A 56,334-nucleotide genomic window follows, 5' to 3' on the forward strand; every position below is an offset into this window, starting at 1 on the left:
CTGCAAACAAGAGTATTCCGGAACGGCGCACCCAGCCGGGCACGCCCCAAACATGTCGTCATGCGTTTTGGACGGAGCGCCCGCGCGACGGGCGCCGCGCGGGTGGGCCAAGGCCGCTTTACATGCGCTCGGGAGCCGAGACGCCGATCACGGCGAGGCCGTTCGCCAGCACCTGGCGCGTGGCCGCGAGCAGCGCGACGCGCGCATCGCGCACGGCTGCGTCGTCCACGAGAACGCGTTCGGCATTGTAGAACGAGTGGAATTCAGCCGCGAGTTCACGCAGGTAGAACGCCACGGCGTGCGGTGCCAGTTCCGCAGCGGCATGCGTGAGCATGTCGGGGAATTCGGCGAGTTTCGCGATGAGCGCAAGCGCCCGTTCGCTCGACAGCGGCGAAAGATCGACGTTGGGCAGCGCGGCGAGGTTGCCGCCGTGCTTGCCTTGCCAGTCGCCGAGAATCGACGAGATACGCGCGTGCGCGTACTGCACGTAGTACACCGGGTTTTCGTCGTTTTCCTTCAGCGCGAGGTCGATGTCGAACACGAATTCGGTGTCGGCCTTGCGCGAAATCAGGAAGAAGCGCACGGCGTCGCGGCCGCGGCGGATGGTCGCTTCGTCGAGCAGGTCAGGCGAGACATCGCCGCCCGCGCGGTCCACGTCAGCGCCGCCCGACCATTCGATCAGGTCGCGCACCGTCACGTAGCTGCCCGCGCGCTTGGAGATCTTCACTTCCGCGCCGTCGCGCATGACGGTGACCATCTTGTGCAGCACGTAGTCGGGGTAGCCCTTGGGGATGCCCACGCCCATGGCCTGCAGGCCCGCGCGCACGCGCGCGATGGTGCCGTGGTGGTCGGAGCCCTGGATATTGATGACCTTGGTGAAGCCGCGCTCCCACTTGGTGACGTGGTAGGCGACGTCCGGCAGGAAGTACGTGTAGGTGCCGTCGGACTTGCGCATCACGCGGTCCTTGTCGTCGCCGTAGTCGGTGGTCTTGAGCCACAGCGCGCCGTCCTGCTCGTAGGTCTGGCCGGAGGCGATCAGCGCCTCGACGGTCTTCTCGACGCGGCCTTCCTTGTACAGCGACGATTCGAGGTAATAGCGGTCGAACTTCACGCCGAAGGCCTGCAGATCCAGATCCTGCTCGTGGCGCAGGTAGGCCACGGCGAAGCGGCGGATCGATTCGAGATCCTCCGGGTCCTTCGCGCCCGTGACGGGTTCGCCGTCCTTGGCCGCGACGGTTGCGCCCGCGAGGTAGTCGCGCGCGATGTCGGCGATGTATTCGCCGTTGTAGGCGGCTTCCGGCCAGCCCGCGTCGCCCGGCTTCAGGCCGCGTGCGCGCGCCTGGGTCGACAATGCGAGGTTGCCGATCTGCACGCCCGCGTCGTTGTAGTAGAACTCGCGGTGCACGTCCCAGCCCTGCGAGGCCAGCACATTCGAGATCGCGTCGCCCAGCGCCGCCTGGCGGCCGTGGCCGACGTGCAGCGGGCCGGTGGGGTTGGCCGACACGAACTCGACCAGCACATGCTTGCCGGCGTCGCGCTGCGACTGGCCGAACGCGGCGCCTTCGGCGAACACGGCGTTCAGGACCGAGCGCTTGGCTTCGGCGCTCAGGCGCAGGTTGATGAAGCCGGGGCCGGCGACTTCGGCGTCGGCGACGAGGCCCGCTGCGGCGGGCAGCGCCTTCACGGCGTCGACGATCTGCTGGGCCAGCGCGCGCGGGTTGGCGCGCAGCGGCTTGGCGAGCTGCATCGCCACGTTGCAGGCCACGTCGCCATGCGCGGCGACCTTCGGACGCTCCAACGCGATGGCGGGCATGACGAATGCGGCCTCGGTGGCGCCTTCGGTGGCCTTCGCCACCTGGGCGACGGCGTCGGCGAGCAGAGTCTCCAGGGTGTGTTTCTGTGCGGGCAGCATGCTTGTTGCAAGTCCTGTGCGGGTAGTTTGGGTGCGGGGCCGTCCGCGTGGTCGCGGATGCGGCGCGTGCCGTCGAATTCGGTGAGAGCGGGCGGGGCGTGCCGTCCGGCCGCATCGTCCTCGCGCTGCGTGCGTCAAACTGGCGCTCCAGCGTGCCGGACGGGCGTGCCGCGCCCTGCGGGTAATTCCGTTCAGACGGATTTTAGCAGGTGCTAATATGTGAAATGAGAAGCCCGGCCAGGCGCGGGTTCCGGTCGCAACGCGCTCAACCTAGAAAATCAAAAGGGAACAGTCATGCTGATTACGTTCAAATGCCACGCGTCGCCCGACGTGCTGATGCTCGACAGTCTCGCTCAATATCTTCTCGGCATTATCGGCAAGCGGCTGGGCGAACGCGGCGTCATCATGCACGATGAACTCGATCTGGCGATCAGCAAGCTCGAATCAGCCATCGCGGTGGACAAGAAGGAACGCGCCGAACACGACGGCCATTTTCACGAGGGCGAAGAAGGCCACGAACCGCACGAACTGCCGCCTGGGCTCGCGCAGCGCGCATTTCCGTTCCTCGACATGCTGCGTGCGGCGAAGAAGGAAGACAACGACATCATGTGGGGCGTCTGAAGCGCGCCTCGCTCGATCCGCAGTACGAAAACAAAGAGCCCGCATGATCTGCGGGCTCTTTGTTTTGCGTCACTGGCTTGCGCTTACTGGCTGGCTGCCGCCGGCTCAGCGGTTTCGGCAGCCGATGCCGCACCCTTCTTCATCTTCTTTTTCTTCGGCTTCTTCACGTGTTTCTCAGTGGGCGCCGAATACGACGACACGGCGCTCGACTCGTGCACCGCGGAGGCCGGTTGCGCGAATGCCGGCTGTGCGAGTGCGGCGACGCCGAAGGCGGTCAACATCAACATCAGCTTCTTCATACGATTGTTCTCCGTCGAGGTTGCTTCGATCTGTTTTTAAGGACTTGCTGATGAGCGAGCTGGCGCGCGACGGGGCGATGCCTGCCGCGCTTGGGCCGCATTGAGCCAAGGGTGATGCGCGGCCATCTTACAAAGCCGAAAAATTCCGTGCGCGAAATATTCAGGCTATCGGTTTGCGTATGTCACCGCTGTCGGGCCGCTGCAACGATGCGTTGCGTTGTGTTGCGTTGTGATACGCGGCCCGAATGCGGGATAGCCTGCGACGGCCTTAAAGCAGCGGCGCGAGCGCGCGGCGCGCGTCCTCGGCGGACAGCGCCATGCGCATGCCGAAATCGGTGAGCTGATCCTGCGCGATCTTGCCGACCGAGAAGTACGTGCTGTCCGGATGCGCGAGATAGAAGCCCGACACGCTCGCGGCCGGCAGCATCGCCAGCGATTCAGTCACGCTCATGCCGATCTCGTTCGCCTGCAGGACCTCGAACATATCGCGCTTGACGAGGTGATCCGGGCACGCCGGATAGCCCGGCGCCGGACGGATGCCCGTGTACTTTTCGGCGATCAGTGCGTCGTTGTCGAGCGTTTCGCTTGCCGCGTAGCCCCACAGGTCGCGGCGCACGCGCGCGTGCAGCGCTTCGGCGAAGGCTTCCGCGAAACGGTCGGCGAGCGCCTTGAGCATGATCGCGCTGTAGTCGTCGTGATCCTTCTCGAACTGTGCTTCCTTCACGTCCACGCCGATACCCGCCGTGACCGCGAACATGCCGATGTAATCGGCCTTGCCCGACGACTTCGGCGCGATGAAGTCGGCCAGGCACCGGTTCGGGCGCATCACGCCGTCGACCACCGGCCGCACCGACTGCTGGCGCAGATTGCGCCACGTGAGCGCGACTTCGGTGCGCGACTCGTCGGTGTAGATCTCGATGTCGTCGTCGTTCACCGTGTTGGCGGGCAAGAGCGAGAGCACGCCATTGGCCTGCAGCCAGCGGCCCTGAATCAGACGCGAGAGCATCGACTTCGCATCGGAGAACACCTTGCGCGCCGACTCGCCCACGATCTCGTCGTTGAGAATCTGCGGATACGGCCCGGCCAGATCCCAGGTCTGGAAGAACGGACCCCAGTCGATGTACTGCGCGAGTTCGTTCAGATCGTAGTTCCTGAACACGCGGCGGCCGATGAACTTGGGCTTCACGGGCTCGAAATGCGTCCAGTCGATCTTGGTCTTGTTGGCGCGCGCCTCTGCGAGCGTCACCATCGGCAGCGCCTTCTTGTTGGCGTGCTGTTCGCGAACGCGGTCGTAGTCGGTCTTGAGATCGTCGATGTATTTCGCCGCGCCTTCGTCGGACAGCAGGCTCGACGCCACCGACACCGAACGCGACGCATCCGGCACATACACCACCGGGCCTTCGTAATTCGGCGCGATCTTCACGGCCGTGTGCACGCGCGAAGTGGTCGCGCCGCCAATCAGCAGCGGAATCTTCTTCACGCGGAAGTAGTCGTCGCGCTGCATTTCGCTGGCGACGTAGGCCATTTCTTCGAGCGACGGCGTAATCAGGCCCGAGAGGCCGATGATGTCCGCGCCCTCGACCTTCGCCTTGGCGAGGATCTCGTTGCACGGGACCATCACGCCCATGTTGACCACTTCGAAGTTATTGCACTGAAGCACCACCGACACGATGTTCTTGCCGATGTCGTGCACGTCGCCCTTGACGGTCGCGATGACGATCTTGCCCTTCGCGCGCACGTCCGCGCCCGATTCGGCGAGCAGGCGCTTTTCTTCCTCGATGAACGGAATCAGGTGCGCGACGGCCTGCTTCATCACGCGCGCCGACTTCACCACCTGCGGCAGGAACATCTTGCCCTGACCGAACAGGTCGCCGACGATGTTCATGCCGTCCATCAGCGGGCCTTCGATCACGTTGATCGGACGCCCGCCCGCGCCCATGATCTTCGCGCGCGCTTCTTCGGTATCTTCGACGATGAAGTTGGTGATGCCGTGCACGAGCGCGTGCGCCAGACGCTTTTCGACTTCCTGGTTGCGCCACTCCAGGTTCTCTTCCTTCTTCGCCGCGCCGGTCTTGAACTTGTCGGCGATTTCCAGCAGCCGGTCGGTGGCGTCTTCGCGGCGGTTGAGCACCACGTCTTCCACGCGCTCGCGCAGTTCGGGATCGAGATCGGCGTAGACGCCCAGCTGCCCCGCGTTGACGATGCCCATGTCCATGCCCGCCTGGATGGCGTGGTAGAGGAACACGGTATGGATCGCCTCGCGCACCGGGTCGTTGCCGCGGAACGAGAACGACACGTTCGACACGCCGCCGCTGATCTTCGCGTGCGGCAGGTTCTGCTTGATCCAGCGCGTGGCTTCGATGAAGTCCACCGCGTAGTTGTTGTGCTCCTCGATGCCCGTGGCGACCGCGAAGATGTTCGGATCGAAGATGATGTCTTCGGGCAGGAAGCCCACTTCGTTTACCAGCACGTCGTACGAGCGCTTGCAGATTTCAATCTTGCGCTGGTAGGTGTCGGCCTGACCGGTTTCGTCGAAGGCCATCACCACGGCCGCCGCGCCGTAGCGGCGGATCAGCTTCGCGTGATGGATGAACGGCTCGCGGCCTTCCTTGAGCGAGATCGAGTTGACGATGGCCTTGCCCTGCACGCACTGCAGGCCCGCTTCGATCACCTCCCACTTCGACGAGTCGATCATGATCGGCACGCGCGCGATGTCCGGTTCCGAGGCGATCAGATTCATGAAGCGCACCATCGCCGCCTTCGAATCGAGCATCGCCTCGTCCATGTTGACGTCGATGATCTGCGCGCCGTTTTCGACCTGCTGGCGCGCAACCGCGAGCGCCTCGTCGAACTGGCCGTTGAGAATCATGCGCGCGAACGCCTTCGAGCCGGTCACGTTGGTGCGCTCGCCCACATTGATGAAGAGCGTGCCTTCGTTGACGTTGAAGGGTTCGAGGCCGGAGAGGCGCAGGGTATGGTCAGTCATGGCGTTGGACTGGATCGTCGGATGTCGTGTGGAGTCGGCGTGGCTTGGGTGGAACGCAGGGCGATATCAGGCCGCGTCCCGATACTGCCCGGGCCAGCGGCGCGGCTTGACCGTTTCGAGTGCCCTGGCGATGGCGGCGATATGCTCGGGCGTGGTGCCGCAGCAGCCGCCCGCCACATTCACGAGACCCGCCGTGGCGAATTCCTTGAGCAGTGCCGAGGTGTCCGCCGGCGTTTCGTCGAAGCCGGTGTCGCTCATCGGGTTCGGCAGACCCGCGTTGGGGTAGCACGACACATAGGTATCGCAGAGCTTGGCGAGTTCGGCGATGTACGGGCGCATCAGCGCCGCGCCCAGCGCGCAGTTCAGGCCGAAAGTGAGCGGCTTCGCGTGGCGCAGCGAGTTCCAGAAGGCTTCGACGGTCTGGCCCGAGAGAATGCGGCCCGAGGCGTCGGTCACCGTGCCCGAGATCATGATCGGCAGGTTCTCGCCGGAGTCTTCGAACAACTGGTCGAGCGCGAACAGGGCGGCCTTGGCGTTGAGCGTATCGAAGATCGTCTCGACCAGGAACAGGTCGCAGCCGCCGTCCATCAGCGCTTTGGCCTGCTCGTAATACGCGCGGCGCAGCTCCTCGAAAGTCACGTTGCGCGCGCCCGGGTCGTTCACGTCCGGCGAGATGCTGGCGGTCTTCGGCGTCGGGCCGATGGCGCCGGCGGCAAAGCGCGGCTTGTCCGGCGTGGAGTACTTGTCGCACGCGGCGCGCGCGAGTTTCGCCGATTCGAGGTTCATCTCGATGGCGAGCTCGCCCATGCCGTAATCGTCCTGGGCGACCGTGGTCGCGCCGAACGTGTTGGTCTCGATGATGTCGGCGCCCGCGGCCAGATACTGCTCGTGAATCTCGCTGATGATCTGCGGCTGCGTGAGCGAGAGCAGTTCGTTATTGCCCTTGATGTCGCGCGGATAGTCCTTGAAGCGCTCGCCCCGATAGGCGGCTTCGTCGAGCTTGTAGCGCTGGATCATCGTCCCCATCGCACCGTCGAGGATCACGATGCGGGAAGCCAGCAGCGCGGGCAGCGAGGCTGCGCGCGTGTACTGCGTGGCGACAGGAGGCGTAGCGTGTTCGGCAGGCTGGTTCATGGATGGCGGGCGCGAAAAGCGCTGGTCGAGCTGGGAAACCCATCATTGTATCCGCAGGCGGCGCGACCCGCTGTCGCGGGCGTGGCCGTCGGCTCCAGGTCGGCCCCAATGGTTGGGCGAAAGGGTTGAGCGAAAGGGTTGGGCGAAAGGTGTGGCGAAAAGAAAACCCCGCGCGGCGCGTGACCGGGCGGGGTTTTCCGAAGGGTGCGCCGCCGTGATGCCGACGGCGCGAGCGCTACTGCGCGTATGGCTACATGAGGAACTGCATGAGCGTGGGAACTGGCATGCTGCGGGCCGCCGCGTGTCAGTGCAGCACCACGGGTTGCTGCATGAGGCTGTCGAACTGTCCGAGGAATTCGTCCACCTCGTCGAGCGACTGATCCTCGTCCATCAGCTTCTGCACGTCTTCGCGAAAACGTGCCGCCATCACACCGTCGATGAACAACTCGCGGCGCGCGTTCTTGTCGACAATTTCATAGCCGCCTGAGCGCATGGCGACGTGACCGTCCTGCGGGGGAAACTCGACAACGCAATAGTTCGGACTGTTGTAGATCATCTGCATGGCGACACTCCTTTTTCCTGTGCTCCCTCACTGCTTCTGTCGATACATGGAGCGTTCGATCTGGAATTCAAGGGGTGGGTCCCGCATCACCTCTCTATTCGGACTGCTCTCCCTCTACATCCCCCTCCTTGATGCCTGCTGCGGTACGACAGTGCTGCGTGCTTTGCGCGACCTTGATCAATTACGTGCTTCGCTGCCCGACGGATGCAGGAAGCGAAGCGTGCAATTGCTGGGCCTGCTGCTGGGCCTGCTGGCGCAGAAACGTTTCGAGCAGGGCCGCAAAGCGATGTGAATCCTCAACCGGGGCCAGATGCGCGGCGTCCAGTGTCTCGAAACGTGCATCGGCGATGGCCTGCGCGAGCGCTTCGGTGAGCGCGGGCGGCGTGCCGCTATCGTGGCGTCCCGCCACGGCGAGCGTGGGCACGCGCAACTGCGCAAGTCGTTCGTGAACGTCGAAGTCGCGCAGCGCTTCGCAGGCGCGCGCGTAGCCTTCGGCAGGCGTGCGCAATAAAACGTCGCAGATGCGGGCGACGGTATCGCGATTCGCGCGACGGAAATCCGCCGTGAACCAGCGCGCCATCGTCACGTCGGCGATGGCGCCGAGACCTTCCCGGCGCACCAGCGCGGCGCGTTCGTTCCATGTCGCGCGCGCTGTCGGCGCGGTGCGGCTCGCGGTATCGCACAGCGTGAGCGAGAGCACGCGCGAGCGCGCTGCTGCGGCGTGATCGAGCGCGAACTGCTGCGCGATCATGCCGCCCATCGACATGCCGACCAGATGCGTTTTTTCGATGTCCTTCGCATCGAGCAAGGCGGTGAGATCGGCGGCGAGATCCTTGAAGCCGAATGCGCTGTTCGATACGGCACTCGCGCCATGACCGCGCACGTCGTAACGCAAGACGCGAAAGCGATGCCGGAAATGACCGGCGAGGGTGTCCCACACGGAAAGATCGCCGCCGAGCTGATGAATGAAGGTCAGCGCGGGGCCGCCGCTGCGGTCTTCGAAGACGTAGCGCGTATCGATGCCATTGACAGTCGCTTGCATGCGTTCCTCCTTGGCCGGCGCGGTCGGGAGTCAGGCTGGTTGCGAAGTACTGCGTGGACGTCGTGCGTGATTTGCAGACTGCGTTGCAAGCCGCGCGCCTGAAAGGAGACGCAAACGGGTGTTTTGAGAAGCCGGGTGCGCCCGGTGCGATGCGTGGCCCGAGCCTCCCTTCGAACGCTTTCCTCTGTTCTTTCTTGTGCTCGCCGCGGGCCGCGCGCGCATTCGATGCGGTTCGGATGCTGGACGCTTCGATGATTTCAGTATGCGCCATTTCGCGCGCACGTGCGGTCAGAATGGCCGGTTTTGTGGCTCGTCGACGCGGTTGTTGTGCGCCTGTGTGCGGGAGGACGCTTAAGGGTGCATCGGGGCGTCGGCGGCCGGTTGGGGAGGTGCTTGCGGGGTTTGATCGGCAGGCGGCGCGATGTCCGGCGCGGGAGACGTGGCGCTGGTTGCGTCGCCTGATGCGGGCGTGGGTGCCGTGGGCGTCGCCGCAGTGGGTGCTTGTGGTGCTTGCGGTGCTTGTTGTGCTTGTTGTGCTTGTTGTGCTTGTTGTGCTTGCGATGGCGCGGGCGCGCTCGCAGCATTCGCAGCATTCGAATCGTCCGATGCTTTCGGCACGCTCAGCGCGCCATGCCACAGCAATTCGACTTCGGTGCCGTTGGGTTCGGTCTGCACCAGACGCACCGGCAACCAGCCGAGCGCCGGCGCGAGCCACACGTCGATGCGGCGCTTGTCGCCGTCGTGGCGCGGCAGACGCATGAAGTGACGCGCCGTGACATAGCCATGATCGGTGCTCACGGTTTCGTCGCCAATGGTGGTGATCGGCCAGATTTCGCCGCTGTCGTTATCGGCCACGTAGAACTCGCGCGTGACGCCGGGCTTGTAGGTGTCGGGGTCGCCGCGCACCAGGCTCGCGAGCTGCATCACCATGCTGAAGCGGTCCTGCGCGCCATCGGGCAGGGCGAGCGAATTTGGCGTGCGCGTGAAGACGATCTGCTTTTCTTTACGATTGAAAACCGTGAGGTCCGCAGGCCTGCGCCCGCGTTTTTCGATGTACTGATCGGGCGCCAGACCGAATGCGTCGATATGGCCGTGGCTCGTCCAGCTAAATGTGCCGACGAAAGGCAACGGGATCGATACGACCATTTCATAGTGCTGGCCGTCGCTCTTCCAGTGGATCGTGCCCGGCGCGTTGCGTGCGCCGTTGAAGAAGGTGTCGTATTCGAGTTCGCCTGAAGGCGGGACCTGGAATTTCACGCCGTGCGAGGCCTGCGCGGCCGGCGCATTCGGCGTGCTGCCGTTGCCCGGCGCGGCGGCCTGGACGGTGCCGCTCGCATTGCTCGCAGCGCTTGCCGCGGACGCGGCGGCATCCGGAGCAGCGGGGTTTGATGCTGCTTGCGCGGGCTCGGCGGGTGATTTCGGATGCGCTTCGGGCGGGGTGAGCGCCTGAAGTGTGTGTGGCGGGCTCGGCGCACGTCTGGGCGGCGCGCGCCGCGCTGGCGCGGCAGGCTTCGCGGCGGGCGCAGCGGGAGCAGCGGGTCCGGCCTGCTGCTCGATGCGTTCGGTTTTGAGCAGCCGCACCTGCACGGGCACATGCGCGGGTGTGACCCGCTGTGCGGTGTGATGACGTTCGAACCATTGCGCCGCTAGCCAGTGCAGCACCGTCACCAGCGCGAATACGGCCACCCAGCGCCACGCGTGCGAGCGGCGCGCGGTGGTGCTGGCGTTTCGGTCAGCGGTGGAGGTGGACATCGGGGACATCGGGGGCATCGGATTGCGGCTCTTCGGACCTGATCGCAGATAAACGCTACTGTGACACGGTCGGCGCAACCCCTGCAGAAGCAGCGCCCGGCAAACGATTCACACGATCAGCGTTTCGCAGGGCTGTACCCCAATTCATAAGAGAGCTTGCGTGCGCACTCGCGCAGGGCCGTATCGACAGGGCCGTTCCACTCGCTCTCGAACGCGCCTTCGTGTCCCAGCGCGATCAGCCCGAGCGCGAGTTCGCCGCTCGCATCGAACACGGGGGTGCAGAACGCGTGAATGGTCGGCAGCAGCATGCCTTCCACGCGCGCCGCGCCATGTTCGCGCACTTCGGCGAGGGTGGCTTCGAGCGCCTCGGCGCTGCGTGGTGTCGAGCCCCATGAGTAATGCTGCGCACTGCCCAGTTCGCGCTCGATCATCGGCGCGGTCTTGCTGCGCGGCAGGTAGGCCGCGAACAGCAGACCCGTGGCGGAGCTGAGCATCGGCATCACGTCGCCGAGCTTGAGCGACGCCTTGGCCGGATGGCTCGATTCCATCCAGTGCACGACGGTCGGCCCCTGGTTGCCCCACACGGCGATCCCCACGGTGATGTCGAGCGCGTCGCGCAATTCGGCCAGGGCGATGCGCGCGAGCTTCACGCCGTCCACGCGTGCGAGTCGCGCCAGGCCCAGTTGCAGCGCGAAGCCGCCCAGTTCGTAGCGGCCCGAAACCGGGTCTTGCGCCACCACGCCCAGGCGCAGAAAACTCACGAGATAGCGATGCGCTTTCGCAGGGCTCATGCCCGCGCGCTGCGCCAGGTCGCGCAGCATCATCGCGCGCGGCTCGTTGGTGAGCACGTCGAGCAGACGAAAGCCCACTTCGATCGACTGGATGCCCGAGCGCAGCTTTTCTTCGCCGCTGTCGCCGGCTTCGTTCATGATTTCGTTCGTGGCTTCGTTCGCGCTTTCGCCGGATTCACTGAGATCGTCGGAGTCGACGCTGTCCTCCACCGAGGCGTCGGCGGAGCGGGACGATGAAGCGGAGCGGGTCGGCATACGGGGCGATGGCGTTCAAGTTCGCGAAAGTCGCGAAGGTAGCGATGGCAGGAATGGCGCGCGCCCTTGGGCCGCGCCGATTCACCATCGTAGAATACATTTCCTCTATCGTCACTCACGCCTCAATCCATGAAACTCGCCACGCTGAAGGACGGCACCCGCGACGGCCAACTGATCGTCGTTTCCCGCGACCTGCGCAGCGCCGCCATTGCCGATGCGATCGCGCCCACGTTGCAGCGCGTGCTCGACGACTGGCGCTTCTACGCGCCGCAACTGCTCGATCTGTACGACGCGCTCAACCAGGGCCGCGCGCGCAACGCTTTCAGCTTCGACGCACGCGAGTGCATGGCGCCGCTGCCGCGCGCCTATCAGTGGGCCGACGGTTCGGCCTATGTGAACCACGTCGAACTGGTGCGCCGCGCGCGCGGCGCACAAATGCCGCCCGAGTTCTGGACCGATCCGCTCATGTACCAGGGCGGCAGCGACGACTTCATCGGGCCGACCGACGACATCGTGTGCGGCTCGGAAGCCTTCGGCATCGACTTCGAAGCGGAAGTGGCCGTGATCACCGGCGACGTGCCGATGGGCACGAACGCCGACGAAGCGCTCAAGCATGTACGCCTGATCGCGCTCGCCAACGACGTGTCGCTGCGCAACCTGATTCCCGCTGAACTCGCCAAGGGCTTCGGTTTTTTCCAGAGCAAGCCGGCGACCTCGTTTTCGCCGGTCGTCGTCACGCCCGACGAACTGGGCGAGCATTGGCGCGAAGGCCGCGTGCATCTGCCGATGCTGGTCTACTGGAACGGCAAGAAAGTGGGCCAGCCCGACGCTGGCACCGACATGGTGTTCCACTTCGGCCAGTTGATCGCGCACGCCGCGAAGACGCGCAATCTGCGCGCGGGCGCGATCGTGGGTTCGGGCACGGTGTCGAACAAGGATGCGAAGCGCGGCTACTGCTGTATCGCCGAAAAGCGCTGTCTCGAAACCATCGAGCACGGCGAGGCGCGTACGGAATTCATGAAGTTCGGCGACAGTGTGAAGATCGAGATGCTCGATACGGCAGGCCAGTCGATTTTCGGCGCGATCGATCAGGCGGTGACGGCGTTGTCCGACGTGCAGTAAGCGACCAGTCAGCGACAATCAGCGCCCGATAAGCCCCAATCAGCCCCAATAAGCCCCAATAAGCCCCAATAAGCCGCAATAAGCCCCAATAAGCGCCGACGCAGCGCCTCGATACACAAAACAGAAGAGACAGGAGACAGTGCCATGAACAACGATCCTTTCTACGCGCGCTATCACGCGCTACGCGTGCGGCGCCACGAGCACGGCATCGTCGAGATCGTGATGAGCGGCGAGGGCGCCAACAAAAGCGGCCTCGCCACCGCCGACGCCAACATGCATCGCGAACTCGCGGAAATCTGGCGCGACGTCGATCGCGATCCGGATGCGCGCGTGGCCGTGATTCGCGGCGAGGGCAAGGGATTTTCGGCGGGCGGCGATCTTGCGCTCGTCGAGGACATGGCGCTGCATTTCGACGTGCGTGCGCGCGTGTGGCGCGAAGCGCGCGACCTCGTCTACAACGTCATCAACTGCAGCAAGCCGATCGTTTCCGCCATGCATGGCCCGGCGGTGGGCGCCGGTCTGGTCGCGGGTCTGCTGGCCGATATCTCGATCGCCGCGAAGACCGCACGCATCATCGACGGGCACACGCGCCTGGGCGTCGCGGCGGGCGATCACGCGGCGATTGTCTGGCCGCTGCTGTGCGGCATGGCGAAGGCGAAGTACTACCTGCTGCTGTGCGAGCCGGTGAGCGGCGAAGAGGCGGAGCGCATCGGCCTGGTGTCGCTGGCCGTCGATGAAACCGATCTGCTGCCGAAGGCGTTCGAAGTGGCGAAGCGCCTCGCGAACGGTTCGCAGACGGCGGTGCGCTGGACCAAGTACGCGCTCAATAACTGGCTGCGCCAGGCGGGGCCGAACTTCGATACGTCGCTGGCGCTGGAATTCATGGGCTTTTCCGGGCCGGACGTGCGTGAAGGCGTGCAGTCGCTGCGCGAGCGGCGCGCCCCCGAGTTTCCCGGCGGCGATCCTTTCTGAATCGCCCGCAGGCGCGCGGTATCATCGTTACCCTGCACCCAACCAGAACGACACGCACCACAAGTACGACACGCAGGACACATTCCGACTGCAATGTAAGAGAGATTCGCGAGGGAGATTCGCATGACCGATTCAGCAGGCACCGTACCGCCGTTCCCGGGCTTTCCCGGCTTTCCGCCCGCCGAGATGCTCGACCGCATGTGGGGGATGATGCGCCTCACGCCGTTCGGCAGCGCCTTCCCCGGCAGCGAGCCGGGTGCGGCTCAAGGTTTCGGACAGGCACTCGGGCCGTCGTTGTCGATGATGTCCGACATGATGACGCCGCTCACCAATATCGAAGAGCTCGACAAGCGCGTGACCGATCTGCGCGCCGTCGAGCAGTGGCTCAAGCTCAATCTGAACATGCTGCAATCGGCGATCCAGGCGCTCGAAGTGCAGCGCGCGACGCTCTCCACGCTGCGCGCGTTCGGCGCGTTCGCGCAATCGCAGATGAGCCCGCCGCCCGCGCATGAAGCCCCTGCGCGCGATAGCGCCCCGTCCGCGCGCGAAAGCGCATCGTCCACGGGTGACGCCGACGCAGCGGCGGACGCGCCCGCCGGCTTCGACGCGTCCGCATGGTGGAACCTGCTGCAATCGCAGTTCAACCAGCTCGCGCAGTTCGCGATGGCGCAGCCTGCCGCGGCGGCGCAAGCGGCGAGCGCAAGCGCAGGCGAGTCGGCACCGGCAAAGCCGGCGGCGAAGCGCAGCAGCAGCGGCGGCGCGAGCGCGGGTGCTGCGGCCGGCAAGACCTCCACCGCGCGCGGGGGCAAGAAGGCACCCGCGCGTTCGGAATAAGGGGCGCGCCGCGTCCGGAGCGGGCGCGGCATTTGCGGCACGCAAGCGAAGAGTGATGTTCGTTTGATGTATCGCAAGCGAGCTTCAGAGATGGCTGTGGGCATGGCGTTGGGCCTTCCGCCGGCGCGCCAGAACTGAAAGATCGCCGTGCTATCATCGTGTAAGGTTTTTCCGACCGTCTCGTGGGCGTCAGGTTTTATTTGCGCATGCCGACCGACACCCGAGGCGTTCCCCGTTTGCTTCCGGTCAAACAGAGCCACCGTGTGCGCTTACGCCGCGGCTTCCGGCAGCAATAGAAGAAACAGGCGGGGACGGTGAGGGTGCCGTGCCGCGACAATCTGTCGCAGCACGTGCGGGCGACCCTCGCTGGACGGGTCCGTCGGGTCCGCCGCGCGCCACGCGGGCGGGGCGGGCAGACGGCGCGGGCGGCTCCCCGCGGATTTCAGGCAGCCGGGTTCCAGGCAGGGTTCAGCTACCCAGAACTCATCACGGCGCCTCTCACATCGGCACGGCGGATTGCCGCTCGACAGGAAGTAATCTGTTTAGCGCGAGTGCAATTGCGTCCGAAAGGCCGGTTACCGCGTAAAATTAAATGCTTTTCGCCTGCCGGCCGCGTGAAGGAAACGCGCCGCGGGCAGCACGCTACGAAGTCGTCATGCGCAGAACAGGGGCGGGACTATGAACACGATGCTTTATCCGGAACTTTACAAATCGCTCGAATCGGTCCGTTGGGACATGGAAAAGGACATTCCGTGGGACAAGTTCGACGGCTCGCTTTTGACCGATGAGCAGGCCGCGACCATCAAGATGAACGCGATCACCGAATGGTCGGCCCTGCCGGCCACGGAAATGTTCCTGCGTGACAACCATCATGACAGCGACTTTTCCGCTTTCATGAGCGTCTGGTTCTTCGAAGAGCAGAAGCACTCGCTCGTGCTGATGGAGTACCTGCGCCGCTTCAAGCCGGAGATGGTGCCCACGGAAGAAGAACTGCATGCCGTGCGCTTCACGTTCGATCCGGCGCCGCCGCTCGAAACGCTGATGCTGCACTTCTGCGGCGAGATCCGCCTGAACCACTGGTATCGCCGCGCCGCCGAATGGCACACGGAACCGGTCATCAAGGCCATCTACGAAACCATCTCGCGCGACGAAGCCCGTCACGGCGGCGCCTACTTGCGCTACATGAAGAAGGCGCTGAACAACGCCGGCGACGTCGCGCGTGCGGCCTTCGCGAAGATCGGTGTCCTGATGGCTTCGGCGCGCCGCACCGAAAAGCCGCTGCACCCGACCAACCTGCACGTCAATCAGTCGCTGTTCCCGCGCGACACCATCCAGTCGCGCCTGCCGGATCCGGAATGGCTCGAACGCTGGCTCGACGAGCAAATCCGTTTCGACGACGGCTGGGAAAAGAAGGTGGTCGAGCGCATCCTGCATAACCTGTCGATCCTGTTCGAGCGCACCTTCAGCACGGCGCAGGAACTGAACCGCTACCGCAAGGAAGTGGTGCAGCGTCTGCAGGCCGAACAGGGCGCGCAGCAGCCTGCCTGATAGCGGCAGCACAGCCAGAAGCACTGAACGAAACGGCCCGGCACGCGCAAGCGTCCGGGCCGTTTTGCCAGGCCGTTTCATATCAAGTCAACTTCTTTTCGAGTCTCATCCGATGCCCGCATCTTTCGAACGCAAGATCACGACCCGCGACGCGCTCGCGCAACTGCGCGCCTCGCTGGCCGGTCCCGTGGTGTTCACCAACGGCGTCTTCGACATCCTGCATCGCGGCCACGTCACCTACCTCGCCGATGCCAAGGCGCTGGGCGCGACGCTCATTGTCGGCGTGAATAGCGATGCTTCGGTGAAGATGCTCGGCAAGGGCGACGATCGCCCCATCAACAACGAGAACGATCGCATGGCGCTGCTGGCGGCGCTGGAAAGCGTGGACTACGTGGTGCAGTTCACGGAGCGCACGCCGATCGAGCTGATCGAAGCCGTGCGTCCGGACATCCTGGTGAAGGGCGGCGACTACGACATGGATGCGTTGCCTGAATCGGCGCTGGTGCGCAGCTGGGGCGGCACGGCGTGCGCGATCGCGTTCGAACACGACCGCTCGACGACGAAGCTGCTGCAAAAGGTGCGCGCGCAACAGAACTGATTGCGCGTTTTTTTGCGCGCTTGTCTGCCTGAATCGCGCGCGCTGAGATCCAGACGTTGATGCTTATTGGGTCAACGTCGTCGACTGGATGGCCGGCTCAGCGAGCGGGCCGCCCACGATGGGCACGTCCACCGATTCGGAAGGCTTGATGGCCCGCACGCCCAGGCCCTCCGGATGGATCTGCCGGCTCAGTTGTTTGCGATCGAGTGCGCCCGAAGCGGGCAGCGGCCCGAACAAACCGCGAATCGCCCCGAGGGCGAACAGGTTGGCGAGAATCAGGATGGCGATCAGGCCGCGCAGCATCGTATGAGACTCCGTCGATATCGTTATTGAGAGCGAGCGTGTGCAAGGCACGCTCAGGGTTCTACTGCGGACTGTGCCGCGATCAGCGCAAGACCGGCGAGAACCAGGCTGTCGTGGCGAGTATGCGGCACCTTGAGCGCCGCTGACGCCTGCGCGGCCGCGCCGCCGCTCACCACCAGCCGCACCGGCATTTTCCATCCCTCCTGCAGATCGGCCCAGGCGCGCTCGACCAGACTCGCCTGCGCAAGCGCGCAACCTGCCGCGATCGAGCGTTTCGTGTCGGTGGCGAAGAGCGACGCCTCGCCCGTCTCATCTGCGGACCCAGGCGCATGATGCGCGTCGAGCACGGGCAGTTGCGCGGTATGTTCGCCGAGCGAGCGCATCATCAGCGTCCAGCCCGGCGCGATCAGGCCGCCGATAAAGGTGCCGTCGGCGCGCAACGCTTCGAGCGTGGTGGCGGTGCCGAAGGTCGCGATCAGCAGAGGTTCGCCGGGAAACGCCGCGTGTGCCCCGATCATACCGGCCCATCGGTCGCTGCCCAGCGAGTCGGGCGTCGTATAGCCGTTGGTCACGCCGCATTGCTGCTGCGTCGAGCGGATCACCGTGCGCGCGAGACCTGGCCAGTGCGCGTCGAGCGCGGCATCGATATGCTGCGCGACGGTTGCGCCCGCCACGTTCGAAATCCACGCGCTGCCGGGCGTTCGCAGTGCCGACCAGTCCGCGAAATCGCCATCATGGTTTGCTGCGCCGGTGGCCAACTGCGTACCGGCGGCGACGAGTGCCCACTTGATCCGGCTATTGCCGGCGTCGATCAGGAGAAGCGGAGGCGGCCCGGCGTGTTGCGCGCCGCTCATGCGGCGCCGCCCGCCAGACGCAGCGAGACATCGCCGGTCGTGACCGACTCGCGGCCCTGCGCCGTATCGACCAGCAACTGGCCGCTCTCGTCCACGCCCACCGCCACGCCGCGCATGATTTGCGCGCCTTGTTCGTAGAGCGCGATCTCGCGGCCCGCATAGGCGTGGCACGCGTTCCAGCGCGCCTGAAACGCCGCGAAGCCATGCGCGCCGAAACGCTCCAGCGCGCCTTCGAGCGCGTTGAGTTCGGCGGCGAGCACATCGGTGAGATTGGCGGCGGGCCACACGCGCGAGAGCGCGGTGGGCGTTGTGCCGGGAACCGGCGCGGCTTGCTGCGCGGCGGCGTCGGCGTTGAGCGCTTCGACTTTCTTTGCCAGCGCATCCGCGCCGCGCACATTGGTGCCGATACCGATCACCACCGCCGATGCATCCAGCGTGCTCCACGCGCTTTCCACGAGGATCCCCACCAGCTTGTCGCCTTCGAGCAGGACGTCGTTCGGCCATTTCAGCGCGATCTGGCCGGGCGCGGCCACCGGCAGCGTGCGCAGGCCGTCCACCAGCGCCGAACCGATGGCAAGGCTCAGCCCCGCCAGTCCTTCGAGCGGGCGCGGCAGCACGCAGGCGAGCGAGAACAGCAGCGCGTCGCCGGGCTGCGCCACCCAGCTGCGCCCGCGTCGGCCGCGGCCGGCAGTCTGCAGATAGGCCACGCGCACGATCGGGCGCGCGAGCGCGTCGGCGCGATGCGGCAGCGCCTTGAGGCGCGCCATCAGGTCGGCGTTGGTCGAGCCGGTTTCCTCGACGATCTCGATCGGCCAGTCATTTGCGGCGGGGCCGAACAGCGTCACCGCACGATCGCGGTCGATGCGCCAGTCGTCGGCGCGCGGAGTCTCGGGGGACGGGGCAGTAGCGTTCATGGTGCGTATTGTAGTGGCTCGCCTGCGCTCTGACGGAGGCAATCCGGCGCAAGGCCGATGCAATCTGCCTGCGGGCGAAGGACGCTGCCCAATGCGATCACGGACGAGAATTTTGCTGATTTTTTGTGCAATCCACAGCCATTCCACAGCTGGCAAACAGGAAATCCACAGAACTATCCACAGGCCCGACTTGGCGATAAGTCACTCGACCGTCTGAAAATACGCTAACTGTCTGAACGATTCCTGAGAATTTCCCATCGTGCCCACAGGCTGCCAACAGATCATCCACAGAATTATCCACAGCCGTCGGGGCGCGCCGTGACGGTGTGCGTCCGCACCGCCGAAACAGGGCGCGTTCGCTACAATGACTGATCTCAAATCTCACACCCGAGCGCCCCGCCTTGACTCAAGAGACGCCGCCCGGCCTCGATATCGCGGCCGGCAACCAGGGAAAAATCGTGCGCCTGTCCGGCCAGTGGACGGCGCTTGCGCTCGCGCGCGACCGCGAACAGGGCGGCGCGGTGCGGCGGCTGCGCGCGCTCGCCGGCGAGCGCATCGGCCAGTGGGATCTGTCGAAGGTCGAACGCATGGACCACGTCGGCGGCCAGGCCCTCTGGCGCTTCTGGGGTCACAAGCTGCCCGCCGATCTGGTGGCGCTTACCGACACCCAGCGCGATATCTTCGAGCGCATCGCGCTGCTCGATTCGGTGCGCGAGCCAGCCGAACGCGTGGTGCGCGTCGATCCCATCACGCAACTGGGTCTTGGCATCTTTTCGTTCTGGGATCATCTTTATGGCGGCCTGGCGATGCTCGGCCGCGTGGTGCTCGATCTGCTTTTCATCCTGCGCAAGCCGAAGGCCACACCGTGGGTCGAGATTTCGGCGAACGTCTATAACGCAGGGGCGCGCGCCTTGCCGATCACGGCGATGGTGGCGTTCCTGATCGGCATCGTGCTGTCGTATCTGTCGGCGCAGCAGTTGCGGCTCTTCGGCGCGAACCAGTTCATCGTCAATATCCTGGGCCTCGCGGTGATCCGCGAACTCGGGCCGGTTCTGGCGGCGATTCTGGTGGCCGGGCGCTCTGGCTCCGCCATCACCGCGCAGATCGGCGTGATGCGGGTGACCGAAGAACTCGACGCCATGCGCGTGATGGGGATTTCGCACGGCCTGCGGCTGATCCTGCCGCGCGTCATCGCGCTAGGCGTGGCCATGCCGCTGCTGGTGATCTGGACCGACATCATCGCGCTGCTGGGCGGCGCGCTGGCGGCCAAGGCGGTGCTGGGCATCGATATGTCATGGTTCATCCGTTCGCTGCCGAGCGTGGTGCCGATCGCGAACCTCTGGATCGGCCTTGGCAAGGGTGTGGCGTTCGGCATGCTGGTGGGCATCGTCGGTTGCCACTTCGGCTTTCGCATCAAGGCGAATTCGCAGAGTCTGGGCGAAGGCACGACCACTTCCGTCGTGACCTCGATCACCATCGTGATCCTCGCCGACGCCGTGTTCGCGATCCTGTTCCAGAACGTGGGGCTGTCATGAGTACGAGCGTGGGCACGAGCAAGGGCGCGAGCAGGGGCACGAATACAGGCGTCCTCGCCACGAATACGACGGGCACGCTGAGCACGCCGCTGCGCGAAGCGGTCGCCGATCTGCCGCTGCCCGCCATCGGCGAGCCGATCATCGAGGTGCGCAATCTCACCAAACGCTATGGACGCAACATCGTCCATCAGCATCTGAATCTGGAAATCCGGCGCGGCGAGATCGTCACCATCGTGGGCGGCTCGGGCTCGGGCAAGACCACGCTGGTGCGGCAGATTCTGGGGCTTGAGCGGCCCACGTCAGGCACCATCAAGATGTTCGGCGAGGATATTTCGGCGGTCGAGCCGGAGCGCGCGCGCCTCATGCGCACGCGCACGGGCATGCTGTTCCAGCACGGCGCGCTGTTCTCGTCGCTGTCGGTGTTCGACAACATTGCCCAGCCGGTGCGCGAACTGGGCAAGGTGCCGCCCGACCTGCTGCGCGACATCGTGATGCTCAAGCTGGAGATGGTGGGTCTGCCGTGCAAGCACGCCTCCAAGATGCCGGCGGCGCTCTCGGGCGGCATGGTCAAGCGCGTGGGTCTGGCGCGCGCCATCGTGCTGGAGCCGGAGCTGCTGTTTCTCGACGAACCGACGGCGGGCCTGGACCCGCGCTCGTCGGACGAAGTGGTGGAGCTGATCAGCACGCTGCACCGGGCGCTGGGCCTGACCGTGGTGCTCGTCACCCACGATCTGGACGCGATGGTCGCGCTGTCCACGCGCGTGGCCGTGCTGTCCGAGCGCAGGGTGCTGGTGGCCGCGCCCGTGGAGGAAGCGGCCTGCGTGGACGATCCCTTCATCCGCGAATATTTTCTGGGCATGCGCGGACGCCGCGCGCTGCAGGCGCTGCCGCCCGAGCGCCGCGCGAAGCTGCCGGCCGCGGCGCTGGCGCCGGCATCGGTAGGCGTGAAGCCGTGTTGAACGTGTTGAACGTGTTGAGGCGGCCCGCCGACATGGCCGTCGACAAGGAAATCTGACGATGGAAAACAAACCGCATGCGTTCTGGGCCGGCCTCTTCACGATCGGTCTGCTGGCTGCGATCGCGCTGGCGGTCTTCTTCTTCAGCGCCGATCACAAGGTGCGCGTGCCCTACGACCTCATTTCGCGCAGCAACGTGACCGGGCTGTATCCGGACGCCGCCGTGCGCTATCGCGGCATCGACGTGGGCAAGGTGCAATCGATCCAGTTCGACGCGCATCAACCGGGGGCGATCCGCATTCGCGTGCTGATCGACCAGAAAGCGCCGATGACGCGCTCGACCTTCGGCACGCTCGCGCTGCAGGGCGTGACAGGCATCGCCTTCGTGCAGCTCGACGACAACAATCTCGATCTGTCGCCGCTGCCGTCGTCGGACAAACAGGTGGCCGAGATTCCGCTGCGTCCGGGCCTGCTCGACCAGCTTCAGCGGCGCGGCGACGCACTGCTGCGCAAGCTCGACAACATCGCCAGCGACGTGGACGCGATGCTCAGCGAAGACAACCGCAAGCAGGTGATGCAGACGGTCGCGACCCTGCAGCAGGCCGCGAGCAGCGTGAACGTGCTCGCGCAGCAATTGCAGCCGACCACGCAGCGCCTGCCCGGCGCGGTGGCTGACCTGCAGAAGACGCTGGAATCCACCAACCAGCTCGTCACGATGGTGAACCGTCCGGACGGTCCGTTCCAGGTCAATCTGAACAAGGCCGGTACGGCGGCGCAGCAGGCGGGCCAGGCGCTGGCGTCGATGAACGAGTCGATTCAGGAGCTGTCCGCGCGCGTGGGTTACGACACGCTGCCGCGTGTCGATTCGCTGACCGACGATGTGCGCTCCGCGATGCGCTCCGTGGACCGCGCGGCGGGCACGTTCACCACCAGCCCGCGCAGCCTGCTGTTCGGCGGCGCGCCGCTGCCCGCGCCTGGGCCGGGCGAGCCTGGTTTTTCGTGGCCGGCGGGTTCGGCTGGAAAATAGGGCGCGTCCCCGCAGGATCGAAATTTGTTCGAAAGCAGCGCGGTCGGGCGATTTTTGCCGCGCTCGGCGCGAACTGTGGCGTTGCAACATAGTCGGAGTACCTTCAACGCTTGCATTGCCGCACTGAGCGCCGCCATCGCCTGGCTGCCAGTCGGCGCCACGAACGCCACGAACGCTACGAACGCCAAGAACGCCACGAACGCAGTAAGCCGCAGCATACAGAAGGAACCGCCATGTCACGCCACGCCACATCGTTACGTCCACTTTTCGGCCTGGGCCGCGCCTTGCTGGCCTCGCTTGCCGTCGGCACGCTGGTCGCGGCGTGCGCCGGCAACCCGGCCGCGCTCTCGGATATCCGCTACGACCTCGGGCCGATCGAAGCGCAGCCCGCGCCGCCGTCGCTGCCGCCGCTCAAGGTGCTGGAGGTGAGCGCGCCGGCTACGCTCGATAGCGACGGCATTCTCTATCGCATCGGCAATGCGCAGCGCGAAAGCCGTTACGCCAACAGCCGCTGGAGTATGTCGCCGGCGCGTTTGCTGACGTCGCGGCTGCGCACCTCCTTGTCTGCGCGCGCCACGGTGCTGTCGGGCGGCGACGCTGTGCCCGCGCCGATGCTCAAGGTCGAACTGACCCAGTTCGAGCAGGTGTTCGACAATTCGGAATCGAGTTCCGGCGTGCTCGCCGCGCGCGCCACGCTCATGCAGGGCGGCAAGGTGATCGCGCAGCGCTCGTTTATCGCGCGTGCGCCGGCCAGCTCGCAGGATGCGGCAGGGGGTGCGGCAGCCCTGCGCGCGGCGAGCGACGATTTCGCGGGCCAGATCGGCGCGTGGCTGAGCGTGCAGGCCTTCGCGGGCACGCCTTGAGGGATGCAGGACTGGCCGTGCGCGGCTCAAGCCGTGAGCGGCACGTGCTGCAAGAGCGGCAAGAGCAGTGAAATGAGCGGCGACAGCGCTTCGAATCCTCCACCCGATGTCTCACCGGGCAGCGATCGCGATATCGGCGATGCCGGCGATGCCATCGATAACGGCGAAGCCCGCGACTCGCGTGACCCCCGCGCGCCGCAAGCATCGCCGCAAGCATTTCCGCGCCACGCCTCCACGCTCTCGCGCCAGTCGTTCGCGCTTTATACCGCGCTGATCGTCTACGGCTCCTGGTATCCCTTCTCGGGCTGGCGCTCGCTCGGCCTGAGTCCGCTTGCCTGGCTTGGCGATCCGATACCGAAGTACTGGACCGTTTTCGACGTCGTCACCAACGTGCTCGGCTATATGCCGTTCGGCGCGCTGGCGGTGCTCGCCGTGTGGCCGCGTTGCCGGGGCGTGCTGGCGGTTGTGATCGCCACGCTCGGCGGCACGTTGCTGTCGAGTGTGATGGAAGCGGTGCAGACGTATCTGCCCACGCGCGTGGCTTCGAATCTCGACATGGCCACCAACGCGCTAGGCGCGCTGCTGGGCGCGGCGCTCGCGGCTCCACTCACCGGCGCGGTGCTGGAGCGCGGCTTTCTGCGTCGGCTGCGCTTTCGCTGGTTCGAGCGCGACGCCGGGGCGCTGATGGTGCTGGCCGCGCTCTGGCCTTTCGCGACCATGTTTCCCGCGCCGCGCCTCTTTGGCATGGGCGACTGGCCGCGCGCGCTTTGGCAGCGCTTCGACGCCTCGATGCAGGACGCCGTGCTCGCGTGGACGCCCGCTGTCTGGCACCTGCGCGCGCTGCCTGACGTCCTGGCCGCGCGCCTGCCGGAGAGCGGCTGGGAAGCGCTCGTCACCACGCTCAACCTGTTCGGCGCGGCCGCTTTCGCCTCGCTGCCGATGCGCGCGCGCGCGCCGCGCGCGCGGCTGATCGTGGCGCTGCTCGCCGTCACGCTGGGGGTGAAAGCGGGCGCGACCTTCCTGCAATCGCAAAGCGGCCTGCTGTTCGACTGGGCGACGCCCGGCGCGCTCGCGGGGCTCGTGTGGGGCTCGCTCGCGGCGTTTCTGGCGCTGCGCCTGCCGCGTACGGCGCGCGCGGCGGTGGCGAGCGTGGCGCTGGCCGTCGCGCTGGTGCTGGTCAATCTGCTGCCGGTGAATCCGTATTTCGATGTCGTGCTGGCGGACTGGCGTCAGGGCCGCTATCTGCATTTCAATGGTCTGGCGCGCTGGCTCGCCTGGACCTGGCCGTGGATGGCGCTGGGCTGGACGGCGTTTTCGCTGGAGCGCGCGTGGCTTGCGCGACGCGCGCGGGCGATGTCGCGATGAGTTGAAGGCCGCCTTCGCCAGGCCGAGCCAGGCCGCGCCGGGCACGGAAGGTTCACGCCGTGCTCGCTATAATCGACCGCATCCCATCCATTGCTGCAGCCGGAGCGTCGCGCGGGACGCGCCGCGCGAGCATCATCGGCTCACCTCCCCACTGGTACGCCTGCCATGACCGATTCCTTCTACAAGCACCACGTCTTTTTCTGCCTGAACCAGCGCGACCCCGGCGCGGAGCGTCCGAGCTGCGCCAGCTGCAACGCCCAGTCGATGCAGGAATACGCGAAAAAGCGCGTCAAGCAACTGGGCCTCGCAGGTCCGGGCCAGGTGCGCATCAACAAGGCGGGGTGTCTCGACCGCTGCGAGGAAGGCCCGGTCATGGTGGTGTATCCGGAAGGCACCTGGTACACCTACATCGACGAAAGCGACATCGACGAGATCGTCGTTTCGCATCTGCAGAACGGCCAGCCGGTCGAGCGCCTGATGATCGACCGCAAGGACGTCTGAGGCCTGCCGCGCCCATAGAACGACAAAAAACCGCAGAACGATGAACGCACAAACCGAGAAGTTTCATATCGACGGCCCGGTCGGCAAGATCGAATGCGCGCTCGACCGCCCGGACGCCGCTACGCCCGTGCGCGGCATCGCGCTGGTCGCGCATCCGCATCCGCTGTTTGGCGGCACGATGGACAACAAGGTCGCGCAGACGCTTGCGCGCACGCTGGTGCAACTGGGCTACGTGGTCTACCGCTCGAATTTCCGCGGCGTGGGCACCACGGCGGGCACGCACGACAACGGCATCGGCGAGCAGGACGATCTGCTCGCACTGATCGAATACATGCGCGCGCAGCCGGGACAGCACGATGTGCCGCTCGTGCTCGCGGGCTTTTCGTTCGGCACCTTTGTGCTCTCGCATGTGGCGAAGCGCTATCTGGAAGCGGGGGGCGCAATCGAGCGCATGGTGTTCGTCGGCACCGCGGCAAGCCGCTGGGAAGTCGCGCCGGTGCGCGAGGACACGCTCGTGATTCACGGCGAACTCGACGAGACCGTGCCGATTCTCTCGGTGTACGAATGGGCGCGCGAGCAGGAGCTGCCCGTGGTGGTGGTCCCGGGCGCCGAACACTTTCTGCACCGCAAGCTGCATATTCTCAAACGCATCATCGTTGAAGCATGGCGATGAATTTTCAGTTTCGCCAGCCAGTGCGCGCCGGTCGCAAGGCGCGCGTTTGCCGCGCGAAGCCGATCGTCAGAAATACCTGAGAAAAAGTTGAGAAAAAATTGAGAAGCACGCCGAAAAAATCGGGCGCGAAAAACGCGACGCGTGAAAAATGCACGACAGGTACGCGCAAACGTGTGGCTTCAACGAAAAATGCCCCTACGTGACGCGTATAATGAGCGCTCTTTTTGCGGCAGCCGCGCCCGCCTGTTCACCGCGTTCAGGCGCGTGAGCGCGGCCCCGCAATCCGGCTCACCCGACTGTGCGCCGCATGGCGCGCAACGTTCGTCCTGACCCCAATCCCGTCCGACCTGAACCTATGCGTTTTCTCTCCAACGGCCAGCAGTCCTCCTTCGTTTCTCCTTCCCTCGTTCGCACTCTCACGCTCGGCGCCACGCTGCTGGCGAGCGCATCGGCCTTCGCGCAGGTGCCGCCGCCCGCGGTGAACGCGCGCTCGTGGGTGCTTGTCGACGCTACCGCCAATCAGGTGCTCGCTTCGGGCAACGCCGATGAGCGCGTCGAACCGGCCTCGCTCACCAAGCTGATGACCGCGTACCTCACGTTCGAGGCGCTGCAGACCAAGAAGATTTCGATGGAGCAGATCGTCACGCCGAGCGAAGCCGTGCGTCGCGTGAAGACCGACGAATCGCGCATGTTCATCGAAGCGAACAAGCCGGTGTCGGTGCACGATCTGGTCTACGGCATGATCATCCAGTCGGGCAACGACGCGGCGATCGCGCTGGCCGAACTGGTCGGCGGCAGCGAGTCGAACTTCGTCAACATGATGAACGCCGAAGCGCAGAAGCTGGGCATGGCGCACACGCATTTCGCCGATGTGAACGGCATGCCCGACCCGAATCACTACACCACGGCGGGCGATCTGGCCACGCTGTCGGCGCGCCTGATTCGCGACTATCCCGAGTACTACAGCATCTTCTCGGTCAAGGAATTCAAGTACAACAACATCAAGCAGCCGAACCGCAACCGCCTGCTGTGGATCGACCCGACGGTCGATGGTCTGAAGACCGGCCACACGCAAGCTGCGGGCTACTGCCTGATCGCATCGGCGAAGCGTCCGATGGCGGGCGGCGGCGACCGCCGTCTGGTCTCGGTGATGATGGGCGAGCAGAAGGAGCACGACCGGGTGCAGGACAGCCTGAAGATGCTCAACTACGGCTATAGCGCCTACGACACCACGCGCATCTACGGCGCGAACCAGGCCGTCGCCACGCCGCGCGTCTACAAGGGCGCAGAGGACAGCGTGAAGGTCGGCGTGAAGAAGGACCAGTTCGTGACGCTGCCCAAGGGCGCGGCCGACAAGGCCAAACCGCAGATCGAGATCACCAGCCCGCTGATCGCGCCGCTCGCGGACGGCCAGCAGGTCGGCACGGCGAAGTTCGTCGGCGCGGACGGCAAGGTGCTCGCGCAGTTCCCGCTCGTCGCCCTGCAGGCCGTGCCGCAAGCCGGCATCGTCGGCCGCGTGTGGGATTCGCTGATGCTCATGTTCAACAAGAAGAAGTAAAACCGCAGGGCGCGCGATGTCCCCGATTTCGAACCCGAATGAAGCCGCTCAGTCGCCTGAGCCGCTGGTCTGGCTCAACGGCGAACTCACGCCGCTTTCCGAAGCACGCGTGCCGGTGCTCGACCGCGGCTTCATTTTCGGCGACGGCATCTACGAAGTCGTGCCGGTCTATGTGCTCGAAACCGGGGATGAGCAAGCTGCGCAGGAGACGGTGCGTGTGCCGTTTCGCATCGCCCAGCATCTTGCGCGGCTTTCGCGCTCGCTCGACAAGGTAGGGATCGCCAATCCGTTCGACGAAGCGGGCTGGCGTGCGCTGATCGCGCGGGTGATCGAGGCCAACGAAGCAGCGGGCGCACTCGCGCGCGACGCGCACGCCAACGTCTACGTGCAGGTCACGCGCGGCGTCGCGAAGCGCGGCCACGCGTTTCCGGCCGGCATCACGCCCACGGTGTTCGTGATGGTGAATCCGCTGGTCATGCCGGGCGCCGCGCAACGTGCGGCGGGCGTGGCCTGCGTGACGGCCGAAGATCGCCGCTGGCTGAATTGCGATATCAAGGCGACCTCGCTGCTCGGCAATGTGCTGATGGCGCAGAACGCCGTCGAGCATGGCGTGTTCGAGACGATCCAGCTGCGTGACGGGTTCGTCACCGAAGCCTCGTCGTCGAATGTGTGGATCGTGAAGGACGGCGTGCTGTACGCGCCGCCGCGCAGCAACAAGATCCTCGAAGGCATCCGCTACGGGCTGATCGAGGAGCTGGCGCTGGACTGCGGCCTGCGTTTCGAGGCGCGCGAGCTCGACGAAGCGGCGCTGCGCAGCGCCGACGAACTGCTGGTATCCTCGGCGACCAAGGAAATTTTGCCCGTGGTCGCGCTCGACGGCGCGGCGGTGGGAAGCGGCAAACCGGGGCCGGTTTATGCCGCGCTCTACGAGGCTTATCAGCGTGCGAAGGCACGCGAGGCGCGTGCGGTGCATGCAGCGCTCGCCGCGCAGAACACGCTACAGGAAGTGGAAAAATGACTGCATCCCAGAACAAGCCCGCCGTGATTGGCGCGGGCACCGAAGCGAAAGAATCGCTGATCGAATTCCCCTGCGATTTCCCCATCAAGGTGATGGGCAAGACGCATCCGGAATTCGAATCGACCATGATCGCGGTGCTGCGCGAATTCGACGGCGGTTTCGACGAAACCATCATCGAAAAGCGCCCTTCGAGCGGCGGCAACTACACCGGACTCACGGTGACGGTGCGCGCCACGAGCCAGGCGCACCTCGACGATATCTACCGCGCGCTCACCGGTCATCCGATGGTGAAGATCGTGCTGTAAGCCGGGCTGATGCTTTGGGCGTCGGGTCGTGAAAAAGGCTGCCGTGGGGCAGCCTTTTTCATTTGCGCGGGTGATCCAGACCGTGCTTAAACCGTATCCCCTTCGCTGGCCCGCAAGGCGGCTGCGGCGGCGGTCATCAGCGGGCCGGCTTCGCAGGCGTCTTCGTAAAGGCGTCTGAAGCGCGCCACTTCGTCGAAGACCCACGCGCGAAAAGCCTGCACACGCTCGGTTTGCAGGCGCTGCGGCGTGCTGATGAAGTAGTAGCGCCACGGGCTGGGACCGTCGATGTGCTTGAAGAGGCGCACGAGGCGCCCGCGCGTGATCTCGTGCATCGCCAGCGAGCGGCGCACCAGCGCGATGCCCTGGCCGTCCATCGCGGCCTGCAGCAGGTTCGACGAATCCTGGTAGAGCACGCCGCGCTTGGGCTCGGGGATGTCCTGCATGCCGGCGGCGTCGAACCACGGACGCCAGAGTTCGTCGTCGGAGCGCAGCAGCGGCAGTTGCATCATGTCGCGCGGGCTTTCGGGCAGCTTGCCGTCGCGGAAATCGGGTGAGCAGGCCGGGAAGAAAATCTCGTCGAGCAGCAGTTCGGCGTGCAGGCCGGGATAGTGGCCATAGCCGAAGCGGATTGCCACGTCCACGTCGTCGCGCGCGAAATCGGTGAGCGAATTGGTGGATTGCAGCTCGACATCCCACTGCGGATTGGCCTCGATAAACCGGCCGATGCGCGGCGTGACCCAGCGCGCCGCGAACGACGAGAGCATCGATACCACCAGACGCCGGTCGCGGTCGCCCGCGCGGATTTCCTGGGTGGCGTGCGCGAGCTGGCTGAGCGCGTCGCGCACCTGGCCGGCGTAGCGGCGGCCCGTGTCGGTGATGCGCACGCGCTTGCCGTCGCGCGTGAAGAGCGACACGCCCAGTTCCGCTTCGAGCGCGCGGATCTGATGGCTCACCGCGCCGTGGGTGACGAAGAGCTCGTCGGCGGCGCGCGAAAAGCTTTCGTGTCGGGCGGCGGCTTCAAAGGCCTTGAGGGCGTTCAGCGCCGGAAGTGTGCGCAGGTCCATCGTACTTTTTCTCACATAGCCGTGAAAAATGATCGTTTTACCCGATCCCTTGTGCTGTCTAGGATTGTAGCCATCGGAGCAGGACATTCGGAGGCTGAAATGAGAGAAATTTCTTCAGATATCACGTTCGAAGTCGAGGCCAATCAAGTTGCATCGGTGCGCGTTTCGCGCAGCACCCGGCTGACGGTGCACTGCGGTGCGGTGTGGGTCACGCGCAGCGACGACACGGCCGACTACTGGCTGGAGCCCGGCCATACGCTGCGCCTGCGGCGCGGCGAGCGGCTGTGGATCGGCGCGGAGCGGGGCGCGGCGGCGTGGGTGGCGTTCGCCACGCCTGCACGCATGGGCGAACGTGCGCTCGACTGGGCCGCGCGGCAGGCGGCGCGCCTGGGGCTGCATGCCGGCGACGGCTGGCGTACCGTTTGAGACCCACGCTGAGCCTCACGATCGCGGACGCCCACCGGATGGGGCCTCCGCGACTTCGCGTTTGACAGGCTTGCGACTGCGTGTCACTTGCCTGTCACTTGCGTGTTATGGCGGATATCCGTGCAAAGACCGCAGAGCCCTCGGCGCGCTCGGCCCGAATTGGGTAAACTCCGGAGATCATGTGCGCCACCCCGGTTTCATCCCCGTCAACTCACTCTGACCCCGTGTCTGCAGCGATCGCCGAACCGATCGTCCTGCGCTGGCGCGGCACCGAGGCCTATCAGATCAGTTTCGACGCCATGCGCGAGTTCACCGCGCAACGCGACGCCAGCACGCCCGACGAGATCTGGCTGGTTGAGCATCCGCCCGTCTTCACGCTCGGTCAGGCCGGCAAGCCCGAACATCTGCTGATCGCCAATAGCGGCATCCCGCTCGTGCAGATCGACCGCGGCGGCCAGATCACGTATCACGGGCCGGGGCAGGTGGTGGCCTATCTGCTGCTCGACTTGCGCCGCCGGAAACTGATGGTGCGCGAGCTCGTTACGCTCATCGAGCAGGCCGTGATCGAAACACTCGCGGCGTATAATCTCGCCGGTGAGCGCAAGGACGGCGCGCCCGGTATTTACGTGCCAGATGACGCCCAGGGCGAGAGCGCGGCCCACAGTGGCGCCAAGGTTGCCGCGCTGGGCCTGAAGATCCGCAACGGCTGCAGTTATCACGGCGTGAGCCTGAATGTGTCGATGGATCTGAGCCCTTTCCTCGCGATCAATCCTTGCGGCTACGCGGGCCTTGAAACCGTCGATATGGCAACGCTCGGCGCCCATGCGACATGGCGCGAAGCGGCGCAAACGCTGGCGGCGCGGCTCGAAGCGAATCTCGCCGGGCATGCGCAGCGCGTTGCAGCGACGCAAGCAGAAACTCTTCCGGCAGCCGAAGCGGCTGCCGCAGACCTCGCGGCCGAAGCGGCCGCCGTGGACCCGGCCGCTCGCGCGGTCTGAAGGCGGGCAACCGCCACAACCGCAGGCTGGCGTTCCCCGGCGGCCTGACTGGATCGAAAGCATGAGTGACGTAACCGCCAATACTGCTGCCTCCCCCGCAGTCAATCCTGCCGCCGACGCCGTTCCCTACGACGCCACCGCGAAGCAGAAAGCGCAAGCCAAGACCGCGCGCATTCCCATCAAGATCGTGCCGATCGAGAAGCTCAAGAAGCCCGAGTGGATCCGCGTGAAGGCGGCCACGGGCAACTCGCGCTTCTACGAGATCAAGAACATCCTGCGCGAGCACAACCTGCATACGGTGTGCGAGGAAGCGAGCTGCCCGAACATCGGCGAATGCTTCGGCAAGGGCACGGCCACGTTCATGATCATGGGCGACAAGTGCACGCGCCGCTGCCCGTTCTGCGACGTGGGCCACGGCCGCCCCGATCCGCTCGATCCGGAAGAACCGGGCAACCTGGCGCGCACCATCGGCGCGCTCAAGCTCAAGTACGTCGTGATCACCAGCGTCGACCGCGACGATCTGCGTGACGGCGGCGCGGGCCACTTCGTCGAATGTATCCGCCAGGTGCGCGAGCATTCTCCGGAAACCCGCATCGAAATCCTCACGCCCGACTTCCGTGGCCGTCTGGACCGCGCGCTGCAAATCCTCAACGCCGCGCCGCCCGACGTGATGAACCACAATCTCGAAACGGTGCCGCGCCTCTACAAGGAAGCGCGTCCGGGTTCGGACTACGCGCACTCGCTCAAGCTCCTCAAGGACTTCAAGGCGCTGCATCCGGAAGTCGCAACCAAGTCGGGCCTGATGGTCGGTCTGGGCGAAACCGAAGAGGAAATCCTTCAGGTGATGCGCGACCTGCGCGCGCACGACGTGGATATGCTGACGATCGGCCAGTATCTGCAGCCTTCGGAGCACCATCTGCCGGTGCGCTCGTACGTGCATCCGGACACCTTCAAGATGTACGAGGAAGAGGCATACAAGATGGGCTTCACGCACGCCGCCGTTGGCGCGATGGTGCGTTCGAGCTATCACGCCGATCTGCAGGCGCACGGCGCGGGCGTGGTTTAAACCGCTCGCTCGCTTTGCCTCGAAGAAGCCCGCCTCGCGCGGGCTTTTTTACGTCTGGCGTTCCGGATTCCCGGACGCATTCAATCCGCATTTCTGGAAATCCATAGAGCGGGTTTTCGACACGCCGCCAAAAGCCTTGTAAATCAAGGCTGGCGCGGCATTGTGCCGCTGGCATCAACCTTGCAATTAGATACGCGCGGCCACCCCGGCCGCGACAAAAAAAACATGGGATGGGACTAAGCGCTCAAGCGCTAAATCCCATCGACAAGGAGACAGCCGATGTCCAAATCCCTCATCTGGTTTCGCTGATTCCCCCCGTTTCGACCTGTCGCGGCACGGCGCTCGAAAGGCGCGGCCATCGGCTTAACTTTTTGCAGGCACCCCAAGTGAAGAAACCTCTCCACAAAGTCCTCTATTTCCAGGTGATCGTGGCGATCGTCATCGGCGTTGTGCTGGGCCACTTTTGGCCCGCGCTCGGCATCGACATGAAGCCGCTCGGCGACGCCTTCATCAAGCTCATCAAGATGGTGATCGGGCCGATCATCTTCTGTACCGTCGTGACCGGCATCGCCGGCATGGAAGACATGAAGAAGGTCGGTCGCGTGGGCGGCAAGGCGCTGCTCTATTTCGAGATCGTCTCGACCTTCGCGCTGGTGCTCGGCCTGATCGCCACGCACGTGCTCAAGCCGGGTGCGGGCTTCAACGTCGATGTGAGCACGCTCGACGCCAAGTCGGTGGCGAGCTTCGCTGAAAAGGCGCACGGCCAGAGCTCGGTCGACTTCCTGATGCACATCATTCCGGACACGATCTTCTCGGCGTTCGCGCAAGGCGAAATCCTGCAGATCCTGCTGATCGCGCTGCTGTTCGGCGCGGTGCTCACGCAACTGGGCGAGCGCGGCCGCGTGGTGACGGATTTCATCGACGGCATCTCGGGCGTGCTGTTCGGCGTCGTCAAGATCGTCACGAAGCTCGCGCCGATCGGCGCATTCGGTGCGATGGCGTTCACCATCGGCAAGTACGGTGTCGGCTCGCTGGTGCCGATGCTCAAACTGATCGGCACGTTCTATCTGACCTCGGTCGTGTTCGTGCTGGTGGTGCTGGGCGCAATCGCGCGCTTCACCGGCTTCTCGATCATCCGCTTCGTGTCGTACATCAAGGAAGAACTGCTGATCGTGCTGGGTACGAGTTCGTCGGAATCGGCGCTGCCGCAACTGATGCAGAAGCTCGAACGGCTGGGCTGCTCGCGCTCGGTGGTGGGTCTGGTGGTGCCGACCGGTTACTCGTTCAACCTCGACGGCACCAACATCTACATGACGATGGCGGTGCTCTTCATCGCCCAAGCGACCAACACCGACCTCACGTGGACGCAGCAGCTCACGCTGCTGGCCGTGACCATGCTGACCTCGAAGGGCGCCAGCGGCGTGACCGGCGCGGGCTTCATCACGCTGGCCGCGACGCTGGCCGTGGTGCCGACCATTCCGCTCTCCGGCATGGTGCTGATCCTCGGCATCGACCGCTTCATGAGCGAGTGCCGCGCGCTGACGAACATCGTCGGCAACGGCGTGGCAACGGTGGTGGTGTCGGCGTGGGAAAAGGAGCTGGACCGCGACAAGTTGCGCGCGGTGCTGGCGGGCGAGGCTTCGGAAGTGAAGGAAAGCGCGGGCGCGTAAGTTTGCTTGCGCGTGGTTGATCGGGCGGCGCGTGGTGCGCTGCTTCGGTCGGCTCAAGTTGTTTGACCGGTTGTACTGGAGTTTTACGTGTAGCAAGCGGCGCAAGCCGTTGGGCGGCGTGTTGTTCATCCCCTGTCGATACGTCGCCCGCTCCCATCTCCCGCCTTCCACGATCGGCCGCCTCGCGCGGTTTGCGTGTGCCACAATCCCACCCATCCCCGCTCGATCACCCGGAAGTTTCATCCGTGACGCGCCGTCTCGTTCTGCTGTTTGCGCTCGCCATCGGGCTCGCACTCGTGTGCGCGCTTGCGTGGACACTCGCCTGGCAGACCGGCATCGACGCGCTGCGCCTGAACGCCGCCGTGCGCGGCGACCGCACGACAGCCGCGCTCAAGAGCACGCTGGAGCGCTACGAATCGCTGCCCTATCTGGTGGGCGCGCATCCGCTCGTGCAGGACGTGCTCGCGGATCCCAATCCCGAGCGCGTCGCCGCCGCGAACCGCTATCTCGAAGACGTGAACCGCCACGCGCGCGCCACCACGACCTACATCATCCGCGCCGACGGCATCTGCATCGCAGCCAGCAACTGGCGCGGCGCGGACAGCTTCGTGGGCGTCGAGTACCGCTTCCGCCCGTATTTCATCGAAGCCGCCAAAGGCGACGTGGGACGTTTCTTCGGTATCGGCACGATCTCGCGCGATCCGGGTTACTACATCTCGCAGCCGGTGCGGCGCAACGGCCAGATCGTCGGCGTGGCGGTGGTGAAGCTCAATCTCGAATGGTTTCCGGGCTCGGATGCCTCCGAGCCGCTGCTCGTCACCGACGATCACGGCGTGATCTTTCTGTCCTCGGTGCCCGCGTGGAAATACCGCACGGTGCGGCCATTGCCGACCGATGTGGTGGCCTCGATCGACGCGACGCGGCAGTATGCGCGCCAGGATATCCCGCCGCTGCCCGCGAGCGTGGAGCGCGTGCTGGAAGGCGACGCCGATATCGTGCGCATCGGCAGCGGCCTGCGCGCGCCGCGCTATCTGGAAACGCGCCGGGCGCTTGGTGAGCCGGACTGGCATCTGGTGACGATGTCGCCGGTCGCGCCGGTGCTCGACGCCGCGCGCAACGCCACCATCATGACGGGCTTCGGCTACGTGTCGCTGTGCCTGCTGGGGTTCTACTGGCGCATGCGCCGCGCGCGCGTGCGCGAAGTGGTGAAGAGCCGTGCGATGCTGCAAAAGGCCTACGCGATGCTCAACGACCGCGTGGCCGAACGCACCGCCGACCTCTCGCAGGCCAACGAAAGCCTGCAGCGCGAAGTCGCCGAGCGCACCCGCACCGAACAGGAGCTGCGCGCCACCCAGGACGAACTGATCCAGGCGAGCAAGCTGGCCGCGCTCGGACAGATGGCGGCGGGCATCACGCACGAACTGAATCAGCCGCTCGCGGCGCTGCGCAGTTTTTCGGACAATACGCGCGTGTTTCTCGAACGCGGCCAGTACGACGCGGCGCACGAGAATCTGGAGGCGATCGGTTCGCTCACCGAGCGCATGGGCAAGATCGTCAATCAGCTCAAGCTCTTTGTCGGACGGGCGAAGCCGCGCGGCCAGCGCTCGCCGGTGGCGCGCGCGGTGCGCAATGCGCTCGCGCTGCTCGGCAAGCGGCTCGACGGCGCGCGGGTCGAACTCACGCTCAGCGACGGCGATGCCGCGAATGTGTCCAGCATCGCGCTCGACGCGCATGTCGCGCATCCCGAGCTGGTCGCGCAATGCGACGACCTGCGGCTCGAACAGGTGCTCATCAATCTGATCGGCAACGCGCTCGACGCGGTGGCGGGCCTGCCCGGCCCGCGCATCGTCATCGATGTGCGCGCGCTGCCCGCGACGCTGGAAATCTCGGTGCGCGACAATGGGCCGGGGATTCCCGCCGATGTCATGCAGCGCCTCTTCGAACCGTTTTTCACCACCAAGGAGATGGGGCAGGGCCTGGGGCTCGGCCTCGCGATTTCCTCGTCGATCGCGCGCGATTGCGGCGGCGCGCTCACGGCGCACAATGCCGAAGGCGGCGGCGCGGTGTTCGTGCTGACGCTCAAGCGCTCGCGCGTGAATGCGGTGGCGGGCGATTCGGTGGGCGACTCGGTGGGCGACTCGGCGGGCGCGCGGCATTGACGCCGCAACGGAATCAGAAACAAGGAAGACGAATCAACATGGTCAGTTCAACGCCCGGCCGGGTGCTCTATATCGAGGACGACGAACTGGTGCGCCGCGCCGGTATGCAGAGCCTGCAGCTCGCGGGCTTCGAGGCAACCGGTTATGCGAACGCCGAGGCCGCGTTGCCGCTCGTCGATGCGGGCTTTCCCGGCATCGTGGTGAGCGATATCCGCTTGCCGGGCATGAGCGGGCTGGACCTGCTTGCGCAGTGCCACGAGCGTGCGCCCGACGTGCCCGTGATCCTCGTTACCGGTCACGGCGACATCTCGATGGCCGTGCAGGCGATGCGTGACGGTGCGTATGACTTCATCGAAAAGCCCTTCGCCTCGGAACGGCTGATCGAGACCGTGCGCCGCGCGCTTGAGCGCCGCACGCTGGTGCTCGAAAACCTCGCGCTGCGCCGCGAGCTGGCGGGGCAAAACACGCTCGCACCGCGCATCATCGGCAAGAGTCCGGCGATCGAGCAGGTGCGGCGGCTGATCGCGAACGTCGCGCCCACCGATGCCTCCGTGCTCATCAACGGCGACACGGGCGCGGGCAAGGAACTGATCGCGCGCAGTCTGCACGAATTGTCGCCGCGTCGCGACAAGCCGTTCGTCGCGGTGAATTGCGGCGCGCTGCCTGAGCCGATGTTCGAATCGGAGATGTTTGGCTATGAGCAGGGCGCCTTCACGGGCGCAGCGAAGCGTCGGATCGGCAAGCTCGAACACGCGGCGGGCGGCACGCTTTTTCTCGATGAAATCGAAAGCATGCCGCTCGCGCTTCAGGTGAAGCTGCTGCGCGTGCTGCAGGACGGCGTGCTGGAGCGGCTGGGCTCGAACCAGCCGGTGCGCGTGGATCTGCGCGTGGTGGCGGCGGCCAAGGGCGACATGAACGAACATGTGGCGGCGGGGACGTTCCGGCGCGACCTGCTGTATCGCCTGAACGTGGTGACGATTGGGTTGCCGCCGCTCGCCGAGCGCCGGGAGGATATCGTGCCGCTGTTCGAACACTTCCTGCTGGACGCGGCGGTGCGTTACCAGCGGCCCGCGCCGCTGCTGACCGAACGCGACCGCATGCGCCTGGCGCAGCGCGACTGGCCCGGCAACGTGCGCGAACTGCGCAACGCCGCGGATCGCTATGTGCTTGGGATTCCCGACGATCTCGCGCCGCCGTCGCAAGCCGGCCCGGACGATGCCTTGCCGCTCAAGGAGCGCGTGGAGCAGTACGAACGCGCGCTGATCGCCGATGCGTTGCAGCAGACGAACGGCGCCGTCGTGCAGGCCGCGGAACGGCTGCAGATGGCCAAGGCCACGCTGTACGAGAAGATCCGGCGCTATGGGCTGGTCGCGCGGCAGGAGAACGAAACGCGCGGCTAGGTGGGATCGGCGGATCAACGGATCGGTGGTGGAGCACGCGCAAAAAGCAGAACGGCAGCGAATTCGCTGCCGTTTTTCATGTGCCGATGACCGTCGGGCCGATCAGGTCGACAGCGCTTTCTTCAGCAGTTGATCGAGTTCCGCGAACTGCGGCTCGCCCACATAGCGCTTGAGAATCTTGCCGTTGCGGTCGACCACGAAGGTGGTCGGCGTGAGCTGCACGTTGCCGAACTGCTTCGCAGCCGAGCCGTCGTCCATCGCCACCTTGAAGGGCAGCTGGCGCGTCTGCGCGTAGTTGGCGACGTACATCGGCGCGTCGTAGTTCATCGCCACGGCGACGAATTCGAGGCCATCGCCCTTGAAGCGGTTATAGGTCTGGACCATCTGCGGCATTTCCTGCATGCAGGTGGCGCAGCTGGTCGCCCAGAAGTTGATCAGATAGACCTTGCCTTTGAGATCCGCAGTCGAAACCTTCTGGCCCGACAGCAGCGTGAAGGTGGCGTCCGGCACGCGCTGCTGGCTGCCGAAGAAGGCGAAATAGCCCGCCACGGCAATGGCGACCACGACCACCGCCGCAGCGATGTTGCGGATCGCGCTGGAGCGCGCTTTCGGACTATGCGGGGAATTCGTGGATGCTGACATGGGTGAAGCCTCAGGCGCCGACGGGCGCGCAACGTTGCTGATCTGGCGGAGCCAGTCTATCTCGCAATGGCCCGGCCGGTCATTGTAGCGCCGAATTTCCCGGCATAGCGGTTGCGGCGGCACGCGCAGGCGCGCTCGCAGGATAATGGCCGACGCTATCTTGCCCGCGCACTATTGCGCCCCAATTACAAACCACGATGCTCACCAACGCCCTTCGCTCGCTGGCCGCGAGCGCACTGTTTGCGGTGTTTTCCAGTGCTCTTGTCGCCTGCTCGCCGACTTACGATTGGCGCACGATTTCGAACAACACGAGCGGCTATAGCGTCGACCTGCCGGGCAGGCCCGCCTCGGACGCCCGTAGCGTCGATGTGGACGGCACGCCGATGCAGATGCATATGCAGACCGCCGAAGTTGGCGGGGCGGTATTCGTGATCGGCACGCTCGATCTGCCGGACGCGCAAGCAGCCACGCAGCAAAAGGCCCTCGGCTTCCTGCGCGATGGCCTCGCGCGCAACGTGGGCGTGCCGCCCGACGCCCGCAGCATAGCGGTGCCGCTTGCAGCAGGCGGCAGCGTGCCGGGCATCGACATGCAACTGTCGGGCAAGGCCGGAGCAAAGGACGAGACGCGCACGATCCACGCGCGTCTGGTCGCGAAGGGCGCGCACGCTTACCAACTGGCGATCGTGGGGCGCGAGCAACCGGCCGTCGAGCAAGTCGATCAGTTCTTCCAATCGTTCAAGCTCCATTGAGGAGAGCCGAACGACCGCGTACTTGCATCGTCGCCCGGCCGGCCGTTTGCGCGCCAAAGTGAAAGTGCTCTCCTGGGTTTACGAGCTATCTGCCGGATTTGATTGAGGGTTTACGGGTTACCCACAGGTGCTGTGGATAACTTTGTGGGTAAAACGGCTCCGTCGCCCGCAAAAGGCCGTGCTGTGGGCTTTTTGTTAGTTTTAGCAGTGCCGGGACGTCTTTTGAAACGCATAAAAATCAAGGACTTGCGTTTTGGATCGTCACGAAATGCGAATCGTGTCTTAAAAGGCTGCCGATACAACCAAGTGTGTATAAGTCAAGTCTTGACTTAGATTTTTTGATCCTTCTGATGTATAGGCCGGGCGGCCGCTGTTCGGGTCTGGCGCTGGATTCAGCTCGATGGGCGAGCCGCATGGTCGATCCGTACTACTGATCGCTGAAGGCCCGCCGATACTGCACCGCCTCCGCCACATGGGCCGCATCGGGCATCCCGGCGCCGGCGAGATCGGCGATGGTGCGCGCGACCTTGAGCGCGCGATAGTACGCCCGCGCCGACCACCCAAAACGTTCACCCGCTTCGCGTAGCAACGCCTCGCCTGCGCTGTCCGGGCGGCAGACTTCATCGGTTTCGCGCCCGCTCAGTTCGCGGTTGGTCTTGCCCTGACGGGCGATCTGGCGCTCGCGGGCCGCCGTCACGCGCGCGGCAATCCTGGCGCTCGACTCGCCGGGCGCCGCCGCGCGCGAGGCGAGTTCGGCGGGCTGCAGCGCGGGCAGCTCGATCTGGATGTCGATGCGGTCGAGCAGCGGCCCCGACAGCTTGCGCCGATAGCGCGCCGCGCCTTCGGGCGTGCAGCGGCAGCGCCCCGACGGATCGCCGCGCCAGCCGCACGGGCACGGATTCATGGCGGCGACGAGCTGACAGGCAGCGGGGAAGTCGGTCTGCCAGGCGGCGCGCGAAATGGTGATCGAACCGTTTTCGAGCGGTTCGCGCAGCGTCTCCAGAACGTGCCGGTCGAACTCCGGCAACTCGTCGAGGAAAAGGACGCCAAGGTGCGCGAGCGTGATCTCGCCGGGCTGCGGCGGATTGCGTCCGCCGATCAGCGCTGCGGCGCTCGAAGAATGATGCGGCGCGCGAAACGGCCGACGCCGCCATTGCTGCGGCGAAAAGCCGATTGCGCTCGCCGACAGCAGCGCGGCGCTGGCGAGCGCCTCTGCGTCGCTCATCGGCGGCAGCAGGCCGGGCAGGCGCGCGGCGAGCATCGACTTACCCGCACCGGGCGGTCCGACCATCAATAGATGATGACCGCCCGCCGCCGCGACTTCGAGCGCACGGCGCGCGCCGCGCTGGCCGATCACATCGGCCATATCGGGCGAGAGCGCGGCGCACGTGGCATCGAGCGCCGGTGCGCGCACAGGACTCAGGCGCGCGTCCTCGGCCTTGGTGAGATGGCCGCAGAGCGCACGCAGGTCAGTGACGGCGTAGACGTCCACGCCGGGTACGAGTGCGGCTTCGGCGGTGTTGTCGGCGGGCAGGTAAAGCTCGGGTGAGTGCGCGCCAGGATGATCCGCACACTGGCCGGCATGCGCGCGCGCCGTGCCGCAGGCCATGGCAAACGCGCCGCGCATGGGCCGCACAGCGCCCGTGAGCGATAGCTCGCCCGCGAATTCGCGGGCCTGCGTGAGGGCGCCGCCCGGAATCTGTCCGCTCGCCGCGAGGATGCCCAATGCGATGGGCAGATCGAACCGTCCCGACTCCTTGGGTAGATCGGCAGGCGCGAGGTTGACCGTGATACGCCTGACGGGGAAGTCGAAGCCGCAATTCGAGAGCGCGGCGCGCACGCGCTCGCGGCTCTCGCGGACTTCGAGGTCGGGCAAGCCGACTATCGAAAAGGACGGCAGGCCGTTGGCAAGGTGAACTTCGACGGTCACCTCGGGCGCGCGGCCAGCAGCCGGCGCGCGGCTTTTCACCACGGCAAGCGACATGGAAATCTCCGAAAGGCGGTGCATGCGCGGACGTCGTGAACGGCTTCGCCGCTTTGTCACGCATGCGCCAGGCTGGTGAAGCGCGTGCCCCTTTACGGTTCCATTGCTAAACCGTTACGGCTCGCTTGCCTTAAGAAAGGTGAAATTAATCAGGATGCCTGCCCAGTCGAGGATGCCGTGACCGGCAGCTTCTGTTCGAGTTCGGCCACGCGGCGTTCGAGTTCTTCCAGACGCTGACGCGTACGCACCAACACCTGCGTCTGTGCGTCGAATTCCTCGCGCGTGACCAGTTCGAGCTTCGAAAAGCCTTGCGAAAGCATGGCGCGCACGTTGCGCTCGACATCGCGCGCGGGCGAGTTCCGCAGAAGTTCGCTGACCTTCGACTGCAGATCGTTGAATACGTCGTTCGGTTGTTTCATTCGGTTTCCCCTTCGCTGCACAGAAAATGTGCAGATTTCGTTTCGACTGTGCCTCGATCCGGATCGTGACCGATCTTGGTGCGCGAGCCGCGAAGTCCTCGATGCCCGTGTGCGCATCTGGTGCGCATCAGTTGCGCATCCGGCGCGCGCGATCCGATCGCGAGCCGCAGGCCTGGCACGAACCGCTTCCAGTGCGCCGCACCGAGTGCCGGCTGCGTCCTTCACGGGCCGCCGCGCTTCGTTCTCGCGCCTATTCGCGCGCTTCTGAGGCGATCGTGCTGCGCACCGATCCTTGAGAACACTCTAGCAACTCTCGCCAGGCGCCGCCACCGCTTGCGGCCCACGCTGGCCGTTCGGCCAGGGCCTTGCGCGGCCCGCGCGGCGCGGATTTCGGCGCGTAGTTCGACATGCGACCGGCATTGTCCACGGGATGCGCACTTCGTGCATCGAACTTCGTCGCAAGTCCTGCAAGAAAGCTCGTTGATCGAATTGGCACGGGTGTTGCTAATAACCCCCCGCGCACCGAACAACGGCTGGCTCGCGGTGCGTCGGCGGGGCGAGACCCGCACCGCAGGCGCCCGTTGCAGAAGTGAATACGGGATGAAAGCAACCACAGCGAGGACTACATGAAACTGATTACAGCAATCATCAAGCCGTTCAAGCTCGATGAAGCGCGGGAGGCTCTTTCGGCCATCGGCGTGTCGGGGATCACGGTCACGGAAGTGAAGGGCTTCGGCCGTCAGAAGGGCCATACCGAGCTGTATCGCGGTGCGGAATACGTCGTCGACTTCCTGCCGAAGGTGAAGATCGAAGCGGCCGTGTCCGACGACATCGTCGACCAGGCCATCGAATCGCTGGAGCGCGCCGCCCGCACCGGCAAGATCGGCGACGGCAAGATTTTCGTCACCCCGATCGAACAGGTTATCCGCATCCGCACCGGCGAAACTGGCGCCGACGCCCTGTAACAGCGACCCACGATTCCCGAGGCCAGCGTAAGGCGCGAGTCAAGCGCCAGTCCTGGCCGACATAGAGAGACAAGAGGAAACCAAGATGCGCAAACTTTTAATGTCCTTGCTGATGGCCGGCTCGCTGCTGGCCGGTGGCATCGGCGCCGCGCTGGCGGACGATGCGTCCGCACCCGCCGCGGCGTCCGCCGCAACTGCATCCGCACCTGACGCATCGGCTTCGGCGCCTGCCGCCACGGCCTCCGCGCCCGCCGCCGACGCGGCTTCCGCACCGGCAGCCGCAGCCGCTTCGGCACCCGCAGCCAGCGCACCGGCTGACGCATCGGCCGCCGCCGCAGCGGCAGCGCCTGCTGCACCGACTGCGCCGTTCTCGGTGGATTCGTCGAAGATCAACTCGGGCGATACCGCGTGGATGCTGACCTCCACCGCGCTCGTGCTGTTCATGACGATTCCGGGCCTCGCACTCTTCTACGGCGGCATGGTCCGCAAGAAGAACGTCCTCGCGACGCTCATGCAGAGCTTCGCCATCACCTGCGTCGTCACGGTGATCTGGACGGTGGTGGGCTACTCGCTGGCCTTCACGCCGGGCAACTCGTTCATCGGCGGCTTCTCGCGCGTCTTCCTTGAAGGCATGAACTACATCAAGGGCGACAAGGCGACCACGCTGACCGTGAGCCATCTCGCCACGACGATTCCGGAGACCGTGTACTTCGTCTATCAGATGACGTTCGCGATCATCACGCCGGCGCTCATCACCGGTGCATTCGCAGACCGCATGAAGTTCTCGGCGATGCTGGTGTTCATGTCGCTCTGGTCGATCATCGTCTACTCGCCGATCGCCCACATGGTCTGGGAACCGACCGGCTGGCTGGCAAGCGCAGGCATTCTCGACTTCGCAGGCGGCACGGTGGTTCACATCAACGCCGGCATCGCCGGTCTGGTGTGCTGCCTGGTGCTGGGCAAGCGTATCGGTTACGGCCGCGAAGTCATGGCGCCGCACAACCTCGTGCTCACGCTGATCGGCGCGGCCATGCTGTGGGTGGGCTGGTTCGGCTTCAACGCAGGTTCGGCAGTCGCGGCTGACGGCCGTGCCGGCTTCGCCATGCTCACGACGCAGATCGCCACGGCATGCGCGGCGCTTGGCTGGATGTTCGCGGAGTGGATCGCCAAGGGCAAGCCGTCGGTGCTCGGCATCGCTTCGGGCGCAGTGGCAGGTCTGGTTGCCGTGACCCCGGCTTCGGGCTTCGTCGGCGTGATGGGCGCGATCGTGATTGGTGTGGTGGCCGGCGTGGTCTGCTTCTGGTCGGCTACGTGGCTCAAGCACAAGTTCGGCTATGACGATTCGCTCGACGCATTCGGCGTGCACGGCATCGGCGGCATCATCGGCGCGATCCTGACCGGCGTGTTCGCGGTCAAGGATATCGGCGGCGCGGACGGCAGCGTGATCCTGCAGGTCAAGGGCGTGCTCACGACCCTCATCTACAGCGGCGTGGTGAGCTTCGTCCTGCTGAAGGTGATCGACATGGTGATGGGCCTGCGCGTGACGGAAGAAGAAGAACGCGAAGGTCTCGACGTGATTCTGCATGGCGAGCGCGTCGAATAAGAACTTGAGTGGGTAGGGGGTGGCAGCACAGCAGTAATGCAGTAGCGCAGTAGCAGTAAGCGAAGTGGCATTACCTGGAGCACAGCGACTTGGGCCCGCCTTTACCGGCGGGCCCTTTCTTTTGGGTGTGCGCCTTGCGATGCTGGAATAACCCGGGCGCACGGACGTTACCCGGTTGTTGGCTGCCAGCTTGCCCCTTCAAACCGTACGGCGCCATTGCCTCGGACCGCCCGCGCGGTTCAGAATGGATATTCGATGTGGATAACGGGGGCAGTTCCGGCCATGCCGGGGTGACCAGCGCGCCGCCAATCGCCGTTCCGGCAAGTAACCCTATGGCATGTAAGGGGAAACATCTTGTAACCGGCGCAATCGTCCCCAGTTAGCCTCCCGGTTTTCCTACAATCAATCAGCTTTTGTCCGCGAGTAACACCTTATGGTCCCGCATCTGGTTACGGCGTTGAACGGCCCGCTCCTTGAGCTGGAGCAGCGCATCCTCGACGCGACGCCGGCCATCGAGCGCTGGTTCCGCCTCGAATGGCAGGAGCACACGCCGCCGTTCTACGCGTCGGTGGACCTGCGCAACGCGGGCTTCAAGCTCGCGCCGGTCGACACCAACCTCTTTCCTGGCGCCTTCCATTGCCTGCCGATGGAAGTGCTGCCGCTCGCCGTGCAGGCCGCCATGGCCGCCGTCGAGAAGATCTGCCCGGACGCCAAGAATCTGCTCGTGATTCCCGAGCAGCACACGCGCAACGCCTTTTACCTCGAAAACGTCGCGCGCCTGGCGACCATCATGCGTCAGGCGGGCCTGAACGTTCGCTTTGGCACTCTCGACGAGAACATCGCGGGGCCGGTCACGATCTCGCTGGCGGACGGCCAGAAGATCGTGCTGGAGCCGCTCGAACGCTCGCAGCGCCGCCTCGGCCTGAAGAACTTCGACCCGTGTTCGATTCTTCTGAACAACGATCTGTCGGGCGGCATTCCGTCGGTGCTCGAAAATCTCCACGAGCAATACCTGCTGCCGCCGCTGCACGCCGCCTGGGCCGTGCGCCGCAAGTCGACGCACTTCTCCTGCTATGACGACGTGGCGAAGAAGTTCGCCAAGATGGTCGGCGTCGATCCGTGGATGATCAACCCGTACTTCGCGCACGTGGAGAATGTCGATTTCGAGGCGCGCACCGGCGAGGAGCAACTGGCCACCTCGATCGACGCGGTGCTCAAGAAGATCGCGAAGAAGTATCGCGAGTACGGCATCACCGAAAAGCCCTACGTCGTCATCAAGTCCGACGCCGGCACGGACGGCCGCGGCGTGATGACGGTGCACGACGCTTCCGAGGTTGCCGCGCTCACGAAGCGCGAACGTGCGAAGATGTCGGCCACGAAGGACGGCCTGGAAGTGCGCGACGTCATCGTGCAGGAAGGCGTGTACACGTTCGAGCACATCGGCGACGAAGTGGCCGAACCGGTGGTCTACATGATCGACCGCTACGTGGTGGGTGGCTTCTACCGCGCGCACGGCAGCCGCGAGCGCGACCAGAACCTGAACGCGCCGGGCATGCATTTCGTGCCGCTGGGCTTCGAGCACACCGCGCTGCCCGACACGCGCGCGAAGCCCGGCGCGGCGCCGCCGAACCGCTTCTACATGTACGGCGTGGTGGCGCGGCTGGGGCTGCTGGCGGCGTCGGTCGAGCTGGAGAAGACCGACCCCGAAGCGATCCAGGTGTAAGGAAGATCCACGGCGTTACCACGGCCTGACATCAGGCCCATAACAACATCATGCTGCGCCCGCCCCGAGCGGGCGCAGCCGTCATCAAGGCCGGAAAATTTCCGGCGCAACCTCCAATTTGCTGCAGGGACGACATGGACATTCTCTTCATCGCCGATCCGCTCGAGCGGTTCAAGATCTACAAGGATTCGACCTACGCGATGATGGCCGAGGCCGCGAAGCGCGGGCACACGCTCTACGCATGCGAGCCGCAGCACCTCGCCTGGGTGAACGGCCAGGTCGAAGCCGATGTGCGGCGCTTCGAGATCGTTGGCGATACGGCGGACCTGCATCGCCAGACGTGGTTCAAGGACTCGCCGGATTCCCGTGCGCTGACCGGCTTCGACGCCGTCATCATGCGCAAGGACCCGCCGTTCGACATGGAGTACGTCACCTCCACGTGGCTGCTGGAAATCGCCGAGCGCGCGGGCGCGAAGATCTTCAACAAGCCGCAGGCGATCCGCGACCACTCGGAAAAGCTCGCCATCGGCGAATTCGCGCAGTTCGTCGCGCCCACGCTGGTGACGCGCGACGCCGCGCGCCTGCGCAAATTCCACGAAGAACACCAGGATGTGATCCTCAAGCCGCTCGACGGCATGGGCGGCATGGGCGTGTTCCGCGTCAAGGCGGACGGCATGAACCTCGGTTCGATCATCGAAATGCTGAGCCACGACGGTGCGCGCAGCGTGATGGCGCAGAAGTTCATCCCCGAAATCAAGGCGGGCGACAAGCGCATCCTGCTGATCGGCGGCGAGCCGGTGCCGTATTCGCTCGCGCGTATCCCACAGGGCAATGAAGTGCGCGGCAACCTTGCGGCGGGCGGTCTGGGCGTGGCGCAGCCGCTCACGGCGCGCGACATGGAGATCGCCAAGACGCTGGGGCCGAAGCTGGTCGAGCGCGGGCTGCTGCTGGTGGGGCTCGATGCGATCGGCGACTGGCTCACCGAAGTCAATGTGACGAGCCCAACATGCTTTCGCGAAATCATGGAGCAGACCGGCTTCGACGTGGCGGCGATGTTCATCGACGCGCTGGAGCGCGCGGCGGCCTGAGTACGGCCACGCCAACGCTATGGCGGATAAAAACGGCTATAAATCGGTTGAGGACTTCCTCGAAAGGCAGTCCCGGCGTGCTTGATTCCGGCCGCGGCGGCGGCATCTTCGTGATGCCGGTGTGTGGGTGCGTGCTGCGAGGCACAAAATCTGCGTACCGGTAAGAGAAAGATGAGAGGAAAATGCGGGCGGAAACCGCGTGCAAAACCGCATGGTCGAGACGAAAACGACCCTGCTACAATGCCGCGAGCCCGCGACCGGATTTTGCGGTACAGCAAACTCCGGCGCATGTTCCGACCCTGATGGCCCACGGCTGGCCGCAGGTCGGCGCTGTCGGACGCGATCTTCGAAGATCGGCCCCAGGCATCAACCGAAGCCGTTATTTGTAGTTACGCTGACATGGCAGGGATTCTGATCATCGCTCACGCACCGCTTGCTACTGCGCTGCGCGAATGCATTGCCCATATCTACGGCGGCTGTCCGGCCCGCATCGGTGCGCTGGACGTGCTGCCCGACAGCGACCCCGCTGTGGTCGTCGCACAGGCGAACGCCGAAATCGAGCGCCTGCGCGAGGAAAACGGCGCGCTCGTGCTGACCGACATGTTCGGCGCTACCCCTTCGAACATCGCCGCGCGGCTTGCCACGGTGCCCCAGGTGAGGGTGCTGGCGGGTGTCAATCTGCCGATGCTGGTGCGCGCGGTCTGCTATCGCGCGACGCCGCTCGATACTCTGGTCGAAAAGGCGCTGGCGGGTGCGAGCAAGGGGGTCCAGCCGATCGGCCCGAGCACGCCGCCGCCGGGCGACGATTGCGGCTGCGCGCCCACGCCCTGCGCGGAGGCGGCTTCGGAAGCCGTGGCCAAGGCAGCCGTGAGCGCGGCTGCGGCGAGTAGCGCGGCCCAGGCTGCGAGCACCGCCGCGAGTACGGTTGGCACCACGAGCGCTGCGTCCGCAGCACCGGCAATGGCGTTCAAGCCTGCCGGCACGGCCTGAGCCGGATTGAGCCGGATCAACGCGGTTTGGGCGCACCACAATCAGCCATTCCCCGGCGCACGTTCACGCGCGCGCCCGGACGCGCAGCGCGCGTTTCTCGCGCGCGCGACGCACAATCTCACCGCACCACTTCAACACACTGCGCCTGGATCGACCTATGCTTCAACAAGAAACGACCATCGTGAACAAACTCGGCCTGCATGCGCGCGCGTCGGCGAAGCTGACGCAACTGGCGGGCAATTACCAGTCGGAAATCTGGATGAGCCGTAACGGCCGCCGGATCAACGCCAAGAGCATCATGGGCGTGATGATGCTGGCGGCGGGCATCGGCAGTACGGTGCTGATCGAAACCGAAGGCCCGGACGAGACGGAGGCCATGAGCGCACTGCTCAAGCTGATCGCCGATAAATTCGGCGAGGGCCAGTAAGCGCTTTCCGCGCAGGTCTTCACTGTCATGCCCAACGCCGCGTTTCGACGCGGCGTTTTTCGTTGCCGCACCGGGTTGAGCGAATCCGGGTGTGCCGATGCCTGCGCGGGACCTCATGGTGCGCCGCAAAACCATGCCAGACGGCGATTTTCAGCGTTTTCGGGTGGGTTCGACGGAACATCTTCACACGACGGAATTTATAATGGGCGCCGGGGTCAGAGAGAGCGCATTGCAGCGGTTTGCCGCGGCATCACATAACCAGAGGAGGTGCGCGTGCCGTTCACGCTGCATGGAATTCCCGTATCACGCGGTATCGCCATCGGGCGGGCGTATCTGATTGCGCCGGCCGCGCTCGACGTCGACCACTATCTGGTGGAACTCGCGCAGATCGAAGACGAAATCGCGCGTTTCCGGGCCGCGCTCAAGCTCGTCGAGCAGGAACTCGATACGCTGCGCGCCGACCTTGCCGCCGACGCCCCCAGCGAAATGGGCGCGTTCATCGGCGTTCACCTCATGATCCTGAACGACGTGATGCTCGTACAGGAGACCATCGACCTCATCCGCACGCGCCGCTTCAATGTGGAGTGGGCGCTCACCGAACAGCTCGAACGCCTTTCGCGCCACTTCGACGATGTCGAGGACGAATACCTGCGCGAGCGCAAGGCCGACATCGAGCAGGTGGTCGAGCGCGTGCTCAAGGCGCTCGCGGGCGCGTCGCCTCCGGCGCTGCACGGCAGCTGCGAGGAGATGATCGTGGTGGCGCACGACATCGCGCCCGCCGACATGCTGCAGTTCAAGGGGCAAACCTTCCAGGGCTTCGTCACCGATCTGGGCGGGCGCACCTCGCATACGGCGATCGTGGCGCGCAGCCTGGGGATTCCGGCAGCCGTGGGTGTCCAGCAGGCCAGTTCGCTGATCCGTCAGGACGATCTCATCATCGTCGACGGCGATCACGGCGTGGTGATCGTCGATCCCGCGCCTATCGTGCTGGAGGAGTACACCTATCGTCAGAGCGAGATGGCGCTCGAGCGGCGCAAGCTGCAGCGCCTGAAGTTTTCGCCCACGCAGACGCTGTGCGGCGCGAAGATCCAGCTCTACGCGAACATCGAATTGCCCGAGGATGCGCAGGCCGCGCTCGATTCGGGCGCGACCGGCGTGGGCCTGTTCCGCACTGAGTTCCTGTTCATGAATCACAAGGACCAGTTGCCGGAGGAGGACGAGCAGTTCGAAGCCTACAAGCGCGCGGCCCAGCTGATGAACGGCCTGCCCGTGACGATCCGCACCATCGACGTGGGCGCGGACAAGCCGCTCGACGCCATGAGCGCGAGCGACGGCTACGAGACCGCCGCGAACCCGGCGCTGGGCCTGCGCGCGATTCGCTGGAGTTTGTCGGAGCCACAGATGTTCCTGACACAGCTGCGCGCGATCCTGCGCGCCTCGGCGTTCGGTACGGTCAAGATCCTGATTCCGATGCTCGCGCACGCGCAGCAGATCGACCAGACGCTCGATCTGATCCGTGAAGCAAAGAGTCAGCTCGACGATGCGGGGCTCGCCTACGATCCCAACATCCAGGTGGGCGCGATGATCGAGATTCCGGCGGCGGCGCTGGCCTTGCCGATGTTCCTGCGGCGGCTGGACTTCCTCTCGATCGGCACCAACGATCTGATCCAGTACACGCTCGCGATCGACCGCGCCGACAACGCCGTGGCCGATCTCTACGATCCGCTGCATCCGGCCGTGCTGCAGCTCATCTCGCATACGCTGCGCGAGGCGAAGCGTGCGGGCGTGCCGGTTTCGGTTTGCGGGGAGATGGCGGGCGATCCGCAACTCACGCGTCTGCTGCTGGGCATGGGCCTCACCGAGTTCTCGATGCATCCAAGCCAGTTGCTGGTGGTGAAGCAGGAGATCCTGCGCTCGCAGTTGAAGGCGCTGGAAAAGCCGGTGGCCGATGTGCTGGCTGCCTACGAGCCTGAAGAACTGGAGGCGGCGCTGGGGCGTTTGATGCAGGCCTGAACGCGGCCCTTCAACACCTCGCGACGTAAAAAACCCGGCATGCCGGGTTTTTTTATGCGTGCCGTTCGCCACACACAGGGCAATCGGGCTGGCGCGCGATGCGCATCGTATTCCACTCCATGCGCAGCGAATCGAGCATCATCAGCCGCCCGACCAGCGGCGTGCCAATCCCGCCGATCACGCGCAGCGCTTCCGCTGCCTGCATCGCGCCGATGATGCCCACCGTGGGCGCGAACACGCCCATGGTCGAGCACGCGACTTCCTCGAAGGGCTGATCTTCGGGGAACACGCAGGCGTAGCAGGGCGAAGTGTCGTCGCGGAAATCGAAGGTGCTGATCTGGCCGTCGAAGCGCAGCGCCGCGCCCGACACCAGCGGCACGCCATGCTTCACGCAGGCGCGGTTGATGGCATGGCGCGTGGCGAAGTTGTCGGTGCAGTCGAGCACCACGCTCATGCGCGGCACCTGCTCGTCGAGCCAGGCGTCGTCGATGCGCGCGGCCACGGCGTTCACCTTCACCTCGGGATTCAGGCGCGCGATGGCGTCGCGGCCCGACTCGACCTTGGCGCGGCCAACCGATGCCGTCTCGTGCATGATCTGCCGCTGCAGATTGGTGAGGTCGACCGTGTCGTTGTCGACGAGGGTGAGCGCGCCCACGCCCGAGGCCGCCAGATACATGGCCGCCGGCGAGCCGAGGCCGCCCGCGCCGATCACGAGCGCGTGCGCGTCGAGAAAGCGCTGTTGCGCCTCGATGCCGATCTCGTCGACGAGAATATGGCGGGAATAGCGGAGGAGTTGGTCGTCGTTCATCGATGCGCACGCCGGAAGTTCAGGCCGACATTGTACCGGCGCGAGCGCACATGGCCTTGCGGCCCTTGGCGCGTGGAGCGCGAAGGGCCGCAAGGAAGGGTACTACGCTAACGAGGCTGACTTACTTTGCCGGAGCCGATACCGGAGCCGGCGTCGATGCGCCCGGCACGGCCGAAGCCGACGGCTTCACCGCGATCGGCGCCGAAGCGGATGCAGGCGGCTTCGCCTGCGCGAGGCGGCGCTCCATCGGCGACTTCGATTCCGTCACCGGCTTGCCTTGCAGCTTGTTGAGCGCCTGCTGGAGCATGAAGTCGTCGGTCGAGCCGAATTCGACCGGCTTGCGGTCGCGATCCTTCTGGCGCTGTTCCGGCGTCTTCTTGTCGTTCTGCTCTTCGAGCTGACGCAGCATGTCCATGCGTTCCTGCTCGCGCAGATCCTGCTCCTTCTTCTCGTCCGGGTCCTGCGTGTTCGCAAGGTGGTTCGAGTAGTCGACTTCGCGCGTGACGAGTGCGTCGTCCGGATCGCCATCGGCGTACTGATCGACCGCAACGTCAGGACGGATGCCCTTGTTCTGGATCGAGCGGCCGCTCGGCGTGTAGTAGTACGCCGTGGTCAGACGCAGCGCGGTATCCGCCGTCATCGGACGCACCGTCTGCACCGAACCCTTGCCGAAGGTCGTTTTGCCGATGATGAGCGCACGCTTTTGGTCCTGCAGCGCCCCCGCGACGATTTCCGATGCCGACGCCGAATAGGCGTTGGTCAGCACGATCATCGGCACGGTCTTGAACTCGGCCGCTTCGCCCTTGAGCGGGTCGCCATCGAACGACGGCAGGCGGTAGTTCTCGTAGTTGTCGCGATAGACCTGCTTCGAATCCGGAATCTGGCCGTTCGTGGACACGACCACCGAATCCGCCGGCAGGAATGCGCCCGCAACGCCAACCGCGCTCTGCAGCAGACCGCCGCCGTTGTTGCGCAGATCGAGGATGAGGCCCTTGAGGTTCGGCTCCTGACGCGCGATGTCCTGCAGCTTGGCCGCGAGGTCAGGCGTGGTGCGCTCCTGGAAGCTCGTGATGCGGATGTACGCGTAGCCCGGCGCGAGGATCTTCGACTTCACGCTCTGCACCTTGATGATGGCGCGCGTGATCGTGAGCGGGAAGGTGCGGTCGTCGGTCTTGCGGAAGATCGTCAGCGTGACCTTGGTGCCCGGGTCGCCGCGCATCTGCTTGACCGCCTGGTCGAGCGTCATGCCGCGCACGGGCTTGTCGTTGATGCGCGTGATCAGGTCGCCCGGACGGATGCCGGCGCGGAACGCGGGCGTGTCTTCGATGGGCGAGATGACCTTGATCAGGCCGTCTTCCGAGGAGATCTCGATGCCGAGGCCCGCGAAGCGGCCCTTGGTCTGTTCCTGGAGTTCCTGGTAGTCGGTCTTGTCGAGATACGACGAGTGCGGGTCGAGGCTCGACACCATCCCCTTGATGGCGGCGGTGAGCAGTTTCTTGTCGTCGACCGGCGTGACGTACTCATGCTTGATCTGGCCGAACACTTCGGCGAAGAGCCGGAGCTGGTCGAGCGGCAGCGGCTCGATCACGGTTTGCTGGGTCTGCTGCGCCGAGGCGGAAATTTGCAGGGTGGCAAAGACGCCGGTCGCGAGGCCAGCGGCGATCAGGCCGATATTTTTAAGGTTCTTTCGCATAGAGGTTGTTGCGTGCGGTCGAAAGGCGCGTGGCAGCGTCTAATGGAAAAGCGATGGACAAGTATAACTGCACACCCGGCCGCCCTGTGTATAAGGCGCGATGAAGGGACGAAGGTTGCGGGTTCGACAGTCCGAACGCGTGCCGGTTCGCAAGTCGCGTGCCGCAAAGCCTTGCTGGGCGAGGGACTGGCGGGAGCGTGACGGGAGGCTGGCAGGTCTGCCAGACAGGAGGGCGGAAAAGCGCGCAGACCGGCGCACGCGATGCTCGCGCAAAGGTGGGTGCGTCGGCGGGCAAGCCACCGACTCGTCGGCCCTTGCGAATGCCAGGGCCGACGGGGTTGGGTGCGCGACAGAGAAAAGATGGACCTGGCCCGGATGGACTTAGCCCGCCTTCTTGCCCTGGTTCGCCACGGCGGCCTGCGCTGCGGCGATGGCATCGGCGTCGCCCAGGTAGTAATGCGTGATGGGCTTGAGGTTCTCGTCCAGTTCATAGACGAGCGGCACGCCGTTCGGAATGTTCAGGCCGACGATGTCGGTGTCCGAAATGCCGTCGAGGTACTTCACGAGTGCGCGGATCGAGTTGCCGTGTGCGGCGATCACGATCTTCTTGCCCCCCTTGATGGCCGGTGCGATCGACTCGTTCCACAGCGGCAGCACGCGCGCCACGGTGTCCTTCAGGCATTCCGTAAGCGGCAGCTCTTCGCGCGGCACCTTGGCGTAGCGCGGGTCGTTGTAGGCCGTGCGCTCGTCCGACGGATCGAGTGCGGGCGGCGGCGTGTCGTAGCTGCGGCGCCAGACCAGAACCTGTTCATCGCCGTATTTGGCGGCAGTTTCGGCCTTGTTCAGACCCGAAAGCGCGCCGTAGTGGCGCTCGTTGAGGCGCCACGAGTGGACCACGGGCAGGTACATCTGGTCCATCTGGTCCTGAACGTGCCAGAGCGTGCGGATCGCGCGCTTGAGCACCGAGGTGTAGGCGATGTCGAACGCATAACCCGATGCCTTGAGCAGCTGGCCGGCCTGCTGGGCTTCGCGGTTGCCCTGTTCGGTCAGGTCGACGTCCACCCAGCCGGTGAAACGGTTTTCCTTGTTCCAGGTCGATTCGCCGTGGCGGATGAGTACGAGTTTGTACATGTGGATGACGGTCGGTAGTGAGGGAAGCGGTAATCGGGGACGGGGAACGTCGGTGATACGGCTACTCGGCGAACGCTGCCCGGTCCAGCGGATTGCGGCCTGGGCTCTGGGGCGGCAACCCTGCGACAAACGGTTATTTTATAATGAGCAGATTGTCTGAACTGGATTTCCCACGATTTCTCTTTTTCCCGGCGGCTCATCCGTGACGTTCTTTACCAATTACATCAACCTTGTACTCATCGCGATCGTCCTCATCTCAGGAGGGTTGCTCCTGTGGCCGACGCTCAAGCGCGGCGGCCGCGGCGGTATTTCCGCCGCCGAAGCGACGCAGATGATCAATCGCCGCAACGCGGTGGTGATCGATGTGCGTTCGGCCGACGAGTTCGCCCGCGGCCATCTGCCCGCTGCCCGCCACCTGCCGTTCGGCGAGTTGCAGGGGAAGGTCGCGCAGTTCGTCAAGAACAAGAGCAACCCGGTGTTGCTGGTCTGCCAGACGGGCCAGCAGTCGCACAAGGCCGCGAGCCTCGTGAAGGAAGCCGGTTTTGCCGAAGTCCACGTGCTGGACGGCGGCGTGAACGCCTGGCAGCAGGCCGGTATGCCGGTCGTGAAACAAGGAGGTTCGAAGTGAGCAAGGTTGTCATGTACAGCACCCAGGTGTGCCCGTATTGCCAGATGGCCGAGCGTCTTTTAAAGTCGCGCGGCGTCGAACATATCGAGAAAGTGCTGATCGACCGGGACCCGGCGCGGCGCGATGAAATGATGACGCGCACCGGCCGCCGCACCGTGCCGCAGGTTTTCATCGGCGAGACGCATGTGGGCGGTTACGATGACCTTTCCGCGCTCGACCGCGCCGGCGGCTTGATGCCGCTGCTCGAAGCGGCGGCATAAAGCCACCCCGGCGGCGCTGCGCGCGCCGCCCCGTTTTTCGCCCGTGCGGGCCACTCAGGCGCGCGCGGGCTTGCTGTCGCTTGTCGCTGTCATTGCTGCTCATTGCGGCTGCGCAGCGGCGTTTCGTCCGTGTCCGATTTCCGGCAGGGCGGGGCGTCGCGATACTGCGCAACTGCAACTTCATTTAATCAGGAAGCCAAACACCATGTCTGACGAGAATAACCAGCCGTTCTTCAACATCCAGCGCATCTACCTCAAGGACCTTTCGCTGGAGCAGCCGAACTCGCCGGCCATCTTCCTCGAACAGGACATGCCTTCCGTGGAAGTGGAAGTCGACGTCAAGGCCGAGCGCCTCGCGGAATCGGTGTTCGAAATCCTCGTGACCGGCACCGTCACCGCCAAGGTCAAGGAAAAGGTTGCTTTCCTGATCGAAGCCAAGCAAGCCGGCATTTTCGACATCCGCAACATCCCGGCTGAACAGGTCGACCCGCTGGTTGGCATCGCCTGCCCGACCATCCTGTTCCCGTACCTGCGCTCGAACATCGCCGACGCGATCACGCGTGCCGGCTTCCCCCCGATCCATCTGGCCGAAATCAACTTCCAGGCGCTCTACGAGCAACGCCTGCAGCAGCTCGCGCAGCAACAGGGCGCCAGCAACGCCACGCATTGATCGACCGCTGAAACCTCACAACCGGTGCGGAGTACTGGAATGAAAGTCGCCGTTCTCGGCGCCGGAGCGTGGGGCACCGCGCTGGCAGGGCATCTCGCCCAGGCGCACGACACACTGTTGTGGGCGCGCGATGGCGCGCTCATCGACACATTGCGCAAGACGCACGAGAACGCCCGCTATCTCGCGGGCGTCTCGCTGCCGCAATCCCTCAAATACGAAACGGATCTCGCCACCGCGCTCGAACACGCTGCGGGCGAGGCGGATCTGGTCGTGCTCGGCACGCCTGTAGCCGGCTTGCGCGACATGCTGCGCACCATGAGCGACCTGGGCCGCGTGCCCGCGCACTTCGTCTGGCTCTGCAAGGGCTTCGAGGCCGATTCTCAACTCATGCCGCATCAGGTGGTGTCGGCCGAGCTGCCCGATCACGCCAGCAATGGGGTGCTGTCCGGCCCGAGCTTCGCGCGCGAAGTGGGCGATGGTTTGCCCGTCGCGCTGACGGTGGCCAGCACCAGCGCCGACTGCCGCGAGCGCACGCTGGCCGCGTTCCATCATCGCGCGATGCGCATCTACACCGGCGACGACGTCGTGGGCGTGGAAGTGGGCGGCGCGGTCAAGAACGTGCTGGCGATCGCCACGGGTATCTCCGACGGCCTGGGCCTGGGCCTGAACGCTCGCGCCGCGCTCATCACGCGCGGACTCGCGGAAATGACCCGGCTGGGTGCGGCGCTGGGCGGCCGTGCGGAAACCTTTACCGGCCTCACGGGACTCGGCGATCTGATTCTCACCGCGACAGGCGATCTGTCGCGCAATCGCACGGTGGGCAAGCAGCTCGCGAGCGGGCGTACGCTCGACGATATTCTTGGTGCGCTGGGTCATGTCGCCGAAGGCGTGCGCTGCGCACGCGCCGTGGCGGCGATCGCGCGTGCCCATCAGATCGACATGCCGATCACCGAAGCGGTATGCGATGTGCTGTTCGCAGGCGTCGCGCCGCGCGATGCGGTGAGCGCGCTGCTCAGGCGCGACGCGAAGGCGGAGTAGCGTCCCCGGTTTCCCGGTTGGCGCTCGCGGCCTGTGACTGCAAGGAGTGCCAACATGCTGACCATCGGAAACTGCCGCATCGACGCACAAGTGGTGGACATCACCACGCTGCATGTCGATGCCATCGTGAATGCCGCCAATACGTCACTGCTCGGCGGCGGTGGCGTGGATGGCGCGATCCATCGCGCGGCGGGGCCTGAGCTGCTGCGCGAATGCCGCACGCTCAAGGGCTGTCCAACCGGCGACGCAAAAATCACCGCCGGCTACAACCTTCCCGCGAAACACGTGATTCACACCGTCGGCCCCGTCTGGAACGGCGGCGCGCGCGACGAAGCACGTCTGCTGGCCTCGTGCTACTGGCGCTCGCTCGAAGTCGCGCACGAGGCGGGCGTGACGAGCATCGCGTTTCCCGCGATCAGC

54 protein-coding genes (2 of these 54 only partly in view) are annotated in these 56,334 nt (G+C 65.3%); 35 read left to right on the forward strand and 19 right to left on the reverse strand.

Annotated features, from left to right (window positions below; translation table 11 throughout):
* Positions 1-6 carry the 5' portion of an SPOR domain-containing protein gene (locus tag F4827_RS04840; RefSeq protein WP_183722272.1) on the reverse strand. 888 nt of this gene lie to the left of the window's left edge, so the window shows 6 of its 894 coding nt (coding positions 1-6); it begins with the start codon at positions 4-6; its stop codon lies off the left edge, out of view.
* Positions 7-118: 112 nt separating this feature from the next.
* On the reverse strand, positions 119-1,912 hold the full coding sequence (gene argS, locus F4827_RS04845) for an arginine--tRNA ligase (protein ID WP_183722275.1): 1,794 nt from the start codon (positions 1,910-1,912) through the stop codon (positions 119-121).
* A gap of 294 nt (positions 1,913-2,206) precedes the next feature.
* Here argS and F4827_RS04850 point away from each other — a divergent pair, with 294 nt between their 5' ends.
* Complete coding sequence (locus F4827_RS04850; RefSeq protein ID WP_183722278.1) at positions 2,207-2,533, forward strand: DUF1840 domain-containing protein; 327 nt, start codon at positions 2,207-2,209, stop codon at positions 2,531-2,533.
* 83 nt (positions 2,534-2,616) lie between these two features.
* Here the strand turns inward: F4827_RS04850 and F4827_RS04855 are convergent, their stop codons facing one another.
* The 7 genes from F4827_RS04855 to F4827_RS04885 form a co-directional block, all read right to left on the reverse strand.
* Positions 2,617-2,832: an acid-shock protein gene (locus F4827_RS04855; RefSeq protein ID WP_183722281.1), complete on the reverse strand. Its 216-nt coding sequence runs from the start codon at positions 2,830-2,832 to the stop codon at positions 2,617-2,619.
* Positions 2,833-3,100: 268 nt separating this feature from the next.
* Entirely contained in the window at positions 3,101-5,818 is a 2,718-nt protein-coding gene (gene metH / locus F4827_RS04860; protein ID WP_183722284.1) for a methionine synthase, read from the reverse strand.
* Positions 5,819-5,884: 66 nt separating this feature from the next.
* Positions 5,885-6,952, reverse strand: a complete 1,068-nt coding sequence (locus F4827_RS04865) for a homocysteine S-methyltransferase family protein (RefSeq protein WP_183722288.1) — start codon at positions 6,950-6,952, stop codon at positions 5,885-5,887.
* 304 nt (positions 6,953-7,256) lie between these two features.
* Positions 7,257-7,514 carry a DUF3567 domain-containing protein gene (locus F4827_RS04870; protein WP_027815766.1) on the reverse strand — a complete coding sequence of 86 codons (258 nt, stop codon included), beginning with the start codon at positions 7,512-7,514 and terminating at the stop codon, positions 7,257-7,259.
* Between the two features lie 181 nt (positions 7,515-7,695).
* Positions 7,696-8,556: a 3-oxoadipate enol-lactonase gene (pcaD, locus tag F4827_RS04875; RefSeq protein WP_183722291.1), complete on the reverse strand. Its 861-nt coding sequence runs from the start codon at positions 8,554-8,556 to the stop codon at positions 7,696-7,698.
* Between the two features lie 351 nt (positions 8,557-8,907).
* Positions 8,908-10,308, reverse strand: a complete 1,401-nt coding sequence (locus F4827_RS04880) for a DUF3108 domain-containing protein (RefSeq protein WP_183722294.1) — start codon at positions 10,306-10,308, stop codon at positions 8,908-8,910.
* A gap of 116 nt (positions 10,309-10,424) precedes the next feature.
* Positions 10,425-11,354 (reverse strand): IclR family transcriptional regulator, encoded by a 930-nt coding sequence (locus F4827_RS04885; protein ID WP_183722297.1) that lies wholly within the window; start codon positions 11,352-11,354, stop codon positions 10,425-10,427.
* 129 nt (positions 11,355-11,483) lie between these two features.
* Here F4827_RS04885 and F4827_RS04890 point away from each other — a divergent pair, with 129 nt between their 5' ends.
* The 5 genes from F4827_RS04890 to rfaE2 all read left to right on the forward strand — a co-directional run bounded on the left by F4827_RS04890 (position 11,484) and on the right by rfaE2 (position 16,428).
* The gene (locus F4827_RS04890; RefSeq protein ID WP_183722300.1) at positions 11,484-12,476 is read left to right on the forward strand and encodes a fumarylacetoacetate hydrolase family protein; all 993 of its coding nucleotides are present in this window, start codon (positions 11,484-11,486) and stop codon (positions 12,474-12,476) included.
* A gap of 144 nt (positions 12,477-12,620) precedes the next feature.
* The gene (locus F4827_RS04895; RefSeq protein ID WP_183722303.1) at positions 12,621-13,448 is read left to right on the forward strand and encodes an enoyl-CoA hydratase/isomerase family protein; all 828 of its coding nucleotides are present in this window, start codon (positions 12,621-12,623) and stop codon (positions 13,446-13,448) included.
* Between the two features lie 123 nt (positions 13,449-13,571).
* A complete protein-coding gene (locus F4827_RS04900; protein ID WP_183722306.1) occupies positions 13,572-14,282 on the forward strand; it encodes a PhaM family polyhydroxyalkanoate granule multifunctional regulatory protein in 711 nt (236 codons plus the stop codon).
* A 678-nt stretch (positions 14,283-14,960) separates the two neighbouring features.
* Positions 14,961-15,830 carry an acyl-ACP desaturase gene (locus F4827_RS04905; RefSeq protein WP_167064254.1) on the forward strand — a complete coding sequence of 290 codons (870 nt, stop codon included), beginning with the start codon at positions 14,961-14,963 and terminating at the stop codon, positions 15,828-15,830.
* A 112-nt stretch (positions 15,831-15,942) separates the two neighbouring features.
* The gene (gene rfaE2 / locus F4827_RS04910) at positions 15,943-16,428 is read left to right on the forward strand and encodes a D-glycero-beta-D-manno-heptose 1-phosphate adenylyltransferase (protein ID WP_183722311.1); all 486 of its coding nucleotides are present in this window, start codon (positions 15,943-15,945) and stop codon (positions 16,426-16,428) included.
* Between the two features lie 63 nt (positions 16,429-16,491).
* Here rfaE2 and F4827_RS04915 read toward each other — a convergent pair whose 3' ends face one another.
* Genes F4827_RS04915 through F4827_RS04925 form a run of 3 tightly spaced genes read right to left on the reverse strand, consistent with a single transcriptional unit; the run spans position 16,492 to position 18,499 of the window.
* A complete protein-coding gene (locus tag F4827_RS04915; protein ID WP_183722314.1) occupies positions 16,492-16,731 on the reverse strand; it encodes a hypothetical protein in 240 nt (79 codons plus the stop codon).
* A gap of 53 nt (positions 16,732-16,784) precedes the next feature.
* On the reverse strand, positions 16,785-17,585 hold the full coding sequence (locus F4827_RS04920) for a type III pantothenate kinase (protein WP_183722317.1): 801 nt from the start codon (positions 17,583-17,585) through the stop codon (positions 16,785-16,787).
* On the reverse strand, positions 17,582-18,499 hold the full coding sequence (locus F4827_RS04925) for a biotin--[acetyl-CoA-carboxylase] ligase (protein WP_183722320.1): 918 nt from the start codon (positions 18,497-18,499) through the stop codon (positions 17,582-17,584). The genes F4827_RS04920 and F4827_RS04925 overlap by 4 nt, the downstream gene beginning before the upstream one ends.
* A 401-nt stretch (positions 18,500-18,900) precedes the next feature.
* On the opposite strand from F4827_RS04925, the gene F4827_RS04930 reads away from it, so the two are divergent.
* The 10 genes from F4827_RS04930 (at position 18,901) to F4827_RS04975 (ending at position 28,300) form a co-directional block, all read left to right on the forward strand.
* On the forward strand, positions 18,901-20,034 hold the full coding sequence (locus F4827_RS04930) for an ABC transporter permease (RefSeq protein WP_183722323.1): 1,134 nt from the start codon (positions 18,901-18,903) through the stop codon (positions 20,032-20,034).
* Between the two features lie 77 nt (positions 20,035-20,111).
* Positions 20,112-20,993, forward strand: a complete 882-nt coding sequence (locus tag F4827_RS04935) for an ABC transporter ATP-binding protein (protein WP_183722721.1) — start codon at positions 20,112-20,114, stop codon at positions 20,991-20,993.
* Positions 20,994-21,051: 58 nt separating this feature from the next.
* Complete coding sequence (locus tag F4827_RS04940; RefSeq protein ID WP_183722326.1) at positions 21,052-22,017, forward strand: MlaD family protein; 966 nt, start codon at positions 21,052-21,054, stop codon at positions 22,015-22,017.
* A gap of 233 nt (positions 22,018-22,250) precedes the next feature.
* On the forward strand, positions 22,251-22,880 hold the full coding sequence (locus tag F4827_RS04945) for an ABC-type transport auxiliary lipoprotein family protein (RefSeq protein ID WP_183722329.1): 630 nt from the start codon (positions 22,251-22,253) through the stop codon (positions 22,878-22,880).
* Between the two features lie 72 nt (positions 22,881-22,952).
* Positions 22,953-24,245 carry a VanZ family protein gene (locus F4827_RS04950; protein ID WP_183722332.1) on the forward strand — a complete coding sequence of 431 codons (1,293 nt, stop codon included), beginning with the start codon at positions 22,953-22,955 and terminating at the stop codon, positions 24,243-24,245.
* A 165-nt stretch (positions 24,246-24,410) separates the two neighbouring features.
* Positions 24,411-24,746, forward strand: coding sequence for a ferredoxin (locus F4827_RS04955; RefSeq protein WP_183722335.1), 336 nt, complete (start codon positions 24,411-24,413; stop codon positions 24,744-24,746).
* A 40-nt stretch (positions 24,747-24,786) separates the two neighbouring features.
* Positions 24,787-25,419, forward strand: a complete 633-nt coding sequence (locus tag F4827_RS04960) for an alpha/beta hydrolase (RefSeq protein WP_183722338.1) — start codon at positions 24,787-24,789, stop codon at positions 25,417-25,419.
* A gap of 355 nt (positions 25,420-25,774) precedes the next feature.
* Positions 25,775-26,977: a D-alanyl-D-alanine carboxypeptidase family protein gene (locus tag F4827_RS04965; protein WP_167064284.1), complete on the forward strand. Its 1,203-nt coding sequence runs from the start codon at positions 25,775-25,777 to the stop codon at positions 26,975-26,977.
* A 16-nt stretch (positions 26,978-26,993) separates the two neighbouring features.
* On the forward strand, positions 26,994-27,995 hold the full coding sequence (locus F4827_RS04970; RefSeq protein ID WP_183722340.1) for a D-amino acid aminotransferase: 1,002 nt from the start codon (positions 26,994-26,996) through the stop codon (positions 27,993-27,995).
* A complete protein-coding gene (locus F4827_RS04975; RefSeq protein ID WP_183722342.1) occupies positions 27,992-28,300 on the forward strand; it encodes a DUF493 family protein in 309 nt (102 codons plus the stop codon). Before F4827_RS04970 ends, F4827_RS04975 begins: the two co-directional genes overlap by 4 nt.
* An 86-nt stretch (positions 28,301-28,386) precedes the next feature.
* Here the strand turns inward: F4827_RS04975 and F4827_RS04980 are convergent, their stop codons facing one another.
* A complete protein-coding gene (locus tag F4827_RS04980) occupies positions 28,387-29,364 on the reverse strand; it encodes a transcriptional regulator GcvA (protein WP_183722346.1) in 978 nt (325 codons plus the stop codon).
* 99 nt (positions 29,365-29,463) lie between these two features.
* Between F4827_RS04980 and F4827_RS04985 the strand changes: the two genes are divergently transcribed.
* The 6 genes from F4827_RS04985 (at position 29,464) to F4827_RS05010 (ending at position 37,083) form a co-directional block, all read left to right on the forward strand.
* On the forward strand, positions 29,464-29,790 hold the full coding sequence (locus F4827_RS04985) for a DUF2917 domain-containing protein (RefSeq protein WP_183722349.1): 327 nt from the start codon (positions 29,464-29,466) through the stop codon (positions 29,788-29,790).
* 179 nt (positions 29,791-29,969) lie between these two features.
* Entirely contained in the window at positions 29,970-30,788 is an 819-nt protein-coding gene (gene lipB / locus F4827_RS04990; RefSeq protein ID WP_183722352.1) for a lipoyl(octanoyl) transferase LipB, read from the forward strand.
* 61 nt (positions 30,789-30,849) lie between these two features.
* On the forward strand, positions 30,850-31,854 hold the full coding sequence (gene lipA / locus F4827_RS04995; protein WP_183722355.1) for a lipoyl synthase: 1,005 nt from the start codon (positions 30,850-30,852) through the stop codon (positions 31,852-31,854).
* A gap of 386 nt (positions 31,855-32,240) precedes the next feature.
* Entirely contained in the window at positions 32,241-33,524 is a 1,284-nt protein-coding gene (locus F4827_RS05000; protein ID WP_311672583.1) for a dicarboxylate/amino acid:cation symporter, read from the forward strand.
* 191 nt (positions 33,525-33,715) lie between these two features.
* Positions 33,716-35,683 (forward strand): ATP-binding protein, encoded by a 1,968-nt coding sequence (locus F4827_RS05005; protein ID WP_221303570.1) that lies wholly within the window; start codon positions 33,716-33,718, stop codon positions 35,681-35,683.
* Between the two features lie 38 nt (positions 35,684-35,721).
* Entirely contained in the window at positions 35,722-37,083 is a 1,362-nt protein-coding gene (locus F4827_RS05010; RefSeq protein ID WP_183722364.1) for a sigma-54 dependent transcriptional regulator, read from the forward strand.
* Between the two features lie 102 nt (positions 37,084-37,185).
* Here F4827_RS05010 and F4827_RS05015 read toward each other — a convergent pair whose 3' ends face one another.
* Positions 37,186-37,725, reverse strand: a complete 540-nt coding sequence (locus tag F4827_RS05015; protein ID WP_183722366.1) for a TlpA disulfide reductase family protein — start codon at positions 37,723-37,725, stop codon at positions 37,186-37,188.
* A 197-nt stretch (positions 37,726-37,922) separates the two neighbouring features.
* Here F4827_RS05015 and F4827_RS05020 point away from each other — a divergent pair, with 197 nt between their 5' ends.
* Positions 37,923-38,474 (forward strand): hypothetical protein, encoded by a 552-nt coding sequence (locus F4827_RS05020; protein ID WP_221303571.1) that lies wholly within the window; start codon positions 37,923-37,925, stop codon positions 38,472-38,474.
* A 427-nt stretch (positions 38,475-38,901) separates the two neighbouring features.
* Here F4827_RS05020 and F4827_RS05025 read toward each other — a convergent pair whose 3' ends face one another.
* Together F4827_RS05025 and F4827_RS05030 are read right to left on the reverse strand one after the other, a co-directional pair.
* On the reverse strand, positions 38,902-40,458 hold the full coding sequence (locus F4827_RS05025; protein ID WP_183722369.1) for a YifB family Mg chelatase-like AAA ATPase: 1,557 nt from the start codon (positions 40,456-40,458) through the stop codon (positions 38,902-38,904).
* Positions 40,459-40,607: 149 nt separating this feature from the next.
* Positions 40,608-40,877, reverse strand: a complete 270-nt coding sequence (locus tag F4827_RS05030; protein ID WP_183722372.1) for an accessory factor UbiK family protein — start codon at positions 40,875-40,877, stop codon at positions 40,608-40,610.
* Between the two features lie 626 nt (positions 40,878-41,503).
* Here F4827_RS05030 and F4827_RS05035 point away from each other — a divergent pair.
* The 7 genes from F4827_RS05035 to ptsP all read left to right on the forward strand — a co-directional run bounded on the left by F4827_RS05035 (position 41,504) and on the right by ptsP (position 49,686).
* Entirely contained in the window at positions 41,504-41,842 is a 339-nt protein-coding gene (locus F4827_RS05035; RefSeq protein ID WP_027815737.1) for a P-II family nitrogen regulator, read from the forward strand.
* A gap of 85 nt (positions 41,843-41,927) precedes the next feature.
* The gene (locus F4827_RS05040; protein WP_183722374.1) at positions 41,928-43,445 is read left to right on the forward strand and encodes an ammonium transporter; all 1,518 of its coding nucleotides are present in this window, start codon (positions 41,928-41,930) and stop codon (positions 43,443-43,445) included.
* A 433-nt stretch (positions 43,446-43,878) separates the two neighbouring features.
* Positions 43,879-45,168: a glutamate--cysteine ligase gene (gene gshA / locus F4827_RS05045; protein ID WP_183722377.1), complete on the forward strand. Its 1,290-nt coding sequence runs from the start codon at positions 43,879-43,881 to the stop codon at positions 45,166-45,168.
* A gap of 134 nt (positions 45,169-45,302) precedes the next feature.
* Positions 45,303-46,256 (forward strand): glutathione synthase, encoded by a 954-nt coding sequence (gshB, locus tag F4827_RS05050; RefSeq protein WP_183722381.1) that lies wholly within the window; start codon positions 45,303-45,305, stop codon positions 46,254-46,256.
* 399 nt (positions 46,257-46,655) lie between these two features.
* A complete protein-coding gene (locus tag F4827_RS05055) occupies positions 46,656-47,246 on the forward strand; it encodes a PTS sugar transporter subunit IIA (protein WP_183722384.1) in 591 nt (196 codons plus the stop codon).
* Positions 47,247-47,403: 157 nt separating this feature from the next.
* Positions 47,404-47,673: an HPr family phosphocarrier protein gene (locus tag F4827_RS05060; RefSeq protein ID WP_183722387.1), complete on the forward strand. Its 270-nt coding sequence runs from the start codon at positions 47,404-47,406 to the stop codon at positions 47,671-47,673.
* 273 nt (positions 47,674-47,946) lie between these two features.
* Positions 47,947-49,686 carry a phosphoenolpyruvate--protein phosphotransferase gene (gene ptsP, locus F4827_RS05065; protein ID WP_183722390.1) on the forward strand — a complete coding sequence of 580 codons (1,740 nt, stop codon included), beginning with the start codon at positions 47,947-47,949 and terminating at the stop codon, positions 49,684-49,686.
* Between the two features lie 52 nt (positions 49,687-49,738).
* On the opposite strand, the gene F4827_RS05070 is transcribed toward ptsP, so the two are convergent.
* The 3 genes from F4827_RS05070 to gpmA all read right to left on the reverse strand — a co-directional run bounded on the left by F4827_RS05070 (position 49,739) and on the right by gpmA (position 53,318).
* Positions 49,739-50,494, reverse strand: a complete 756-nt coding sequence (locus F4827_RS05070; protein WP_183722393.1) for a molybdopterin-synthase adenylyltransferase MoeB — start codon at positions 50,492-50,494, stop codon at positions 49,739-49,741.
* Between the two features lie 121 nt (positions 50,495-50,615).
* Complete coding sequence (locus tag F4827_RS05075) at positions 50,616-52,187, reverse strand: S41 family peptidase (RefSeq protein ID WP_183722396.1); 1,572 nt, start codon at positions 52,185-52,187, stop codon at positions 50,616-50,618.
* Positions 52,188-52,568: 381 nt separating this feature from the next.
* Positions 52,569-53,318 (reverse strand): 2,3-diphosphoglycerate-dependent phosphoglycerate mutase, encoded by a 750-nt coding sequence (gene gpmA, locus F4827_RS05080; RefSeq protein ID WP_183722399.1) that lies wholly within the window; start codon positions 53,316-53,318, stop codon positions 52,569-52,571.
* A 202-nt stretch (positions 53,319-53,520) separates the two neighbouring features.
* On the opposite strand from gpmA, the gene F4827_RS05085 reads away from it, so the two are divergent.
* The 5 genes from F4827_RS05085 to F4827_RS05105 form a co-directional block, all read left to right on the forward strand.
* Entirely contained in the window at positions 53,521-53,946 is a 426-nt protein-coding gene (locus F4827_RS05085; protein ID WP_183722403.1) for a rhodanese-like domain-containing protein, read from the forward strand.
* A complete protein-coding gene (gene grxC / locus F4827_RS05090; protein WP_183722405.1) occupies positions 53,943-54,206 on the forward strand; it encodes a glutaredoxin 3 in 264 nt (87 codons plus the stop codon). Before F4827_RS05085 ends, grxC begins: the two co-directional genes overlap by 4 nt.
* A gap of 205 nt (positions 54,207-54,411) precedes the next feature.
* Positions 54,412-54,876: a protein-export chaperone SecB gene (gene secB, locus F4827_RS05095; RefSeq protein WP_027815726.1), complete on the forward strand. Its 465-nt coding sequence runs from the start codon at positions 54,412-54,414 to the stop codon at positions 54,874-54,876.
* A 39-nt stretch (positions 54,877-54,915) separates the two neighbouring features.
* Positions 54,916-55,914 (forward strand): NAD(P)H-dependent glycerol-3-phosphate dehydrogenase, encoded by a 999-nt coding sequence (locus F4827_RS05100; RefSeq protein ID WP_183722408.1) that lies wholly within the window; start codon positions 54,916-54,918, stop codon positions 55,912-55,914.
* A gap of 54 nt (positions 55,915-55,968) precedes the next feature.
* On the forward strand, positions 55,969-56,334 hold the 5' portion of the coding sequence (locus F4827_RS05105) for an O-acetyl-ADP-ribose deacetylase (RefSeq protein ID WP_183722411.1). 159 nt of this gene lie beyond the right edge of the window; 366 of the gene's 525 nt are visible here — the first part of the coding sequence; the start codon lies at positions 55,969-55,971; the stop codon falls past the right edge of the window.

It is taken from the genome of Paraburkholderia bannensis (genome assembly GCF_014200455.1).
Taxonomy (GTDB): Bacteria; Pseudomonadota; Gammaproteobacteria; order Burkholderiales; family Burkholderiaceae; genus Paraburkholderia; species Paraburkholderia bannensis_A.

Excerpts from the sequence above, each read along its gene's own strand:
- argS (WP_183722275.1), bottom strand. The coding sequence starts at position 1,912 with ATGCTGCCCGCACAGAAACACACCCTGGAGACTCTGCTCGCCGACGCC.
- F4827_RS04850 (WP_183722278.1), top strand. The coding sequence starts at position 2,207 with ATGCTGATTACGTTCAAATGCCACGCGTCGCCCGACGTGCTGATGCTC.
- F4827_RS04855 (WP_183722281.1), bottom strand. The coding sequence starts at position 2,832 with ATGAAGAAGCTGATGTTGATGTTGACCGCCTTCGGCGTCGCCGCACTC.
- metH (WP_183722284.1), bottom strand. The coding sequence starts at position 5,818 with ATGACTGACCATACCCTGCGCCTCTCCGGCCTCGAACCCTTCAACGTC.
- F4827_RS04865 (WP_183722288.1), bottom strand. The coding sequence starts at position 6,952 with ATGAACCAGCCTGCCGAACACGCTACGCCTCCTGTCGCCACGCAGTAC.
- F4827_RS04870 (WP_027815766.1), bottom strand. The coding sequence starts at position 7,514 with ATGCAGATGATCTACAACAGTCCGAACTATTGCGTTGTCGAGTTTCCC.
- pcaD (WP_183722291.1), bottom strand. The coding sequence starts at position 8,556 with ATGCAAGCGACTGTCAATGGCATCGATACGCGCTACGTCTTCGAAGAC.
- F4827_RS04880 (WP_183722294.1), bottom strand. The coding sequence starts at position 10,308 with ATGTCCACCTCCACCGCTGACCGAAACGCCAGCACCACCGCGCGCCGC.
- F4827_RS04885 (WP_183722297.1), bottom strand. The coding sequence starts at position 11,354 with ATGCCGACCCGCTCCGCTTCATCGTCCCGCTCCGCCGACGCCTCGGTG.
- F4827_RS04890 (WP_183722300.1), top strand. The coding sequence starts at position 11,484 with ATGAAACTCGCCACGCTGAAGGACGGCACCCGCGACGGCCAACTGATC.
- F4827_RS04895 (WP_183722303.1), top strand. The coding sequence starts at position 12,621 with ATGAACAACGATCCTTTCTACGCGCGCTATCACGCGCTACGCGTGCGG.
- F4827_RS04900 (WP_183722306.1), top strand. The coding sequence starts at position 13,572 with ATGACCGATTCAGCAGGCACCGTACCGCCGTTCCCGGGCTTTCCCGGC.
- F4827_RS04905 (WP_167064254.1), top strand. The coding sequence starts at position 14,961 with ATGAACACGATGCTTTATCCGGAACTTTACAAATCGCTCGAATCGGTC.
- rfaE2 (WP_183722311.1), top strand. The coding sequence starts at position 15,943 with ATGCCCGCATCTTTCGAACGCAAGATCACGACCCGCGACGCGCTCGCG.
- F4827_RS04915 (WP_183722314.1), bottom strand. The coding sequence starts at position 16,731 with ATGCTGCGCGGCCTGATCGCCATCCTGATTCTCGCCAACCTGTTCGCC.
- F4827_RS04920 (WP_183722317.1), bottom strand. The coding sequence starts at position 17,585 with ATGAGCGGCGCGCAACACGCCGGGCCGCCTCCGCTTCTCCTGATCGAC.
- F4827_RS04925 (WP_183722320.1), bottom strand. The coding sequence starts at position 18,499 with ATGAACGCTACTGCCCCGTCCCCCGAGACTCCGCGCGCCGACGACTGG.
- F4827_RS04940 (WP_183722326.1), top strand. The coding sequence starts at position 21,052 with ATGGAAAACAAACCGCATGCGTTCTGGGCCGGCCTCTTCACGATCGGT.
- F4827_RS04945 (WP_183722329.1), top strand. The coding sequence starts at position 22,251 with ATGTCACGCCACGCCACATCGTTACGTCCACTTTTCGGCCTGGGCCGC.
- F4827_RS04950 (WP_183722332.1), top strand. The coding sequence starts at position 22,953 with ATGAGCGGCGACAGCGCTTCGAATCCTCCACCCGATGTCTCACCGGGC.
- F4827_RS04955 (WP_183722335.1), top strand. The coding sequence starts at position 24,411 with ATGACCGATTCCTTCTACAAGCACCACGTCTTTTTCTGCCTGAACCAG.
- F4827_RS04960 (WP_183722338.1), top strand. The coding sequence starts at position 24,787 with ATGAACGCACAAACCGAGAAGTTTCATATCGACGGCCCGGTCGGCAAG.
- F4827_RS04965 (WP_167064284.1), top strand. The coding sequence starts at position 25,775 with ATGCGTTTTCTCTCCAACGGCCAGCAGTCCTCCTTCGTTTCTCCTTCC.
- F4827_RS04970 (WP_183722340.1), top strand. The coding sequence starts at position 26,994 with ATGTCCCCGATTTCGAACCCGAATGAAGCCGCTCAGTCGCCTGAGCCG.
- F4827_RS04975 (WP_183722342.1), top strand. The coding sequence starts at position 27,992 with ATGACTGCATCCCAGAACAAGCCCGCCGTGATTGGCGCGGGCACCGAA.
- F4827_RS04980 (WP_183722346.1), bottom strand. The coding sequence starts at position 29,364 with ATGGACCTGCGCACACTTCCGGCGCTGAACGCCCTCAAGGCCTTTGAA.
- F4827_RS04985 (WP_183722349.1), top strand. The coding sequence starts at position 29,464 with ATGAGAGAAATTTCTTCAGATATCACGTTCGAAGTCGAGGCCAATCAA.
- lipB (WP_183722352.1), top strand. The coding sequence starts at position 29,970 with ATGTGCGCCACCCCGGTTTCATCCCCGTCAACTCACTCTGACCCCGTG.
- lipA (WP_183722355.1), top strand. The coding sequence starts at position 30,850 with ATGAGTGACGTAACCGCCAATACTGCTGCCTCCCCCGCAGTCAATCCT.
- F4827_RS05010 (WP_183722364.1), top strand. The coding sequence starts at position 35,722 with ATGGTCAGTTCAACGCCCGGCCGGGTGCTCTATATCGAGGACGACGAA.
- F4827_RS05015 (WP_183722366.1), bottom strand. The coding sequence starts at position 37,725 with ATGTCAGCATCCACGAATTCCCCGCATAGTCCGAAAGCGCGCTCCAGC.
- F4827_RS05020 (WP_221303571.1), top strand. The coding sequence starts at position 37,923 with ATGCTCACCAACGCCCTTCGCTCGCTGGCCGCGAGCGCACTGTTTGCG.
- F4827_RS05025 (WP_183722369.1), bottom strand. The coding sequence starts at position 40,458 with ATGTCGCTTGCCGTGGTGAAAAGCCGCGCGCCGGCTGCTGGCCGCGCG.
- F4827_RS05030 (WP_183722372.1), bottom strand. The coding sequence starts at position 40,877 with ATGAAACAACCGAACGACGTATTCAACGATCTGCAGTCGAAGGTCAGC.
- F4827_RS05035 (WP_027815737.1), top strand. The coding sequence starts at position 41,504 with ATGAAACTGATTACAGCAATCATCAAGCCGTTCAAGCTCGATGAAGCG.
- F4827_RS05040 (WP_183722374.1), top strand. The coding sequence starts at position 41,928 with ATGCGCAAACTTTTAATGTCCTTGCTGATGGCCGGCTCGCTGCTGGCC.
- gshA (WP_183722377.1), top strand. The coding sequence starts at position 43,879 with ATGGTCCCGCATCTGGTTACGGCGTTGAACGGCCCGCTCCTTGAGCTG.
- gshB (WP_183722381.1), top strand. The coding sequence starts at position 45,303 with ATGGACATTCTCTTCATCGCCGATCCGCTCGAGCGGTTCAAGATCTAC.
- F4827_RS05055 (WP_183722384.1), top strand. The coding sequence starts at position 46,656 with ATGGCAGGGATTCTGATCATCGCTCACGCACCGCTTGCTACTGCGCTG.
- F4827_RS05060 (WP_183722387.1), top strand. The coding sequence starts at position 47,404 with ATGCTTCAACAAGAAACGACCATCGTGAACAAACTCGGCCTGCATGCG.
- F4827_RS05070 (WP_183722393.1), bottom strand. The coding sequence starts at position 50,494 with ATGAACGACGACCAACTCCTCCGCTATTCCCGCCATATTCTCGTCGAC.
- F4827_RS05075 (WP_183722396.1), bottom strand. The coding sequence starts at position 52,187 with ATGCGAAAGAACCTTAAAAATATCGGCCTGATCGCCGCTGGCCTCGCG.
- gpmA (WP_183722399.1), bottom strand. The coding sequence starts at position 53,318 with ATGTACAAACTCGTACTCATCCGCCACGGCGAATCGACCTGGAACAAG.
- secB (WP_027815726.1), top strand. The coding sequence starts at position 54,412 with ATGTCTGACGAGAATAACCAGCCGTTCTTCAACATCCAGCGCATCTAC.
- F4827_RS05100 (WP_183722408.1), top strand. The coding sequence starts at position 54,916 with ATGAAAGTCGCCGTTCTCGGCGCCGGAGCGTGGGGCACCGCGCTGGCA.